The sequence below is a fragment of the Lujinxingia vulgaris genome (genome assembly GCF_007997005.1).
Classification (GTDB): Bacteria; Myxococcota_A; Bradymonadia; order Bradymonadales; family Bradymonadaceae; genus Lujinxingia.
In genome coordinates, this window is record NZ_VOSL01000054.1 from 173,015 (window position 1) to 230,685 (window position 57,671).

Annotated in this window: 42 protein-coding genes (1 of these 42 cut by a window edge); 22 read left to right on the forward strand and 20 right to left on the reverse strand. The window is 64.4% G+C overall.

Annotated elements, in window-relative coordinates:
- The 9 genes from FRC96_RS13250 to FRC96_RS13290 all read right to left on the reverse strand — a co-directional run.
- Window positions 1-10,130: the 5' portion of a tetratricopeptide repeat protein gene (locus FRC96_RS13250; RefSeq protein WP_146974968.1), read on the reverse strand. 2,365 nt of this gene lie to the left of the window's left edge; the window shows 10,130 of its 12,495 coding nt (coding positions 1-10,130); its start codon is at window positions 10,128-10,130; the stop codon falls past the left edge of the window.
- A 284-nt stretch (window positions 10,131-10,414) separates the two neighbouring features.
- A complete protein-coding gene (locus FRC96_RS13255) occupies window positions 10,415-11,278 on the reverse strand; it encodes a tetratricopeptide repeat protein (protein ID WP_230470228.1) in 864 nt (287 codons plus the stop codon).
- 322 nt (window positions 11,279-11,600) lie between these two features.
- Window positions 11,601-13,598, reverse strand: coding sequence for an AgmX/PglI C-terminal domain-containing protein (locus FRC96_RS22665; RefSeq protein ID WP_146974972.1), 1,998 nt, complete (start codon window positions 13,596-13,598; stop codon window positions 11,601-11,603).
- Between the two features lie 64 nt (window positions 13,599-13,662).
- Window positions 13,663-13,953 carry a hypothetical protein gene (locus tag FRC96_RS13265; protein ID WP_146974973.1) on the reverse strand — a complete coding sequence of 97 codons (291 nt, stop codon included), beginning with the start codon at window positions 13,951-13,953 and terminating at the stop codon, window positions 13,663-13,665.
- 132 nt (window positions 13,954-14,085) lie between these two features.
- On the reverse strand, window positions 14,086-15,492 hold the full coding sequence (locus FRC96_RS13270) for a tetratricopeptide repeat protein (protein WP_146974975.1): 1,407 nt from the start codon (window positions 15,490-15,492) through the stop codon (window positions 14,086-14,088).
- Between the two features lie 111 nt (window positions 15,493-15,603).
- Entirely contained in the window at window positions 15,604-18,915 is a 3,312-nt protein-coding gene (locus tag FRC96_RS13275; RefSeq protein WP_146974977.1) for a tetratricopeptide repeat protein, read from the reverse strand.
- 85 nt (window positions 18,916-19,000) lie between these two features.
- Window positions 19,001-20,608 (reverse strand): hypothetical protein, encoded by a 1,608-nt coding sequence (locus FRC96_RS13280; RefSeq protein WP_146974979.1) that lies wholly within the window; start codon window positions 20,606-20,608, stop codon window positions 19,001-19,003.
- Between the two features lie 59 nt (window positions 20,609-20,667).
- On the reverse strand, window positions 20,668-21,003 hold the full coding sequence (locus tag FRC96_RS13285; protein WP_146974980.1) for a hypothetical protein: 336 nt from the start codon (window positions 21,001-21,003) through the stop codon (window positions 20,668-20,670).
- A gap of 195 nt (window positions 21,004-21,198) precedes the next feature.
- Window positions 21,199-21,510, reverse strand: coding sequence for a hypothetical protein (locus FRC96_RS13290; RefSeq protein ID WP_146974982.1), 312 nt, complete (start codon window positions 21,508-21,510; stop codon window positions 21,199-21,201).
- A 343-nt stretch (window positions 21,511-21,853) separates the two neighbouring features.
- Here FRC96_RS13290 and FRC96_RS13295 point away from each other — a divergent pair, with 343 nt between their 5' ends.
- Window positions 21,854-23,431, forward strand: coding sequence for a hypothetical protein (locus FRC96_RS13295; RefSeq protein WP_146974984.1), 1,578 nt, complete (start codon window positions 21,854-21,856; stop codon window positions 23,429-23,431).
- A gap of 62 nt (window positions 23,432-23,493) precedes the next feature.
- Here FRC96_RS13295 and FRC96_RS13300 read toward each other — a convergent pair whose 3' ends face one another.
- The 4 genes from FRC96_RS13300 to rplS form a co-directional block, all read right to left on the reverse strand.
- The gene (locus tag FRC96_RS13300) at window positions 23,494-23,913 is read right to left on the reverse strand and encodes a YraN family protein (protein ID WP_146974986.1); all 420 of its coding nucleotides are present in this window, start codon (window positions 23,911-23,913) and stop codon (window positions 23,494-23,496) included.
- A gap of 125 nt (window positions 23,914-24,038) precedes the next feature.
- Window positions 24,039-24,710: a ribonuclease HII gene (locus FRC96_RS13305; RefSeq protein WP_146974987.1), complete on the reverse strand. Its 672-nt coding sequence runs from the start codon at window positions 24,708-24,710 to the stop codon at window positions 24,039-24,041.
- A complete protein-coding gene (locus tag FRC96_RS13310) occupies window positions 24,707-26,470 on the reverse strand; it encodes a hypothetical protein (protein ID WP_146974989.1) in 1,764 nt (587 codons plus the stop codon). The genes FRC96_RS13305 and FRC96_RS13310 overlap by 4 nt, the downstream gene beginning before the upstream one ends.
- A gap of 209 nt (window positions 26,471-26,679) precedes the next feature.
- Entirely contained in the window at window positions 26,680-27,039 is a 360-nt protein-coding gene (rplS, locus tag FRC96_RS13315; RefSeq protein ID WP_146974991.1) for a 50S ribosomal protein L19, read from the reverse strand.
- A 308-nt stretch (window positions 27,040-27,347) separates the two neighbouring features.
- Here rplS and FRC96_RS13320 point away from each other — a divergent pair, with 308 nt between their 5' ends.
- Window positions 27,348-28,916: an NAD-dependent epimerase/dehydratase family protein gene (locus FRC96_RS13320; protein ID WP_146974993.1), complete on the forward strand. Its 1,569-nt coding sequence runs from the start codon at window positions 27,348-27,350 to the stop codon at window positions 28,914-28,916.
- Entirely contained in the window at window positions 28,913-30,112 is a 1,200-nt protein-coding gene (locus FRC96_RS13325) for a KamA family radical SAM protein (RefSeq protein ID WP_230470229.1), read from the forward strand. The genes FRC96_RS13320 and FRC96_RS13325 overlap by 4 nt, the downstream gene beginning before the upstream one ends.
- Here the strand turns inward: FRC96_RS13325 and FRC96_RS13330 are convergent.
- On the reverse strand, window positions 30,022-31,155 hold the full coding sequence (locus tag FRC96_RS13330) for an alpha/beta hydrolase (RefSeq protein WP_230470230.1): 1,134 nt from the start codon (window positions 31,153-31,155) through the stop codon (window positions 30,022-30,024). The two genes, FRC96_RS13325 and FRC96_RS13330, sit on opposite strands and share 91 nt — an antisense overlap.
- A gap of 155 nt (window positions 31,156-31,310) precedes the next feature.
- On the opposite strand from FRC96_RS13330, the gene FRC96_RS13335 reads away from it, so the two are divergent.
- Window positions 31,311-32,090: a lysophospholipid acyltransferase family protein gene (locus FRC96_RS13335; RefSeq protein WP_146974996.1), complete on the forward strand. Its 780-nt coding sequence runs from the start codon at window positions 31,311-31,313 to the stop codon at window positions 32,088-32,090.
- A gap of 11 nt (window positions 32,091-32,101) precedes the next feature.
- On the opposite strand, the gene FRC96_RS13340 is transcribed toward FRC96_RS13335, so the two are convergent.
- From FRC96_RS13340 to FRC96_RS13360, 5 genes are all read right to left on the reverse strand, one after another.
- Window positions 32,102-33,664 carry a GMC family oxidoreductase N-terminal domain-containing protein gene (locus FRC96_RS13340; protein ID WP_146974998.1) on the reverse strand — a complete coding sequence of 521 codons (1,563 nt, stop codon included), beginning with the start codon at window positions 33,662-33,664 and terminating at the stop codon, window positions 32,102-32,104.
- Window positions 33,661-34,155: a gluconate 2-dehydrogenase subunit 3 family protein gene (locus tag FRC96_RS13345; protein WP_146975000.1), complete on the reverse strand. Its 495-nt coding sequence runs from the start codon at window positions 34,153-34,155 to the stop codon at window positions 33,661-33,663. The genes FRC96_RS13340 and FRC96_RS13345 overlap by 4 nt, the downstream gene beginning before the upstream one ends.
- A 90-nt stretch (window positions 34,156-34,245) precedes the next feature.
- Window positions 34,246-34,746, reverse strand: coding sequence for a septal ring lytic transglycosylase RlpA family protein (locus tag FRC96_RS13350; RefSeq protein ID WP_146975002.1), 501 nt, complete (start codon window positions 34,744-34,746; stop codon window positions 34,246-34,248).
- Window positions 34,747-35,001: 255 nt separating this feature from the next.
- Complete coding sequence (locus FRC96_RS13355) at window positions 35,002-36,183, reverse strand: thiolase family protein (protein ID WP_146975004.1); 1,182 nt, start codon at window positions 36,181-36,183, stop codon at window positions 35,002-35,004.
- A 126-nt stretch (window positions 36,184-36,309) separates the two neighbouring features.
- Window positions 36,310-38,691: a 3-hydroxyacyl-CoA dehydrogenase/enoyl-CoA hydratase family protein gene (locus FRC96_RS13360; protein ID WP_146975006.1), complete on the reverse strand. Its 2,382-nt coding sequence runs from the start codon at window positions 38,689-38,691 to the stop codon at window positions 36,310-36,312.
- A gap of 340 nt (window positions 38,692-39,031) precedes the next feature.
- Here FRC96_RS13360 and FRC96_RS13365 point away from each other — a divergent pair, with 340 nt between their 5' ends.
- From FRC96_RS13365 to fghA, 9 genes are all read left to right on the forward strand, one after another.
- A complete protein-coding gene (locus tag FRC96_RS13365) occupies window positions 39,032-39,280 on the forward strand; it encodes a BolA family protein (protein ID WP_146975008.1) in 249 nt (82 codons plus the stop codon).
- A 115-nt stretch (window positions 39,281-39,395) separates the two neighbouring features.
- On the forward strand, window positions 39,396-39,800 hold the full coding sequence (gene grxD / locus FRC96_RS13370) for a Grx4 family monothiol glutaredoxin (protein ID WP_146975010.1): 405 nt from the start codon (window positions 39,396-39,398) through the stop codon (window positions 39,798-39,800).
- A gap of 199 nt (window positions 39,801-39,999) precedes the next feature.
- Window positions 40,000-40,527 (forward strand): 30S ribosomal protein S16, encoded by a 528-nt coding sequence (gene rpsP, locus FRC96_RS22770; RefSeq protein ID WP_146975012.1) that lies wholly within the window; start codon window positions 40,000-40,002, stop codon window positions 40,525-40,527.
- Between the two features lie 82 nt (window positions 40,528-40,609).
- A complete protein-coding gene (locus tag FRC96_RS13380; RefSeq protein WP_146975014.1) occupies window positions 40,610-40,876 on the forward strand; it encodes a KH domain-containing protein in 267 nt (88 codons plus the stop codon).
- 20 nt (window positions 40,877-40,896) lie between these two features.
- Window positions 40,897-41,451: a ribosome maturation factor RimM gene (gene rimM, locus FRC96_RS13385; protein ID WP_146975016.1), complete on the forward strand. Its 555-nt coding sequence runs from the start codon at window positions 40,897-40,899 to the stop codon at window positions 41,449-41,451.
- A 69-nt stretch (window positions 41,452-41,520) separates the two neighbouring features.
- On the forward strand, window positions 41,521-42,243 hold the full coding sequence (trmD, locus tag FRC96_RS13390; RefSeq protein ID WP_146975018.1) for a tRNA (guanosine(37)-N1)-methyltransferase TrmD: 723 nt from the start codon (window positions 41,521-41,523) through the stop codon (window positions 42,241-42,243).
- A 230-nt stretch (window positions 42,244-42,473) separates the two neighbouring features.
- A complete protein-coding gene (locus tag FRC96_RS13395; RefSeq protein WP_146975020.1) occupies window positions 42,474-42,752 on the forward strand; it encodes a metal/formaldehyde-sensitive transcriptional repressor in 279 nt (92 codons plus the stop codon).
- 49 nt (window positions 42,753-42,801) lie between these two features.
- The gene (locus FRC96_RS13400; RefSeq protein ID WP_146975022.1) at window positions 42,802-43,911 is read left to right on the forward strand and encodes an S-(hydroxymethyl)glutathione dehydrogenase/class III alcohol dehydrogenase; all 1,110 of its coding nucleotides are present in this window, start codon (window positions 42,802-42,804) and stop codon (window positions 43,909-43,911) included.
- Between the two features lie 101 nt (window positions 43,912-44,012).
- The gene (gene fghA / locus FRC96_RS13405) at window positions 44,013-44,843 is read left to right on the forward strand and encodes an S-formylglutathione hydrolase (protein WP_146975023.1); all 831 of its coding nucleotides are present in this window, start codon (window positions 44,013-44,015) and stop codon (window positions 44,841-44,843) included.
- Between the two features lie 45 nt (window positions 44,844-44,888).
- Here the strand turns inward: fghA and FRC96_RS13410 are convergent, their stop codons facing one another.
- Window positions 44,889-45,170 carry a hypothetical protein gene (locus FRC96_RS13410; RefSeq protein ID WP_146975025.1) on the reverse strand — a complete coding sequence of 94 codons (282 nt, stop codon included), beginning with the start codon at window positions 45,168-45,170 and terminating at the stop codon, window positions 44,889-44,891.
- A 306-nt stretch (window positions 45,171-45,476) separates the two neighbouring features.
- Between FRC96_RS13410 and FRC96_RS13415 the strand changes: the two genes are divergently transcribed.
- The 9 genes from FRC96_RS13415 to FRC96_RS13455 all read left to right on the forward strand — a co-directional run bounded on the left by FRC96_RS13415 (window position 45,477) and on the right by FRC96_RS13455 (window position 57,649).
- The gene (locus FRC96_RS13415) at window positions 45,477-47,135 is read left to right on the forward strand and encodes a hypothetical protein (RefSeq protein ID WP_146975027.1); all 1,659 of its coding nucleotides are present in this window, start codon (window positions 45,477-45,479) and stop codon (window positions 47,133-47,135) included.
- A 5-nt stretch (window positions 47,136-47,140) separates the two neighbouring features.
- Entirely contained in the window at window positions 47,141-48,964 is a 1,824-nt protein-coding gene (locus FRC96_RS13420; RefSeq protein ID WP_146975029.1) for an ArnT family glycosyltransferase, read from the forward strand.
- Between the two features lie 79 nt (window positions 48,965-49,043).
- Window positions 49,044-49,643 (forward strand): hypothetical protein, encoded by a 600-nt coding sequence (locus FRC96_RS13425; protein WP_146975031.1) that lies wholly within the window; start codon window positions 49,044-49,046, stop codon window positions 49,641-49,643.
- A 36-nt stretch (window positions 49,644-49,679) separates the two neighbouring features.
- Window positions 49,680-51,578 carry an excinuclease ABC subunit UvrC gene (gene uvrC, locus FRC96_RS13430; protein WP_146975032.1) on the forward strand — a complete coding sequence of 633 codons (1,899 nt, stop codon included), beginning with the start codon at window positions 49,680-49,682 and terminating at the stop codon, window positions 51,576-51,578.
- 258 nt (window positions 51,579-51,836) lie between these two features.
- Complete coding sequence (locus FRC96_RS13435; protein ID WP_230470231.1) at window positions 51,837-52,919, forward strand: peptidylprolyl isomerase; 1,083 nt, start codon at window positions 51,837-51,839, stop codon at window positions 52,917-52,919.
- Between the two features lie 230 nt (window positions 52,920-53,149).
- Entirely contained in the window at window positions 53,150-54,331 is a 1,182-nt protein-coding gene (locus FRC96_RS13440) for a peptidyl-prolyl cis-trans isomerase (protein ID WP_146975036.1), read from the forward strand.
- A gap of 160 nt (window positions 54,332-54,491) precedes the next feature.
- A complete protein-coding gene (locus FRC96_RS13445; RefSeq protein WP_146975038.1) occupies window positions 54,492-55,478 on the forward strand; it encodes a malate dehydrogenase in 987 nt (328 codons plus the stop codon).
- Between the two features lie 260 nt (window positions 55,479-55,738).
- Window positions 55,739-56,572 carry a PP2C family protein-serine/threonine phosphatase gene (locus FRC96_RS13450; protein WP_146975039.1) on the forward strand — a complete coding sequence of 278 codons (834 nt, stop codon included), beginning with the start codon at window positions 55,739-55,741 and terminating at the stop codon, window positions 56,570-56,572.
- A gap of 78 nt (window positions 56,573-56,650) precedes the next feature.
- The gene (locus tag FRC96_RS13455; protein WP_146975041.1) at window positions 56,651-57,649 is read left to right on the forward strand and encodes an N-acetylornithine carbamoyltransferase; all 999 of its coding nucleotides are present in this window, start codon (window positions 56,651-56,653) and stop codon (window positions 57,647-57,649) included.
- The last annotated feature ends 22 nt before the right edge of the window (window positions 57,650-57,671 follow it).

Genomic DNA, 57,671 nt, shown 5'->3' on the forward strand with positions numbered 1-57,671 from the left:
TGAATCGCCAGCAGGTTGCGCACCGCGTCGAGCACGCCCGGGTGGGTCGGCTCCAGGCGCAGCGCCGAGAGGTAGGCATCCTCGGCGTTGGCGTGGTCGTGAAGCTGGCTCTCCATCAACTGACCGGCGCGGAAGTACACATCCACGCGCTCAGCCGGATCTTCGAGCTGGTCGGCCAGGCGATTGTAGGCCTCGACCGCGCTCTCCCAGTTGCTGGTGGACTCATGCAGTTGCGCGAGCTCCGACCACAGCTGCGGGTTGATGGGCTCGAGCCCCAGCGCGGCATTAAACGCCTCGATCGCGGAATGCGGATCACGCACCTGGTCGCGCTGCACGCGCCCAAGCTCGGTGTAGAGCGCGACCTTCTCCTCGCCACGCTGCGAGAGCTCGATGTGGCGTTGCAGCACATCGACCAGCTCAAACCAGCGCTCCAGCGCGTGGTAGAGGCGCTCGAGGTTCTCAATGGCGGTGACGTTCTCCACGTCGACCATCAAGATGTTGTTGTAGCTCTCAACGGCGCGCTCCATATCGCCGAACTGCCCTTCGAACACGCCGGCCATCTTGCCGTAAATCGCCACCTGGGCGTCGGGCTCGTGGGTCAGCGCCAGGCGCTGTTCGAGCACATCGACCAGCTCATCCCACTGCCCGCTCTGGGTATAAAGCCGCTCCAGCGCTTCGAGCGTGGGGGCGTGGGTCTGATCGACGGTGAGCACGTCGCGGTAGGCCATGATGGCCTGACCGATGTCGCCGAGCTGAACTTCCCAGAGCTCGGCGGCGCGGCTCTTAATGGCCACGATCGCGTCGGGGTCGTAGGTGGCGCCGGCTTTCTGCTCCAGCACCGCCACGAGCTCTTCCCAGCGCTCAAAGGTCTCAAAGACGCGCTCCAGGCTCTCCATCGCCAGGATGTCAGTCGGGTCAATGACCAGGATCTCGCGGTAGGCTTCCACCGCCTGATCCACCTCACCGAGCTGCATCTCGCTGAGTTCACCGAGCTTGCGCCACAGCTCCACGCGCGAGTCCGGCTCGCTGACCAGATCGACCTGGGTGCGCAGCACCTGGGCGAGCTCCGGCCAGGCCGCGAGGCGACGGTAGAGCCCCTCGAGCATCTCCAGGATCTCGACGCTGTCGGGGTTGATCGCCAGCGCGCGCTGCAGGTGGTAGACGGCCTCATCGGGCTGGTTGAGCTCGGTGGCGCGCCACTGACCCACAAGGCGATGAAGCTCGGCCGCCTCGGGCGAGTCGTCGATGGCACGGAGCACGTCACCAAAGCGGCTGACGGCTTCTTCCCAGAGCCCGGTCTGACGGGCGAGTCGCTCAATGTCGGCGATCAGCGCCTCATCGCTCATCGTCTCCGGCCCGAACGCCGAGAGCAGCACAACCAGCGCGTTCTCCGGCTGCATCAGGTTCTCTTCGAAGATGCGCGCGGCGTTTCGCAGGTTCTCCACGCGCTCGAAGATGTCGTCGCCGACCATCTCAGCGCGGTCCAGGTAGACGCCGGCGAGCTGCTCAAAGCCCTCGGCGGTGCCCTGCTCCACAAAGATGGCTTCCAGCGCGCGGCTGGCCGACATCCGCATCGGATCGATCTCGAGCACGGCGCGGTGGAACTGCACGGCCTGGTCGCGATCGAGGAGCTTCGTCTCCCAGATCTCGGCGACGCGGGTAAGCAGCTCGATCTGCTGCTCGGCGTCCTGCATCCGGTCGGCCTTCAGCTCGAGCACCTGGGCGGCTTCCTCCCAGCGGCTCTCCTGGAGGTAGAGACCTTCGAGCTCATCGAGGGCCTGCTCGTGGCCGGGGTCAAGCCCGAGCACGTTCTTCCAGGCGTCGATGGCCGCCTCCGGGTTCATGAGCATGTCGCCCTGCACCCGGCCGAGCTCCACCCACAGGTCGAGCTTGCGCTCGTGGGCGACCTGCTCGTGAGCGATCAGACGCTCCACCATGTCGGCCTGCTGCTGGTAGTCGGCCTGACGGGTGGCGATGTCACGCAGCGCCTCAAGCGCCGGCAGGTGACGGGCATCGAGCCCGAGCACCGCCGTCCAGGCATCCTGGGCCTGAATCTCATCGTTGAGGTACTCGCCGTAAATCGTACCGAGCGACTCGTAGAGGTTGAGCTGCTCGTCGGGATCCTGGCTCAGCTCCACCTCACGGCGCAGCACGCCGACCAGGTCATCCCAGCGCTCACCGTCGAGGTAGAGGCGGCGAAGTTCGCCCAGCGCCATGCGATCATCGGGGCGAAGCTCACTGGCGCGCTCCCACAGATCGACGGCGTCATCGGTGCGGCCAAGCATATCTTCGGCGATACGCGCCATCCGCGCCTGATAGTCGGCCTGCTCGTCCGGATCGTGGGTGAGCTGCGAGCGACGCTCCAGCACATCGAAGAGCGGCTCCCAGGACTGCAGCGCAGTGTGAATCTGCTCCAGGTTGGCCAGCGCCTGCTCGTGATCGGGTTGAATGCTCAGGATGCGCTCATAGGTGGACACAGCCTGATCGTAGTCGGTGAGCTGCTCGGCGAAGACCTGCGCCAGACGGAAGTTCAGCTCGACGACCTCCAGCTCGTCGTAGGTGCCCTCGACACGACGCTCCAGCACCCCGGCCAGATCCGCCCAGCGTGCCTGCGCCAGGTAGATTCGGTCGAGCGCAGCCAGCGCCTCGGCGTGGGTCGGGTCGAGCTCAAGCACCTTGAGGTAGGCCATCTCCGCGTCTTCGAACTGCTCCAGGCGAGCGTCGAGGATCGTCGCCACACGCAGCCAGAGATCGAGGGCGGCGTCGTCGGTGATCTGCGGGCTCTCCAGCGCGTCGGCGTAGAACGACGCCGCCGCGCCCCAGTCCAGCGTCTGCTCGGCCAGGCGATCGAGCTCGGCGATGGCCATCTCGTCGTCCGGGCGCTCCACCAGCGCCGCGCCGTAGGCCTGCATCGCGCGACCGAAGTCCTGCAGCGGGTCGAGGAAGATGCGCGCCACCTGCGTGAGCAGCTCGTAGCGCTCGATCGGGTCGTCGAGCATCTCCAGGCGCTGAAGGTAGATCTCGACCAACTTCTCGTGCTGGCCTTTCTCCAGGTAATAGGGCTCCAGGATGTCGCTGATGCGCTGGACCTGACGCCCTTCCATGAACATCTGCTCCAGGTTGTCGATGGCCTGGGCGTTGTCGGGCTCCTCCAGGAGAACTTCCTGGTAGGTGGAGATGGCGTTCTCCGCGTCGTCGAGCGCGGCCTGGTAAAGCAGCCCCAGGCGCAGTCGAAGCTCCATCGCCTCGGCGGGCTCTTCGCTGCTGAAGATGCGGGTGCGCAGGATCTCGGCCAGGTTCGCCCACTCCCCTTCGCGCTGGTAGAGGCGGTCGAGCGCGAGGATCGCGTCGGTCTGCTCAGGCTCAATCTCCAGCACGCGGGTAAAGCGCGTGATGGCCTGTTGGGGCTGGTCAAGCTCCTCTTCGAAGATGCGCGCGACGCGCAGGTGCAGCGCGGTGGCGACCTCAAAATCGGTCACCGAGACCAGACGCTGGTCGATCTGCTCGATGAACACATCCCAGGCGCCCAGCTCGCCGGCGAGCCGCTCCAGGGTGTCGACGATCTCCACGCGGCCGGCGTCGACGTTGAGAGCTTCGACATACGTCGTGAACGCCTCAGCCTTATCGCCCATGCGCTCTTCGACGATCGGACCGACCTCTTTGTAGAGCTCGATGCGACGATCGGGATCTTCGGTGGCGTCGATCAGCAGGCGGTAGACCCAGACCAGCTTCTCCCACTGGCCGGCGTCCTGATAGAGGGGCTGCAGCACCTGGGCTGCCTCCACGCTCTGCTCATTGCGCTCGACCAGCCCCTCCAGCGCCTCGATCGAGGGCTGGTGCTGCGGGTTCTGCGAGAGCACATCCTGATAGACCTCGACGGCCCGAAGCGCATCGCCCAGCTGAACCTCCCATAGGCGGCCGGAGCGGTACTTCAGCGTCTCGATCTCCTCAGCGTAGGGCGAGAGCTGGAGCTGTTGCTCAAGCGTCTCCAGAAGCTCGTGCCATTGCTCCGTGGCCTCAAAGAGCTCATCGAGTTTCTCCAGGGCGTTCTTCTCGCTGGCGTCCAGGTCGAGCACCCGACGGTAGGTGTCGATGGCGTCGTCGGGCTGCTGCAGGTGCTCCTGGTAGATGGCGCCCATCACGTAGAGCAGATCCTTGCGTGCGGCATCGTCGTCGGCCAGGTCCAGCTTGCGCTGGTAGATCTCGAGCAGGTCGTGCCAGCGCTCCATCTCGGTGTAGAGCACCTCGAGGCGGTCAATGGCGTGACGGTCGGCCTCATCAATGGCCAGGGCGCGGTGGTAAACCTCCACGGCCTCGTCCGGCCCGGAGAGGATGTCTTCAAAGAGCGTGCCGGCCTGGTGAAGCAGATCTTTGCGCTCATCGAGATCTTCGACGAGCTCGGACTTGGTCACCAGGATCTGCACCAGCTCCGACCACTCCTGGGTGTGGCGGTAGATGGTCTCCAGCTCCTCGACCGTCTCCAGATCGGCCGGGAAGAGCTCCAGCACCGCGTGCAGATGCACCGTGGCGCGGTCGAGCTCCGCGAGCGGCTCGATGTAGATGGCCGCGGCGCGGCGCATCATGTCGCGCTTCACGTCCGGATCGGTCTGGTACTCCGCCTCCTGCTCAAACACCTGCACGAGCTCTTCAAAGCTCTGGGTGGCCTCACCGATGCGGTAGAGGTTGTCCAGGGTTGCCTCGTTGGCCACATCGTCGCGCAGCGCACGAGCGTAGGTCACAAAGGCCGAGGCGATATCCTGCAGCTCGCCCTCATGCAGCGCGGCGATGCGGTGGAGGAGCGCGACGCGCTCGTCGGGGTCCTGGCTGACCTCAACCTGCACCTCCAGCGCGGCGACCTGGCGCGCGGCGTCGCCGCGCGCGATGTAGATCGGCTCCAGGATCTTCGAGATGCGAGCGCGCGGCGCGCCCTCCTGCATCATCAAGACTTCCATCGCCGCGTTGGCCGCCATGTTGTCGGCGTCAGCGTCCAGTACCTCTTCGTAGAGATCGACCGCTCGCGAGGCGTCGCCAAGCTGCGCTTCCACCAGCGCGGCCAGGCGATTCTTAATGGGAAGCTGCGCCTCCTCGTCGACCAGCTCCAACTCCGCTTCGAGGTTGGTGGCGAGCTCGTTCCACATCGCCTCGGCCTCATAGATGCGGTCGAGCTCGGCGTAGGCACGCAGATTCTCCGGAGCGTCGTCGAGGATCTCCAGGTAGATCGCGATCGCCTGGTGGGCGTCCTCCAGGAGGTTCTCCCAGACCTGGGCTTTGCGGAACTTCAGGGCCTCGGCCTCGGCGGCTTCTTCGGCCTGCTCGATCTTGCGGTCGAAGACCTCCAGCAAGTCGCGCCATGCCTCGGTGGTGATGAAGAGCTCTTCGAGATCATCGAGCGCACGGGCGGAGCCGGCGTCGATGAGCAGGACCTCTTCAAGGTTGCGGCGCGCGTCGTCATAAGCCTCGCGACGCTCGGCGTTCACCGTGGCGAGCACAAAGAAGTAGTCGACGCGCAGCGCGTCGTCTTCGATCTCGGGGAGCACCGCCTCGCAGGCAACCACCAGCTCATCCCACAGCTCAAGCTCGTGCGCGATGCGATAGAGCTGCTCGCGGGCCGAGGCGTCGGCGGGGTCACTCGCGATCACGCGGGCGTAGCGCTCAAAGGCACGCGCGCCTTCGCCAAGCTCATTGAGCAGGACATCGCCGGCGCGGCGCTCAAGCTCGCGCGCCGCTTCCGGCTCATCGGCAGCTTCGGCCTGGATGCTCAACGAGCTCACCAGATCTTCCCAGCGGCCGTGTACCTCGTAGACCGGCTCCAGGATCGTGGCGACACCGGCTTTGAAGAGCTCATCGTCGAGCAGGCGCTCCAGGGCCTGGCAGGCCTCGGCGTGATCGGGGCGCCACAGCACAACTTTGGCCAGCGCAGCGACGGCCTCTTCGACTTCACCGAGGTGGTCCATGCAGACCAGACCCAGCTCGAAGCGCAACGCGCTCAAGAACTCGACGTCCTCTTCGGTGTAATAGGCCGGCGCGCCCAGGTCGATGGTGTCGAGATCTTCGATGCCTTCAATCGCCTCTTCCTGCGCGGCCTCAACGGCCTCGGCCGCCGAGTCTTCATCGCCGGACTCCGCCGCGATCTCCTGAGCGACCGAATCGTCGCTCAGGTCAGCGAGCACATCCTCGACGTCATCGCCCCCGGCAAAACCCTCGCCGAACATGGAGCGCTCCTGCGGAGCGCCCTCACCGATCAACGCCTCGATGTCGACCAGGTTTGTCGCGTAGCGACGGCTCTTAAGCCGCGCGCGACGCTCCACAAGATCGATCTCTTTGCGGATCACATCGGCCAGGTCGGCGTACTCGTCTTCCTGGGCGTAGAGGCGGTGCAGCTCGGCCAGCGAGGTGAAGTTATGCGGATCGAGCTCCAGCGCCTCGTTATGGCGCGCGATGGCCGTGACCACATCGGAGGCTTCCACCTCGGCGATGCGCGCCATGCCCTGGAGGATCTGCACCCGGGCGTCGCGGTCGTCTTCCAGCTCCAGGCGGTGGCGGTAGACCTGCATCAGGTCGTCCCAGCGGGCGCTGGCAAAATAGATGCGCTCCATCGCTTCGAGCGCGCGCAGGTTATCCTCCTCCACATCGAGCACGGCCTGGAACTGCTCCAGCGCCGCGTCGAGATCGCCCAGCTCTTCCGAGAGCACGCGGCCCAGAAGCGCACGCACCTCAAGGGTCTGCGCCTCGTCGAGGTCGGCGTCAAGCGCCTGGCGGTAATGCTCCACAAGCGTCGACCACTCGCCGGCCTCGCCAGCGGTCGCCTCCAACTCGGCGACCACATCGAGCTCGGAGGGGACCTCCAGATAGGCCTGACTGAAGCGGGAGAACGCCCCCTCAACATCGTCCAGGCTATCGCGGTGCAGGCGCGCCAGCTGAAGCTGAAGGGCCTTGCGCTCGGAGGGCTCCTCGCGGTGCGAGAGCACGATCTCCAGCGCGGACTTCAACTTCCCGGCGTCTCCGGCCTCTTCGTAGATCGGAGCGAGCTGGGCGGCCGCCGCTTCATTCTCGGCGTCGAGCTGCAGCACGCGCTCAAGCTCGCGCTCGGCCCGGTTGGTGTCGTCGAGCTCTTCGCGCCAGATGCGCGCCGAGCGCAGCAGAAGCTCGATCTTGACGTCGTCTTCCTTGATCGTGCCGCTGAGCGTACCGAGAATGCGCACGAGATCGGAGTAAGCGTCGGACTCCGCGTAGAACGCTTCGAGCTCATCCCACTGACGGTTGTCGATGTAGAGACGCTCCAGGGCCTTGCGCGCCTTGAGATCCTCGGGATCGAGCGCGAGCGCGCCCTTCCAGGCCTCGGTGGCGCGCTGGCTGTCTTCCAGGCGGTCGGCGTAGAGCATGCCGAGCTTCTGGTAGAGCTTCATCGACTCGGCGGCGTCTTCGCTCTGCGCAACTTTCTGCTCGAGAATTTCAGCGAGCGCCTCATAATCGCGGTTCTTCTCGTAGAGCGTCTCCAGCGCGTCGAGGGCGTCGGCGTCCGCCGGCGCAAACGCGCGCACCTCCAGCCAGAGTTCGGTGGCGACCTCCGGCTTGCGCAGCTTGTCGGTGGCCAGGCGCGCCACCTCTTTCAACCCTTCGGCGCGCGCCTCATCGGAGTCGAAGGTCTCGATCTCGCGTTTGGAGACGTCGATCAGGCTCTCCCAGTCGCGACGCTTCTCGTACATCTCCTTGAGGAAGGTGATGGCGTCGCTGTTGTAGGGCTCGATCTCCAGGACCTGCTCGTAGGCTTTGATCGCCTCGGCCTGGTTGCGGAACTTCTCAATGAAGAGGGTGGCGATCTGGCTGTAGATCGCAACCTTTTGCTCGGCCGTCGGTACGATCTCGGCCTTGGTCTGCAGCATGTTGATCAGATCCGACGACATGTTCATGTCGCCGTAGAGATCGATCAGTTGATCGATGGCATCGAGGTCTTCGGGAGCGAGACCGAGGATCTCTTTGTAGATGTTGATCGCCATGCGATCCTGGTTCATCTCCTCGCGGTAGACGCGGATCACCTCGTAGAGCAGGTCGACCTTGTCTTCGACGCGATCCTCTTCAAGCGCTTCGACCTCCTGCTTGACGAGGTCGACGTACATCGGCCACTTGGCGGCGCGCTTGTACAGGATCTTCAGGCGGCTCTTGACCTGCTCGGCGTCGACCTGTCGCTCCAGGCGGCGCAGCGCGTCGATCTCTTTGTCGGGCTCGTTGAGCGCAGCGGCCAGATCGGCCATGCGCAGGTACACCTTGAGCGCGCGTTCTTCGGCGTCGAGATCGGCGTGGCGCTGCTCCAGGCTGCGCTGGAACTTGCGCCAGTTGGCCTGGGCTTCTTCAAGATCGGAGAGCGCGTCGAGGACCGCCTCATCGTTGACATCTTCGGCGATGGTGCGGGCCATCTCCACGTCGCTGAGCTCGTAGAGGGCGATGCGCGCGCGCAGCGCGCCGCCGCCTTCCACCTCGGAGGACTCCACAGCGTCGAGCGCGCCTTGCCAGAAGGCGTTGTCGGCGTAGAGGTAGCTGATCCGCTTGTAATATTCGAGCCCCTGACCCGTGGCGAGCGCGCGCTCAAAGAGCGCGACACCCTCATCGGCGTCGGTGGTGTGCCGCGCCTGCAAGCGCGCCGCGCGCACCAGAAGACGCAGGCCTTCTTCGCCGCCGGCGGCTTCCGCACGCTCGACCATCGAGGCAAAACGATCGCGCCAGTCACGCGAAGCGGCGGGCGCTTCGTCGGCGACAACCTCAACCTCGTCCGCCGCATCGAGCTCTTCGAGCTCGTCAAGTTCTTCAACGTCCTCAGAAGCGTCGGCCGCGTCCAGTTCCGCGGCCTCGTCGTCTTCAGACGCTTCAAGCGCCTCGGCCTCGTCGAGTTCTTCGGCCTCATCAAGAGCTTCGAGTTCGTCGACTTCGTCGGCGACCTCCAGCGCCTGTTCGTCTTCATCGGAAGCGTCCAGCGCTTCCATCTCTTCGACGACTTCGTCAGCGTCATCGACGTCGCCGGCCGCTTCGATCTCTTCGCCTTCTTCGACGTCTGCAGATTCCAGCGCTTCGAGCTCTTCAACCTCATCGGCAGCTTCCAGCGCCTCGTCCTCGGCCTCCAGGACTTCGACCGGAAGATCCGGGAGGTTGTCGCCAACAGGCTCCGCTTCGACCTCTTCGAGCATCAGGGACTCGTCGAGCTCCATCGTCATCGGCGCGGCTTCGGCAGCCTCGACGGGAAGCTCAGGAAGCTCTTCGGAGACAGGTTCTGGCTCGATCTCTTCAAGCATCAAAGAGTCATCGAGCTCCATCGTCATCGGCGCGGCCTCTTCTTCGACCTCTTCGACCGCCGAGATCTCCTCGAGCGCGTCGATCTCCACGCCTTCGGGCTCAAAGCCCAGCGCGACCGCAGCCTGCAGAGCTTCGGTGTTGGTGGGGTCCTGCTCCCAGGCAAAGGCAAAGCACTGGCGCGCGCTGTCCGCGCTGTCCAAATAGTCGCGGTAGATCTCGCCGACCGTCAGCGAGAGCGCCGACTGACGCAGGGGATCGGCGGTCTGCTCGATCTCCTCGATCATCAGCGTGGCGAGCTTCTCCCAGGCGGCTTGCTTGCGGGCGAGCACCTGACGCGACCAGAGCGCGATGACGTTGTTCGGGTCCAGATCCAGGGCCCACTTGTAGGCGGTATCGGCCTGCTCCAGGTCGCCGACGAAGTCTTCCAGAATCGAGCCCATGCGCTGGTAGAGCCGGCTCTGGTAGCCGCCGTCGGTATCGTGTTCCAGCGCCTCGGCGAAGAAGGTCTGAAGCTGATCGGCGTCATCCTGCAACGCCAGCTGGAAGAGATACGCCTCCACGCTGACCAGGGTATCCTCCCCGACGGTCAGCGAGTGGCCGAGCAGCTCCACGCTGCGCTCCAGGTCGTTGAGGCGACCACCGGCCATGCGCGCGGCTTCGAGGTAGAGGCGAGCGGCGGCGTCACGCGAGGCAGATCCCTGCGCGCGCTGCTCGAAGATCGCCACCAGCTCGGCCAGCTCCTCGGTCGACCCGAAGGCCTCCTCCAGACGGCCCACAGGCGCGAGATCGTAGGGGTTAGCTTCCAGCTGGGCGACGTATTCCTGAACCTGGTTTTCGCGATTCATGTGCTCTTTGGTCGGCCTGGAGGGTAAGGAAGAGAGCGCCGGCCCGCAGTCCGCGGGGCCTTTGCTCAGGGCGTCGACGTCAACCGCCCGGCTCGGTCATAGGGGGCCCGCAGCCAGCGCCTTGGCGCCGCCTGCATCAGGGACCTCTAAAGGGGGAAAGGTCTGAACATCACACTTCAACGTGACCATCGAAAATCGTTGGCCGAGGTATACCACAGCGCTCCGAAGAGCGGCAACGCGCCGTATGACGATCATCGCGACAGCACGCGCCCCTGCCGGAACTGCTACTTCTCTTCGTCTTCTTGAAGCTCGGTCAGCAATGCCTGAGCTGCAGCCTGGCGCGCCACATCCTGGGTGGCCGCACCGCTGGCCAGAAAGCTCTCCAGCTGCGCGACGGCCCCGTCGGTGTCACCGCGGCGGTGGTGGGCGACGGCGAGATTGAAGTTGGCGGAACCGTGCCCGGGCTCTTGCTTCATCGTCGCCTCAAAGCTCTGGGCGGCCTCATCGAAGCGCCCAAGCTCCATGCGCGCCACGCCCAGGCCGTGCAGAAGACGGGTGGAGGTCGCGTTGTTTTGAACCCCGTTCTCGTAGACCTGCACCGCGTGGTCGCTCAGCCCGAAACGAAGGTAGAGGTCGGCCAGCGCGTGGTAATGCTCGCCGCCCGGATCTTCTTTACTCATGCGCAGGCGCGGGTTCGTCTCAATGGCCCGGGTGTAACTTGCGACGGCGTCGGTGTGGTTGCCCAGGCGGTCCTGGGTCAGCCCCAGCCGAAACCACGCGCGTGAGAAGGTCTCGTCATTGGCCACCGCCTTCTCAAACTGAGTGACGGCATCATCGAGCTTGCCCTGGTCAACGAGCGCGGTGCCCAGCCGGTAGGCGTACTGGGCGTTGGTCGGCTCAAGATCCAGCGCGCGGCGGTAGCCGCGGGCGGCCTCCTCGTAGTTGTTGAGGCGCATCTGGTAGACCTGCCCCAGAAGGTAGGCGGCTTCGGCGAAGGTCGGATCAATGCGCAGCGCCTCCTCCATATGCTCGACCGCCTCGCTGGACGAGCCGGCCTGAAAGGCCTCCATCCCCACATTGAGTTCACGAACTGCGGCGGTCCGGTCGGCGTTGCATCCCACCAGAACACACGCCACAAGCAAGCTCATCAGGAGCGCCTTCACACGCGCCCTCCCCTTTGCTTCGACGCACCTGGTCTTCACACGGCTGGGCAGACTCATCAATCGCTTCCTCCGGTCAAAACGTGAGTTCAACGCTCCGGCGCCCCGGGGCACGGGATGCGGCAACGTCATCGTACCCCCTGCGCCGAAGCGCTGACAACCGGGCAAGTGTTGCGATTCGATCGGGGTGCGAAACATCCTTCGGCACGACCACGCATCGCCCGAGGCCCGTTGACGTCACGAAGCTGTAAACGCAAAAGGCCCCCTCTCGGGAGCCTTTTGGTCGTAGCAGTCCTTCACGCCTGAGTGTTCAGGAGCTGAAGTTGAAGGGGTAGTTCACGTTGACGATCCCCCCGCCCTTGGGCTCGGGGAAGACCCAGCGGCGAATGCGCTGCGTCATGCACTGCTCTACCGCGGAGTTGTTCATCGACGTCTCCGTCACCGAAGCGATCGTGACCGAACCGGTCGGGGAGATCACCCAGCGCACGGTGATGCGCCCGGCGAGGTTGGGGTTGCGCTGGAGTTCTTGCTCATAGCAGTGCTGCATCTCGCGGCGGTGCTGACGCACGACACGCTGAATGATCTCCCGGTCGAGTGAGCCCTGAACCGCCGGGCGACCCGGAATGATCTTGGGCTGACGGACTTCGCGATCGCCCAGGTTGGCGCCGTCACGGCCGTAATTGCCGCCGCCTTTGCCCCCACCACCACGGCCCGCGGTACCGACCTGGGCCATACCAATGCCGCGCTCCGAGACACCGCCGCCGCCGCGACCGGCACCGGCCAGTCCCAGACCACCGACACCGGCGGCCGCGCCAGCCTGGCTACCGGTCATATTACCCAGGGCGTGCATCGCGTCGCTGCCCACCGAGGTGTCACCCGAGCCCCACATGCTGCTGAGCGACGCGTCGTTAAAGGCCGCCAGCGCACCGGTATTCAGGGCGATCTCGGTGTCGCGCGCCTTGCGAAGCTCGATCTCATCGTTGGTCTCAGGTCCCTGAACGGCCAGGTGGTTGTCGGCCTCTTCGGCCATCTCATCGCCGGCTTCGCCCTCGTCGCCCTTCTGCGCGGCCGCCTCTTCCGTATCGGCACCGCCTTCGAGCCAGTCGGGGACTTCCTCTTCGATCTCTTCCTGCTCCGGCGGCGCGAGCAGCTCCACGAAGCGGTCCTGAGCCTGGAACTCATGAAGCTCAAACGCCCCGTGCCCCTCCGGCCAGGAGAAGACCATCACCAGGAAGAGGATGTGCAGCATAGCGCTGGCCGCGTGGTAAGGGATGGGCTGGCGGTCGATCGCCATCATCCCACCACCGAGCGCCGGCATGGTCGTAAAGTGGATCAGGAAAGTGTTCGAGCCAAACTCCACCCGCACGCTGGTGCGCGGCCCCATCGCGATGCTGTAGCCACCGGCCACCTCGGAGCTCCCCGTAGCGAGCCCGCGGCTGATGGCCTCGGCCAGCGTAAACTGCTGACCCTCGTGCTGAATCAGGCCTTCCATCTGCGCCGAGACGTTAACCCGGTAGCCGCCGCCCTCGCTGTAGCTGACCAGCGGGAACTTCGGCTGATTGACCAGCGGGTCTTCGACCACGAAGTCGTTGGTCTCGTCCGGGCCGATGATCACCGAGCGCGGATCTTCGTAGGCGTTGACCGCCAGGACGTGGTCGCTCCACAAAAACGCCACTTCCAGGGTCTGCCCGCCCACCGGATCGAAGAAGCGCTCGGTGTACAACTCGGTATCACTCGGGCCCTTCTCACCGGCGGGATCCGGGGTCGCCACCCACTCGCCCTGAGGATCGTAGAAGCCGTGGGCGACCTGCCAGGCTCCCTGATCATCGTGGTAGCCGTAACCGTAGTGGTAGGTGCCCTCCTCGTCGTAATAACCGGGGATGTAATTGCCGGCGTCGTCGTAGTAGCCCTCCATGGTGAAGGGCTGCACCACCGAGCCATCCTCAAGGCGAATGTAGCCCTCGGGAAGCTCGCCGGTGGCGGCGAACGCGGCGGCCGGGCTGGCCGCTACCTCCACAACCTCGGAGAGACGCACCACAGTGTCGCCGAACTGCAACTCATCGCCCGCGCCCACCGCCGCCTTGGTGATCTTCTCACCGTTGACGTAGGTGCCCGAGGCGCTGCCCAGGTCGATCGCCACGAAGCTGCCGTCGGGCTGACGCTCCAGCACCGCGTGAATGCGCGAGACACGATCGTCATCCAGCCGGATGTGCGAGCTGGAGAGCTTGCCGACCTTGACGTTGTCCTGCTCGAGCTTGACCGTCGAGACGACCTGACCGGCTTGAATAATTTCGGCTTGAAGCATCATGCAATCTCCACTCGTGGCGTGTGCGATTCACACGCACCCGGGCTGCGGCTGCCAACCCTGCAAACTAGAGCGTCTCAACACTCTTGAGCATCTCAGGGATAAAGTCCTGACGGATGTTGATCAGGCTGCTGGTCTTGCCTCGCTGATCGCCGGTGATGTTCTCACCGTCGGGGCGAATGAGGTTACCGGTGAGGTCCTCACCGTCGAAGTCGTAGGTGGTCTCCTGCTCGTAGACCACGCCCTCATCGCCGGCCTGACCGCTGGCCGCGCCGGCCTCCGGCAAGGACTGAGCGAAGGACACCGCCGGGGCCATCATCCCCAGCGCTACCAAACCTGTTAAGAACGCGCGTTTCATCGCTTCGTCTCCTCGATCCGGGCGCCTGGTGCGCCCCGCGATCACCTGATTGTTCGCTTCAGTATGCTCCAAGAAGAGTAACACACCGATGAAAACCCTGCCAAACCCCGGTTGGGTAAAGGGACGTAAAGATCACGGGCTCTCGTCAACCGGCGCGCTCTCATCCGAGGCGCCCTCTTCGGCCGCTGGCGCGTCCTGAGCTTGCTCCTCCGGGGCAGCGGCTTCGGCAGCTGCGGCCGCCTCGGCCTGAGCCACCTCGGCGGCGATCATATCGCGTTGTTCCACGAGCATCGGGATCTGCTCGCGGGTCATGTCGATGATCTGCTGCACCTGCTCAATGCGCTGACTGACGTCATCGCGCTCTTCGACGTACTCGCCGCCCTCGTAGTGCAGGAAGTTGTTGTAGTGCTCAATGGACTTCTCGTAGTGGCTGATCGCGTTCTCCAGGTTGGCGATCGTCCAGTCCATCTGCCCGACCATGTCATCGGGGCTGGGGGCTTCGGTGTCACCACCGAGCTGGGCGTTCTGCGCGAGGTGCTCGTGCTCGAGCACGCCGAGGTTAAACTGCACCAGGGCGTTCTCAGGTTCCAGCTCCAGCACCCGCTCGTAGGCCTGGCGAGCGCCGGCCAGGTCGCCCAGGCCGCGCCGGGCGACGCCGATGGCGATGATGGCCTCTTTGTTCTCCGGCTCCAGCTCCAGGACGCTCTCAAAGAGCTCGATGGCGCGCTCGTAGTCACGCACGTTGAGGATGATCGCGCCCAGGTTCATCTTCGCGGGCACGTGTTCGGGATCGACCTCCAGAGTCTTCTGGAAGTACGCGATGGCCGAGGTCACATCGTTTCGCACAAGCTCAATATGGCCCAGGATGTTGTAGAGATCCGGGTCATTCTCATCGATCTGGATGGCGTTAAACATCACCAGGCGCGCGACCTGGTGGTTGCCGCGATCGAAGTAAATACGCGCCAGGTTGCCGTAGGCGCGAGTGTTCTGGGAGTCACCGGCCAGCGAGCGACGCGCGTGGTTGACGGCCTCGGCGTACTCCTCGCGCTCACGCAACATCACCGCGATGTTGTTATGCGCCGCCGGGTTGTACGGCTGCACTTCGATGGCGCGCTGGAAGTAATCCCAGGCCTCGTCGCGCTCACCACGCTCCATCTCCAGCATGCCGATGTTGACGTAGGCCTCGCCAAGTTTTGGCGCGAACTCGGCGGCCTTCTCATAAGCCTCGCGCGCGCCTTCGAGGTCGCCCTCCATCTCCCGGATCACGCCGAGGTTGAACCAGGCTTTGCCAAAGCGGCGGTCCTCTTTAAGGGCCTTCTCCAGAAGATCTTTGACCTCGGCGTTGCGGCCTTCGCCGCCGGCCTCCCAGACCTCGACGGCTTTTTCGAACTCGGCGATCGCGTTGACGTTGCTGGTGCCACCGGACTCGGTGGCCTGACTCAAGTCGTCGGCCTTCGTGGACGCACTACCGCAGGCCGTCGACAGGGAAAGCGCCAGCGCCGCGATGAGGATGAGCAATGTATGTTGAGAAACTCGCATAGGTCTCTTTTCCTTGGAACCTGTCACAGGGGGGGCCGCTTCTGGCGACCTCCCCCGTCAGAAACGCTCCGGGGGGGTACAGGGGCCGGCTCGGCCCCGCTCCAGCCGACTTCAGGAAGCCGGCTCGCTCTCCACCTCTTCAGGGGCCTCATTGACGGCCTGCTCTTCACTTCCCAGCCCACCCAGAATGTCTTCGTCCTCCACATCCTTGATGAAGCCCGAGCGCATAAAGCCGTCGCGGAAAAAGACCGGTGAGGCGCGCATCTCGGAGGGCTTGCGGAACTCGCGGGGGCGCAGATCTGCGAGCGCCACCTCGGCCTGACGGCTGTACTGGTTGAACCAGTTGGCACGGCGAGCCGTGGCCAGCGCTTCGCGGTACATCTCCACGGCCTTATCCTCAATCATGGAAGCGCGGTCTTCGAGGATGCCCCGGTAGATCTCCTGCTGCTCATAGGTCAGGCGGCTGGGCACCGGGCTGTCACGGAAGGTCTCGGCGAAGTTCTGGTAGCCACTGCCGATGCGGTAGAGCGCGGCGATGGCCCAGTCCGGCCGGCCAAACACGATGACTTCTTCGTAGGCCACACGGGCCTCGTCGATCGCCTCCATCTTCGCCATCGTCTTCTTCGTAAGCTCCTCGGCATCGGAGGAGTCGATGCTCAGCGCGGCGGCTCGCTCAAAGATATCCTCGGCCATCATGAACTTGGCCTGAGCGGCGGCGTCACGGCCGGTGGTCATCTCGGCGCGCTCCTCCTCACTCATGCGCTCGTAGACGCGCAGGGTGCGCTCGAACTCTTCGAGCGCATCACGGCGACCGTTGCGCCCACCGTTGTTCCAGTGGTGCAGCCCGACCTTCACGCGGGCCTCCAGCATGCGATCGTTGGTGCCGTGTTCGGCGTGGCGACGCAGGTACTGCTGGTACTGCTCAAAGGCCTCATTCTTCTTGCCCTGCTCTTCGTAGATCTGCGCGATCTGGAAGAAGACCTCGGCAGTCTCCTGCTTGTTCTCGCTGGCGAAGAGCTCCATGTAGCGCTCGTAGTTGGCGATGGCCTCATCGTACTGGCCCAGGCCCTGACGGAAGGTCGAGGCGTTGGAGAGGGCATCTTCGGCCTTCTCGTGGTCGGGGAAGTTGCGCACGAAGGCTTCGTAGAAGCGCGAGGCCTCACTGTAGACGGCCAGCGCGTGGTAGTTGCCGCCGATGTTAAAGAGCGTCTCGGGGGCGAGCTCGGAGCTGGGGCGCACGCGCAGAAGATGCAGACGCACCTGAATGGCCGGGCCGATCTCACGCAGGCGCTCAAAGTCGAGCGCGGCGTTGTAGAGCGCCTTATCGACGTATTCGGAGTCTGGGAAGTCGCTGGCGTAGGCCACAAAACACTCCGCCGCCTGGCGCCACTCTTCCTCATCGTCGTGCACCGTGCAGATCTTGAAGCGGATCGCCATGTGCAGGTTGGTGACGTCTTCCTGGAACTCGGCGTCCTCGATCGGGTCGACCTCAATGTAGCGCTCGACGGCGGCGTTGAGGTTGTCGAAGTTCTGCAGGAGGTTGAGCGAGTCGAGGTGCAGGTTGGCCGAGATCACCGCCAGGCGATGATCGCTGTGGGTAAACGCGATGTCTTCAAAGATCGTGGCGGCCTTCTCCAGGTGGTCAAAGTCGTAGTAGGTGCGCGCCATGGTGTATTTGACGTCGACCATGCGGTCGCCGTCGGGCACGTATTCGACGTAGTTCTCACAGGCGGCCATCAGCTTCTGATAGACCTCCGGAAGCTCTTTGGGCTCGGGGATGGCCGGGGTCTCTTCCTCGCCATCTTCCTCATCGAAGGTTGCCTCAATGACGGCGCGCTCCTCGGAGGTGTCCACGATGTAGAAGTAGGCCAGCACCGTGGCCAGCACAGCCTCCTTGGTGTACTCGCCCTCGGGCTCCAGCTCCAGGACACGCTCATAGGCTGCGGCGGCTTCTTCCCAGTTCTCCAGCTGGTAGAGGAGTTCCCCGTAGAAGAAGGTCATCATGTATTCGTGTTCGGTGTCCTGGAAGGTCTCCAGGTAGAACTTGTAGAGGTAGTACGCCATCGCGTAGAGGTCGGCGTTTTTGGTGCGCTGCGCCTCACGGTGGTAGGTCGTCGACCAGTTGCGAGCGGCCTCTTCGACCTTCGAGCGAATCCGCGGATAGTTCTGCTCTTCGGTGTCCTCGAACTGCCCGCCATCGGCCAGCTGCACCAGGCGCATCATGCGCACCAGCTCCTGGATGCTCTCCTCGGAGTAGGCGTTGTTGGTCGTCTGGTTGCGCACGATCTCGTACTGGTAATCGACCGTCTTGACGCTCTCCTGGTTGAGGCTGATGAGCTCACGGTACATGCGCGTGGAGTCGCTCAACTGCACCTGGTCGCCGTAGAAGACCGCCAGGCGCTCGGTCATCTTCAGCCAGTCCTCGCGCTCGGGGGCGATGTCCTGGAAGAACTCCACGGCCTGATCGGGGGAGCCTATTTGCGCATAGGCGCGCACGATGTCCTGGCGAACCTGGCGCATCAGCGCGACCATCGTGCCGTCGTCGGGACGCTCGCGCGCCGCGTCGATCACGGTGAGGAAGACCTCGATGGTGCGCTCGTAGTTCTCCAGGTTGTAGTAGGTCCAGGCCAGCTTGTAGAGGCCGTAGGGGTAGACGCTGGACTCGGGGTACTCGGCGACCTTCTGGTAGGCCTTGAGCGCCTCGAACATCTCGCCTTCGTCGAAGTAGTACTCCCCGAAGTAGAGGAGCACCTGGGGGACGAATTCGGTCTGCGGGTAGTTGGCGATGAGCTCGCGGAAGATGTCCAGGGCTTCGGTCTTACGACCGACGTCCATCAGGTTGGAGCCCAGGTAGAAGTAGACCTTGTCGAGCTCGCCGAAGTCCGGGTAGCCGCGGATGATGTCGACGTAGAGCTGCACAGACTCTTCGCGAAGACGCTTGGCCTCGGCCTGCATATCTTCCATCTGCGCGCGGCAACGGCGCGCAGCCTGCTCATCGCCAGTGTCATCAATGCGGTAGCATTCGTCCTGACGCTCCACCGCCGAGTCGTCGTAGTAGCGGGAGCGCTCCCAGAAGATCTCCGAGAGGTTAAAGAGGTATTCGGCGCGCTGGGGATCGCTCTCCGGGGTGGAGCGAATCAGGTCACGCAGCTGGACGATGGCCTCATCCTGACGCTGAAGGCTGGCCAGGCTGCGCTGGGTGACAAACTGGGTGGCGCTAAAGCGCGGCCCCTGTTGCTCGTCCTCCAGGGTCGGGCGCTCGGTCTGCTGCGTCGTCTCCTGGACGGCGATCTCGTGCTCGACCTTCTCGTCCTCTTCAGGCTGAGCGGCGGCCTCCAAAGGCCCCAGAGTCAGCGAGAGGGCGGCCGCCGCGAGCAGTACGCGCCAGCGCCGGGGTGAATGGTGATCGTAGAAACTCTTCATGACCCGCTCCTTAGCGAGACGCGCTCAGGCGACCCTATCGCCACCGCCACCGTGGGCACAGTGTCCCCCCCGACCTGCCTCCCACTCAGCGTCGGCATTCCGATTTGACGTTGAAGAAGTAGAACCCTAACTCATCTTTCCAGTACTCACCGTCGAACTCCCAGTAGAGATGTTCATCGGTGATATCCAGCGAGGGTCCATCGCCGGGGCCACGATCATCGAGTTGCATTCCAGCGCGCAGCTCCGCTTCAATTTCCCCGCGCTCGGAGCGTGCGACCTCAAACAAAATCCGTTTCTGCTGGCTGACCAGCCCTTCGAGCTCGCCGATCACGCGCTCCAGGCGCTGCTGGGCCAGCTGGCCGGCGTCGGAGACCGCGAAGCTCTGGGCGATCGCCGCTTCCTGCAGAAGGCTATCACCCAGGGTGCTGGTCTTCCAGCTGGCCGGGAGCTCTTCCATCGTCTTAAGCTCGGTATCGATAGCGTTGACCAGCTCAAAGCTCTTGTCGACCTGACGATCGCTGAGCGCGGCCCGAAGCGCGCTTCGCACCTCGGCGTCACCTTCAAACTCGCCGGCACGCCAGCTCTTGCCCCATTCATACATCAGGGCCGGATCGTTGTTGGCGGCGATCACCCCTTCGAGCTCAGCTTTGACGCCCTCATAGACGTAGTCGAAGTCGTCGAGGACATCGCGCACCCGGGCGAAGTTGCAGTTGTAGAAGTAGATCACCGCCGCCAGGATCGGCCCCTCCGGAAAGTACTCATTTCGGAAGAAGGGGGAGTTGATCGTGTGCAGGTTGCCCAGGGCCTGGTTGAATTGGTCGACCTGGAAGAAGCCCCAGCTTGACTCAAAGAGGGCATCGGGCCAGCGCGGGCTGTCGCGCTTGATGCGCTCGTAGTAGCTCAGGCTGGTGTCGTAATCGCCGGTTGAGTAGTACACGCGCGCCATGCCCAGATGGGTCAGGTCAAGAAGGCGGCGCTCCTCGCCCTGAAGCTCCTCGGGGGTCGCGTCGCGGGTCAGGTAGCGCAGCACATCGCGGAAGGCGTCGACCGCCGGTCGCGCGTCGTAGTTGGCCACATGGGTGATCCCGGCGATGTAGCGTGCCCGTGCGTAGCGGTCACTGCTGGTGCTCACGAAGTTGAGCATGCGCAGCGACTCCTCAATGTTGAGGGTCTCGTAGAAGTGGCGACCGACCAGGTAGGCGTAGGTGTCGCGGTAGTCCTCGGGCACCACCTCCGGGAAGAGCGGCGCGTAGCCGGCCAGCAGCTCGGCGAGCATCGCGTCACCGGGGATCACCTCGGTGAGCAGGAGCAAACCGCGCAGCGCGGCGTCGTAAAAGGGGTGAAACTCGCCGGCTTCAACGATGCGCGAGAAGTACGCCAGCGAGCCCTGGTAGAGCTCCATGCGGAAGAGCGTCTTGGCCAGCTCGTACTCCGCCTCCGGGAAGTAATTCTCGGCGCCGGCGGTGGTGTCCATCAAGACGTCATTAAAACGCAGGCTGGCCTCGGCGTACTTGCGATCTTCGTAGAGGCGCTTGCCTTCCTCGATGAGCTCGACCAGGTGGGGGAGCTCATCAATGGCTTCAACCTCATCGACATCGAAGGTAAACCCATCTTGAGCCGACGCATCAGGCAGAAGCCCGAGGGAGATGATGCCGGCACAAAGAGACGCACACGCGTTAATCTTCCAGTTCATTGCAACTCCAGTCAGGTGCGCTCGTCGGCGAAGAAGATGCGCCGTGGCGAGCGGTGCGACTACTGAGTGACGGTGTTGGCGACGCAGTGACGCACGCCGCTGAGCATCACAAATTCGCGACAGACGCCATCGGGGCAGTCCGCGTCGGTGCTGCATTCGACGGTGCAGAAGGGCTCGCTGCCCTGGTACTTGGCGCAGGTGCGCGTCTCGCACTGGAGCTGCTCCTCCACCACGCAGGAGGCGTCGGCTCGGCCACTCTCCACGCAGGCACTCAGCGTGGGGTCGTCGGGGTCAATGGTGCATGCCGCATACAGGTCGTCGGTGCAGCCGCTGAACCACAGCGCCAGCACCAACACGCCGACTAGCCGGGCCAGATGAGCCGATCGCGTTTTCACGTCACTCCTCCAAATCGATGGGGTCGAACTGAATTCGGCGCTAGGATGCCTTTGGGCTCAAGGCCACGTCAAGGCTGGAGATGTTGCGCATTGTGGCACGATCGCCCAAAAGAAAAGGCCGCTGCGCCTGGAGCGCAGCGGCCTTTTCGACTCGCAAAAACCTTGCAGCTTTTGCGAGCGGCGATCTCAGGCGACTTACATGCCTTCTTCGGCCGGAACTTCGTCGGTCGCCATCTCTTCGGTGGCTTCCTCTTCGGTGGCTTCCTCTTCGGCCGCTTCTTCTTCGGCGACTTCTTCAGCAGCCGCTTCTTCGACGGCTTCTTCTTCGGCCAGCTCTTCCACAGCCGCTTCTTCGACCATTTCCTCTTCGGCCGCTTCTTCAAGCGCGGCTTCTTCGGTCACGGTGGTCTCGGCGGGGGCTTCGTCGGGGGTGGCTTCGCCGCCGGAGCACGCCACGGTGAAGGACAGGCCCAGGGCGAAGAAAGAAACAAGAATCTTGTTCAGCATGGTAACTCCTCAAGTGAATCAGGGTTCAACAAGAGCGGGCAACGAACATCGCGACCCACGGCAGTCGGCAGATGCCGACACCCGCCTACGACCATGGCAGCGGGGTTGTTTGTACTGGCGTTTAGCCTTATTCCCGCGCAGCGTCAATTCTATCGCAAAAATCATTTTGTGAAGTTACGTTGCCTTAGCAGACCCCCGGGGCCGTTGGACCTCGGGCCGCCAGCAGGTAGACTACGCCCCGACGAGCGCCGATCGTGCGGTGAATCTCCCCTCCCCGGCAGCGGCCTCACGCTAAGTTGAATTGACGCGATGCAGCACTCCGCATCCAGCGCATGGATCGATGATGAGACATTACATGCAACTTCTGTTGGGCATCGTATTGACGGTGAGTCTGATGAGCTCGGTAGCCTGGGCCCAGGAGACACAACCCACCGAAGAGCTCGCTGGCGAACAGGCCCGCGAGGAGGCCTTGCTCGCTGCGGCCAGCGAGATCGCGTTGCAGGTGGCCAACATCCGGGGCCTTGAGTTGCTGGACGAGATCCCCAAAGGGGTCAAAGATCGTGAGGAACTGCGCACGATGCTCATCGAGCAGCTCCATAATGAGATCCCCGAAGAGGTCTTCCTCGCCGAAGAGCAGATGTTCAAGCGCCTGGGCATCTTCGAGCCCGACGTGAACTACCGGCAGCTGATGCTGGACCTGCTCACCGAGCAAATCGCCGGCTTCTACGATCAGAGCGCCAAAGAGCTCTACATCATGGTGGGGTTGCCCGAGCAGCTGCAGCACTCGGCGATGGCGCACGAGATCTTTCACGCCATTCAGGATCAGCATTTTGATATCGGCGAGCTGCTCGCGCCATTTACCTCGCAGGAAAACGGTGACTTTGCCCTGGCGCGTATGGCCTTGATCGAGGGCGACGCCACGGTGCTGATGATCGACTACGTGCTCTACGAGAGCGGGACGCTTCCGGCCGGCCGCGCGCTCAGCGTGGCCGACGTGCCGATGATCACGGCCACCCTTCTGGAGATGGATACCGAGGAGTTGGCCGCGGCCGAGGGCATGAGTGGGCCGGGGATGATGGGGATGGGCGAGAGCGCGGTGCCTTCGTTGACCGACTCGGTGCTGGGCAGCGCCCCGCGGATTGTGCGCGATCTTTTGCTCTTCCCCTACATCGAGGGCATGCGCTTTGTGTTGCGCGCCCGAGCCAACCGCGCCTGGAGTGATGTGGACGCGATTTATGGCGACGCGCCGGTTTCGACGAGCCAGATCCTGCACCCGGAGCGCTACTTTGCCGGCGAGCTTCCGATCGACATTCAGGTGGACCCGTCGGAAGCGCTCGGGGGTTATGAGCCGATCTTCGATTCGGTGCTGGGGGAACTTCAGATTCGCTCCTGGCTGGCCACCCACGCCGACCGCTATGAGGGGCTCGCTGAACCTGGCGAGGTCGCCGCCGGCTGGCGAGGCGACCGCCTGCTTGGCTACCGCAATGACACCGGTGAGGTGGTGGCCGTGCATGTAAGCAGCTGGGAGAACGAGGACGAAGCTCGTGAGTTTGCCAGCGCTCAGGTCGCTATCGCCGAGGCTCGATACGAGGCCAGCGCGAGCCACCAGAGCGGCGCACACGGTGAGTCCTGGTGCCTGCGTCATGGGCCCGAAGACGATGGCGAGCGCGTCTACATCGAGCGATGGGGCGAGCTTGTGCTCTTGATTGACGGCGCACCCTCCAGCCTCGGTGAGACCGGTGCCGAACGTGACCCGACGACCTACCTGGCTCGGGATGCAGTGTGGAGCACCCTCTCCCGCGTGCCCTTTGAAGCGGCGCTCGCGGCACGGAATGCCGATAAGGACGCCGGCGAAGTTCGCTCGGACGAGGTAAGCGCCGAAGGCGCGCCGGTCGCAGGCGATGACGCCGAAACCCCTTAAGTCTTCGAGCGCCCGGGCCTGCGCGGTCGCATCGTCTCCACGCCTCTCCCGGGATGAGGGCCTCAGCAGGTGTTTCCCTGCGCGTCGAAGGCGCCCTCAAGATGAACGATGGCCGCCGGGCGTTTGCCGAAGTCGACCGTGATGACGTCGAAGCGGTAGCGCGCACCCGTGCGCCGGCGCTGACAGATGTAGCGATGTGCCAGTCGCGCGATCGTCCGCCGCTTGCGGTAGCTCACCGCGAGGGTCGGGGAGAAACGGTCGCACCGCCGGCGACTCTTGACCTCCACAAAGGCCACGAGGACGCCCTCCCCTGGAAGATCTTTGCAGGCAACAAGGTCGAGCTCGCCATAGCGCGAGCGCACGTTCTGAGCCTCAATGGACCATCCGTGGCGCTCCAGATACGCGCGGGCCAGCTCCTCGCCAGCAAGCCCCAGCTGCTCGATGTCGTCGCGTTCGATCCAGTCCCCACTTCCAACGCTCATGGCTCCCCCTGTGTCGGTGGTTGAGTTGCGGATCGCTTCATTGAATGCAGGTGCCACCCAGCAAGGTGCGCCGCGATCCGTCCCCTCAAAGACTGAACACGCGTATCGTGCCGTCAAGGCAGATGTTACGAGACGTCGACAAACTCTCGCACGCCTTTAAAGCTCTTTCGGTGCAACGGGCAGGGACCCAGGGTTGCGATGGCCTCTCTGTGCGCGGCCGTTCCGTATCCCTTGTGGCCCTCGAAGCCGTAACCGGGCCAGGTCTCCGCGGCCTCGCGCATCAGGCGATCGCGGGAGACTTTGGCGACCACGCTGGCCGCGGCGATCGCAAAGCTGCGCGCGTCGCCTTTCACCACCGCGATCTGGGGAAGCTCGAGGTCGGGGATGATCATATTGCCGTCGACCACGATCAGATCGGGGCTCTGCTCGCGAAGCTCGATCACCCGCTGCACCGCGTTGCGCATTGCCTCAAAGGTCGCCTGTAGGATGTTGATCGCGTCGATGCGCTCGGCGCTGGCAGACGCCATCGCCACGCGGCGGGGTTGCGCGCTGAGGGTGTCGTAGAGCGTCTCGCGATCGGCCTCCTGCATCTTCTTGGAGTCGTTGAGGCCAGGCCATTCCGCGGCATCATCCAGGCTGAGCGTCCACCAGCAGGCCGCCGCATGCACGGGTCCGGCAAGCGGGCCTCGCCCTGCCTCATCCACCCCGATGATGTGCACGTGTCCGCGGGCACGAAGCTCGCGCTCCAGCTCCCCGATCTCGGGGGGCGTCGCGGCAAAGAGGGCCTGCTGGCTCATGAGCGCCCCCCCAGGATGGCGATCTGCCCCTGGCGTGCCGCGCTCTTAAAGACCGACTCGAAGCGCGAGGCGTGGGCCGGCGTCATCATCAGCGCCGGATCCGAGATCCAGATCGACTCGAGACCGCTTCCCTCATCGCCGCGCGATGTGCTGATGAAGAGCGCGAGCGCCAGCGCGCACACCACGACCTGCACCTCGGCAGAGCGGGTACGTTGCCACAACTCGAGCTGCTCGTCGGTGAGCGCCTCAACATGAAGCTCGCCATCGGCATCAAGCGTGACGTCGCTGAAGCGCTCCGAGAGCACATGGCCGCAGACTTTCGACCACATCGCCCGGGTGCTCTCACTGAGCACACCGTGAATCCACTGCCCGTTGCGCTCCGCGACCCACCTCAGCAACTCCAGCGGGCTGGAGGGCAGCGGCGCGGCGCTGCTTGCGGCGCTCTGATCGGCGTTGGCCCGGATCTCGACCGGGTCGGCGCCGAGGCTCTGAAGATCGTTTTCGAGCTGAAAGGAGTTCATCACAAACGACGGAAGTTCACTGCGGCGACGCTTCAGCTCGGCGAGCTCGGCCTGCACCGAATCGAGCTCCTTGCGGGCGCGTCGGTACTCGGGGTTGGTGCGCACCGCCTCCAGCTGCGACTCCATACGCTGAATGACCGAACGCAGCTTGCGCGCCATCGGGATGCGCGCCTGCAGTTCTTCTTCACGCTCGACGCCGGCGTGCAGCAGCGTGTGCTCGACGCGTTCGAGCAAATGGATCTGCTCCTCCCGAAGTTGGGAGATCCTTCGCCGGATCGAGTCCACCCTCACCTGGTGCACACTCGCCTTGCTCAGGCTTGTGTAATAGCGCAGCAAGACGAAGGCCCCCAGCGCCAGGCCGGGGATGCTGCCCAGCGCGAAGATGCGGTGGGTCTGGTGGAAGACCAGGCTGGCGACGAACGCCCCCAGCGCGATGGCCACGCCCAGCCAGAAGAGCGGCGTGCGTGTGGGTTCATCGGGCACCGAGAGTTCGATCTGGCGGCGCTCGGTATCGAGCTGGCTCTGCAGCCGTCCGAGCTGCGCGTCGTAGTCGTCCATGCGCGCGTCGCGGCTCTGGAGAAGATCGATCTCCTCATCGCTGAGCTCAGCGAGCTCCACCTCGTTGAGCTTTTCGCGGGCACGGGTGAGCTTCTCTTCGAGCTCCGCGCCTTCTCCCAACGCGCGCTGGCCTTCTTCGACGCGCAGGTCGAGCTCTTTGATCTGATCTTCGAGCGACTCCACCTCCAGCGAGGTCAGGTAGAGGTTGGCCAGATCGGGGATGCGCGGGTCGTTGCCCAGGGTGGCGGCGTTGATGACCGCCTCCATATCGAAGTCAAAACGCCAGAGGTGGATGGCGTAGAAGGTGGCCAGATCAGGGAGGTTGAGCTTGTCTTGAAGCGCGCGCTGAACGTCGGCCGCACCTCGGGCGAGCTCCTCGTAGCCGGAGGTGGTCTTGCGTTGCAGACGCACCGACTCGGTGGGCGCCTGTCGCACAACGCGCAGAGAGCTGCCGCGGGCCTCAAACGCGCAGGCCAGCTTCACGCCCTCAGCCCCCTTAAAGAGGCGCTCTTCGAGGGCCTGACTCTGGGCCGGGTAGAGGCAGATCACCAGCAGATCCTGCACATCGGAGGCACCGACGCCGGCAGGAAGCTCCAAGACCTGGAGGGGCTCATCGATGCGCACCCGCGCCGGGCGGCTCTGGGCGAGGACCCCTTGAAAGATTAGCTCCTGAAGTTGCATACGCGCTGGCTCGACAGTCCCGAGAGGGAGGAAGTCCGCTTTCTTATCAGCGGCGATGATACTTCGGGGCGGCCAGAGGGGTAAAGGAGCAACGCGGCGAGGCCACGCCCACGCGCGACAAGAAAAGGCAACGCCCACGGCCGAAGCCGTGGGCGTTGTTCGAGCCAGGAGGCGATGCGCGCCTTACAAAAGCCGCATCGCTCTGAATCTTAAAGCCCGCCCTTGCGCGCGCGCTTGGTGCGAATCCGGGCGCTCTTGCCGGCGCGCTCGCGCAGGTAGTAGAGCTTGGCGCGACGCACGCGACCGATCGAGGCGACCTCGATCTTCTCGATGCGGGGGCTGTGGACCGGGAAGATACGCTCCACGCCAACACCGTTGGAGATCTTGCGCACGGTCACGGTCTCTTCGACGCCGGCGCCGCTGCGGCCGAGCACGACACCTTCGTAAACCTGGACGCGCTCTTTTTCGCCTTCGCGAATGAGCAGGTGGACGCGGACGGTGTCGCCAGGACGGAAGTCCGGGTGATCTTCACGCAGGTGAGCTGCGGCGATTTTCTTGAGCAATTCCATGACGCTTCTCCATCGTTCGAAATCAAAAAGGCCGCCTCAAGACGCGAACTCCACGCCGTCCTCGGACCCGGCCGTACCGTTTAGCAAGTCGCTGACCGTCGCCATCGAGCGCCAGTCGAAAAGACCGGGTGAGAAATTCACCGGTCCTTTAGAGTCGGGGAGAACTAGCACCCCACGCCCAAGACTTCAAGTCCTTTTGATGCGCGCCACGCCGACCCATGATGACACGCCGGTGTGAACCTTGTCGCCGGGGGGCGATTCCGCCATAAAGACCGGGCGATGCCCTGTTTCAAGGAGAACTCTCAGCGATGGCAACAAAGAAGACAACATCGGATCGTCGGGCGATGGTGGTGGGAGCCGCCGGCGGGCTGGGCGTGCACATCGTGCGCGCCTTGAGCGAGGCAGGCTGGGAGGTTGTCGCGGTGGATCGCCGCGAGCTGGCCACCACCGGTCGAGAGACCTTGCTCGAAGACGGCCCGAAGATCACCTGGCATCAGCTCGAATGCCGTGATGAGGCGATCGGCGAATTGATGATCGGGTGCCAGGCGGTGATCAACGCCGCGGCGACCGTGAACATCTCCGAACCCTACCGCGCGCTGGCGTTGGATAACGTCGAGCTGCCTCGCCAACTCTATGTTCACGCGCGCGATGCCGGTGTGGAGCAGGTGGTGCAGATCAGCTGCGCGTCGGTCTACGACGGGGAACGCGGGGTTCGCACCGAAGACTCGCCGGTCGATCCGTACAACGACTACGAGCGCACCAAGATCGAGGCCGAGCGCGAGCTTGAGGCGCTGCGGGCCGGTGGCGGGCCGGCGCTCACGATCCTGCGGCCCGGGTTGCTCTACGGCCCCGGCTGCACCGAGATGAGCGCGGGGCTTGTGACGGTGGTCGCGATCCTGCGCGATCTCGCCAGCTACCTGCCGGGGCTTCGGGGCGGCCCGCGCACCAACTGGTGCCATGCGGCCGACGCGGCCAGCGCCGTGATGGTCGCGCTGACGCACCCCGAGGCTCGTAACAGAACCTTTAATGTGGGCGACGACACCGCGCTGAGCTTTGGCGAGGTGCTCACCTCGATCGCCGAGGGTTACGGCATCGATCTGGGCCCTTCGGTGCCGATGCCCACGGTCACCTTCTGGGCGATGGTCAGCCCGCTGATCGACAACGACTTTGCCTTCGGGCGCATGCGCGGTCTTCTGCGACTTCTGTGGAAGCGTATTCAGCGCGAGCATAAGCTCACCAGCCCGCTGCGCCCCCGGCTCGATCGCAGCGCGCTCTTCTATGTTCGTGAGGATGCGGTGATGGTCTCTGAGGCGTTGCGGCAGCTGGGCTGGGCGCCGGCCTGGAAGGACTTTCGCCAGGGCATCGTCCCGACGATCCGCTGGTATCAGCAGGCCTGTTGGGTGCCGCGTTTTGATACCGAGGCGCTCCAGGAGCGACGCGACGGTCGCGTGGGAGGTCAGTACACCTTTGACGAGCGGGTCCGCGGTGAGCTTGAGGGGAGCCGTCGGGTCAGCGAAGTTCAGGCCTCGCTGGTCGTCACCCTGGAGCAATGGCCCGTCCCGCCGATGCGCCACGAGGGGTGTGTGGAGGGCACCATCTCGATCTCCGGACTTGCCCTTGAGGCGCCGCTGCTAGGCACCGTCGTGCTCGACTACGGGCCCCTCCCCACGATGCGCTACGAGTTCGGCTTTAAAGATGATGAGGGGCGCGCCCACCGCCTGAGCTTTGCGCGTGAGATGACGCTGCCGCACCCGCTCTGCTCCTGGAGCTCGGCGCATGGCGAGCTCATCGACCAGTGGGGCGACGCGCTCGGGCGCGTCACGCTGAGCGATGAAGGCGCCACCAGGCCACGGGCGTGGCTGGGAGTGCGCGCGTGAGCACTCAACGTTTTGATCCCGGCCCCCTGCCCGCCCTGCCCTCCTCCTATGAGCGCCGCCCGAAACGCTTCGAGTCGATCGACGCGCAGACCTGGGGGAGCTGGCACTGGCAGCATCAGAACCGCCTGCGACGTCCCGAGCATTTTGACGATGTTCTGGAGCTCAGCGCTGAGGAGCGCGAGGCATTCTTGAAGAGCGCGCAGCGTTTTCGCGTGGCGGTCACGCCCCATTACGCCGCGTTGATGTCGCGCGAGGATCCCGGCTGCGGTGTGCGCCAACAGGGCCTGCCTCAACCGGGCGAACTTCGACAGTACGACTTTGAACTCGAAGATCCCCTGGCCGAAGAAGCGCATATGCCGGTGCCGGGTATTACGCACCGCTACCCGGACCGGGTACTTTTTTATGTCTCGCACCATTGTCCGGTCTACTGCCGGCATTGCACGCGCAAACGCAAGGTCTCCGACCCGACCACGGCGGCGGCCCGCGATCAGATCGCACAGGGGCTGGCGTACATTCGCAACACCCCCACCGCGCGCGATGTGGTGGTCAGCGGCGGCGATCCGCTCACGCTCTCCGACGAGCGGCTCGGCGAGGTGTTGAGGGCGCTGCGCGCCATCGATCATGTGGAGGTGATTCGCCTGGGGACACGAAACCCGGTGACGCTGCCGCAGCGCATCACCCCGGAGCTCTGCGAGATCCTGCGCGAGGTGCGGCCGGTGTACGTGCACACCCACTTCAACCACCCCGATGAGCTCAGTCAGGAGAGCGCCCGCGCGTTGGGCATGCTCCTCGATGCGGGCTGCGTGCTGGGCAACCAGATGGTGCTCTTGCGCGGCGTCAACGATCGCCCGGAGACGGTGATGGAGCTCAACCGCCAGCTCTTACGCCTGGGGTGCCGACCGTATTACATGCTGCAATGCGATATGGCGCAGGGAATCTCGCACTTCCGCACGCCGCTTAGGACCGGACTGAAGATCATGAAGCATCTACGCGGGCGCATCGGCGGGATGGGGGTGCCGCACTTTGTCGTCGATCTGCCCGGCGGCGGCGGCAAGGTAGAGCTTGTGCCCGACCATATCGTGGACACCCGAGAGTCGCCCTGGGGTCAGGTCGTCGCCTTCTCCAGCTCGGAGGGCGAGCGCTTCGAGTTCGTGGATGTCGACCCCGCTCGCCTCGAAGGCGATGACGAGCGCTGATCGGGATGCCGTGAGGCAGCGGCGCGCTTGAGCACGTCGTCGAGAAACCCCAACAGCTCCTGCCAGTACGCGCGGCTTGAAGCGCGCCAGGGGAAGGCATGAAAGCTGTGAAACTCCCCTTTGAAGTAATGGGCTGAGGTGCGGGCGCCGAGTGTTTGTGCGGCGCGCTCCAGGCGGCGCGTATCGTCCAGGAGAGGATCGGCGGTCCCCACCGCCGTAAAAAAGGCGGGCATCGCGCGCTGCTCGGGCGTCATCTCCTCCAGGACCACCAGCGGATCGACCAGGGGATGGGCCTCGGGATCGACGTGGCGCAGGTAGGCCTCGGAGGCCTCGTAGAGCTTGTCGGTCACAAAGCTCGGAAGATCGCGCCGGCGCTCAAAGCGCTGCGGATCGGAGACCTGAAGGTAGCCGCAGGTGGGAATGATCGCCGCCGGTGCCGGGTACTCTTCGCAGAGGCCCTGGGCCCAGCGCTCCTGCGAGGCCTGCAGGTGTGCGACCCCCAGCGCCAGAGCCACATTGGCGCCGGACGACTCGCCAGCGACCACCCAGGGAAGTCCCTCAATGCTCAGCTCGCGGCGACGCTCATGCATCCACACCCGGGCGGCGCGCGCATCTTCGAGCGCCGCCGGATAGGGGTGTTCGGGCGCGAGGCGATAGTCGATGGCGAAGACCACATAACCGTGACGCGCCAGAATCCAGGGCATCGGCCAGTGACTATCTTTGGAGCCGATGCGAAACCCGCCGCCGTGAATGTAGAGAATCGCCGCGCGCGGTCGCGCCCCCTGCGGGCGGTAGATGTCGACAGCGCCGGAGTGGCGGTTGTCGGAGTAGCGCTGATCGCGATGGACCTTGACCGGAAAGCGTTCTCGACCAAGATCGACGTCGATAAGCCCCATGGTATGAAGGCCGGCAAAGGCGCTGCGCATCGCAGCCTCCGAGAGGGTGCGCTCCAGCCCTACCGGCACCACATGCTCTTGCAGCCGTCGCATCCAGCTGTAGGTCGGCGGCTGCTGCGAGCGCTTCTTCGGGGTTTGCCTGTTCATCGCTACTCCATGGTGCAACGCATGATGGACATCCAACACGCTATCCAAAAGCCGTGCAAAACGAAGATAACGACAAGAACGACGAAGAAAAGTCAAAAACCACCAAGTTGAACACTTTTTGAACACCCACCCTGCGAACACGTGGACGAGGAGCCATGAAACCATCGATTTCCATCGACAGCTGGAGCGTCAAAGCGGTTCGCCGGGCGCTCTCGCCATTGCATCGCTACTTCGATGTGCAGCTCGAAGGCCTGGAGCACGTGCCCGACCAGGGGCCGGTGTTTCTGGTCGGCAATCACGCCTTGCTGGGCATCGACAGCTTTGTGCTCTTCCCGGCGTTGATGCGCCAGTTTGAGCGCGTGCCGCGAGGGCTTGCGCTGCGCACGCTCTTTGACAACCCGGTGATGGGCAAGCTCTTGCATGAGGTGGGGATCGTGCCCGGATCGCGCTCCAGCGGCGTGGCGCTTTTGCGCAATGGTCAGATGGTGGTGACCTACCCCGGCGGGATGTCCGACTCGGTGAAGGGGCGCAACAAGCGCTACACGCTGCAGTGGCAAGATCGCTGCGGATTTGCGCATGTGGCGCTGCGCTCCGGCGTGCCGGTGACGCCGGTGGCGGCGGTGGGGCCCGACGAGATCTTTCCGATCTTAAGCGATCGAGGGCTCTTCCCGGTTAACTTTCTGGGGGATCGAAAGTCGCGGGCGCCGGCCTTTCTACCGGTAGCGCGGCCGGTGCGCTGCGTCTTTCGCTTCGGGCCGCCGGTTCAACTCCCCGACCTCGGGAGCGCGCTGGAGGCCGGCCAGGAAGTTCCCGACGCCGTCATGCCCCAATGCGCGACGTATGCCCGCGAGGTGGAGTCGGCCCTTGATCGTCTGATCCAGGAAACCCTGCAGGATCACCCCAAACGCGTGCGCCTGCTTCCTGGCCGCGGGTAACTCGCCGCATCTCAGCGGGCTGGCAGCCCCGCCAGCAACGCCCGGGCCACGCGCCGCCCGAAGGTGTAGATGGGGATCTGCGGCGGCCCTCCGATCGAGGTCGGGAAGAGCGAGCCATCGGCCACAAAGAGCCCGCGCACCTGATGGTGGGCGCCGTGGCTGCTGACCACGCTGCTCCGCGGATCCGCGCCCATCCACATCGTCGACATCGGGTGCACCGCGACCATTGAGGGGTTGAAGGGGCCAAGCTCGGCGCCGGTGAGGCCGTCGAGTTGTGCCGGCGAGTCGAGGAGGCGAGGAGGTGAGGTGGGGATGATGACCTGGCGGGCGCCGGCGGCAAAAAGGATGCGCGCGGCCTCGCGCATGCCTAAGGCCACCTGGTTAAGTTCGGCGCGGTCGGGACGATAATGGATCTGCACCCGCTCGCCATCTCGGGGGCGCACATGCCCGCTGTAGTGGTCATGCACCATCGCGATGATCGCGGCCACGTTGGGGTAAAGGCGCATCATCGAGGCGTGAGCCGCGCCAAAACCGGGCATCAACCCTGCGGCCGCGCCAGGGTGCGCAAAACCCGAGACCAGCCAGACGCGCTGCTCCGCGTCGTGACCGAAGTTCAAAAACTCAGTGCACTCCGCCGACTGCGGCACGCCCTTCCACCCTTCGATCGTCTCGTCAAAGACGCCCATCACGAAGGCGCCGGGGTGAATATGCAGGCGTCGGCCGGTGAGGCGATGCGGATCGGGCAGCCCACTCTTGATGGCGAGCGCGGCCGAGTTTGTGGCGCTGGCCCCGAGCACAACACGCTCAGCGCGAACCTCAAATGGTTGAAGCTCTGCGCCACTCAGCGGGTCGATGGCCCGGCCGGCAACCCCGCAGACCTGGCGACCGCGCGTTAAAATGCGGTCGACGCGCGCGTGGACCAGCGCGCGCCCGCCGGCGTTGAGCGCGGGAGGGATCAACACTTTGGCCGCGTTTTGTTTCCCGTTGTTGGGGCAGCCGAGCTCGCACATCCCGGACTGCCGACAGCCCTGGCGGTTATGGGAGAGCACGGCGTGTCGGTAGCCCAGCTCCCGGGCGCCGCGGAAGAGCGCGTGGTTGTTGGCGTTGACGCGATCGTCGGGCACCGGATGCACGTCGAGAAGTTCTTCGACGCGCTGGAAGTCGGCCTGCAGCTCGGCGCCCAGATCCTCGACGCCCTGCCCTCGCCAGATCTCCAGGATGGGCTCGGGCAGACGCTTGCAGAGGTTGGTGTTGTGCAGCGTGGAGCCACCCACGCCTTTGCCCTGCATCACCGTGATGGCCTGGTCGACGGTGCCGCGCGAAGCTCCCTCCATGAAGAGTTTTGGGAGCATCACCTCTTCGCGGCAGCGCATGTCCTCGGGCGCGAAGTAGTCGCCGAGCTCCACGCCGATGACGTCGACGCCGGCCAGGGCCAGGTCATGAAAGGCCATGCCTCCTCCGGCGCCCAGGCCCACGACCACCACGTCGGCGTTGAGCCGGAGCGCGCTGTCGCTGGCCGCCGCGGAGATCATGCCCGCGGGAAGCACTCGGCGTTTTGCGTCGGCGCGACTCATCGGCGCTCCGCGGGCACGCCCGGGTTACCCGAGAGGCTGTAGCCAATGGCCGGCCATACCTCCGGCCGGGTGTAATAGCCCATCATGCACACCGACTTGAGCGCCTTGAACATCGCGCGCGCCGGCATCAGGGGGGAGGTCTCCAGGGTCAGCAGCAGGCGGTCGATCTCATCATCGCTCAGACGCGTAAGGCGCTGACGACGAGGCCCGAAGGCGTAGGGGGCGTACTCCAGGATGGCGAGCATCGACTGCAGCTCCTCCTGGGTGGTCGACGGCATCCCGCCCATAAAGCGCAGCGCGGCATCGAGCGCGCCGCACGCCCGAACATCGGGAAAGTCCGCGTCATCGGCGGCGCAGACGCGCGTCATCGCACGCTCCAGAGTCTCACTGAGCCACGCCGGCACCTTGCCGGGCATAGGCGGCGGGTTGCGGCTCAGGCGTGCAAAAAACCGCCCGGTGCGTACCAGCCCCATCGTCTGCATGCGGGCCATCAGCAGCTCGGGTTTGTCGCCTAAAACACCGCGCAAGAATGAGACCACGAAGACCGTCCGGCGTGGGAGTGAGGTGAGAAACGCTGACCATCAGGGACTTGAGACGTACGAGCCGTCGCCCCACTGCTCGATCTGCAGGATCACATCGACCGTGCCCGCCTCCAGCATCCCTAAGTCGCGGGCGGCAGCGCGAGAAAGATCGATGATACGCCCGCGTACAAAGGGCCCTCGATCGGTGATACGGACGACCACCGAGCGGCGACTCTCCGGCTCGATGACACGCACGATCGTATGGAAGGGTAAGGTCTTGTGGGCCGCTGTGAAGCCCTCCATATCGTACAGCTCGCCGCTGGCGGTCTGACGGCCGTGGAACGTATCGCCATACCAGCTGGCGATGCCGCGCAGCTCGTGCGCTTTGCCGTCGGGGGCGGCCACGCGGTGGGTCACAAGATCGCGATGGGGATCGGCGGGCCCTGTCGCGCAGGCCGCCATCCACAGCGCGAAACCTCCCAGAAGGAGTTGTCGCAGCGCCGCCAGGGCTTCGCCGCGGGTCCACATCAAATCCTTTAGGGCGCGTCGTGAAGAGATCATGTGGGCCACCGTTCACACATCGGGACATCGCCGAAACCATGCAAGCTCTCGTCGGGGGCGATGGTGCCAGCGAAGATGCTCCGGGGGCAAGGGAAGGAAGTTCATCGCGTTGCAGCGACACCGTCGGCCGATGGCACGCGCCGCCCTGCGATACGAAAAAAGCCGCGCCCCCATCAGGGGAGCGCGGCTTCTTCGTTCACCTCAGCGCCTCTTCGTCATCGTGAATGAGGAGGAGGTTCAGAGGAGGATGCAGCTTTAGTCCTCGACGCGCTCGAAGAGCGCGGCGGCGCCCATGCCGCCACCGATGCACATCGAGACGATGCCGTAGCGCCCGCCGGTCTTCTCCAGCGAACGCAGGAGCGTGCCGGCCATGCGCGTGCCGCTCACACCCAGGGGGTGACCCAGGGCGATGGCGCCGCCGTGGATGTTGAGCTTGGCCGGATCCACGCCCAGCTCACGGGCGCAGTAGACGGCCTGGCTGGCAAACGCTTCGTTGATCTCGAAGAGGTCGATGTCTTCGATGCTCAGGCCGGTAGCCTTGAGCAACTTACGGATGGCCGGGACCGGACCGATGCCCATGATCTCCGGGTCCACGCCGGCGACCTGGAAGGCGCGGTAGTAGCCCATCGGCTTCACACCGAGCTCATCGGCTTTTTCTTTGCTCATCAGCACCACAGCGGCCGCACCATCGGTGAGTGGCGAGGCGTTGCCGGCGGTGACGCTGCCTTTGGGGTTGAAGGCCGGGCGAAGTTTCGCCAGCGCTTCGACCGAGGAGCCGGGACGAGGGCCGTCGTCTTTGTCGACGGTCACATCGTGGCGCTTGCCGTCGGGGCCAACCACCTGGGTCTTGACCGGGAGCACTTCGCCGGCCAGGAAGCCGTCTTCCCAGGCCGCGAGAGCCTTCTCGTGGCTGGTCAGGGCGAAGGCGTCCTGATCTTCGCGGGCCACTTCAAAACGCTTTGCGACGTTTTCGGCGGTGGTGCCCATGGGGATGTAGATCTCGGGGTACTCCGCCATGGTCTGCGGGTTGGCCGAGACCTTGTTGCCGCCCATCGGGATCATGGTCATCGACTCGGTACCGCCGGCCACGGCGACGTCCATCGCGCCGATCATGATGCGCTCGGCCATCTGGGAGATGGTCTGCACGCCGGAGGAGCAGAAGCGGTTCACGGTCAGGCCGGGCACCGTGTTGGGGAGGCCGGCCATCACCGAGGCCACGCGGGCGACGTTCATGCCCTGCTCGGCCTCCGGCATCGCGCAGCCGATGGCCACATCACCAATGTCTTCGGGGTTAAGGCCTTTGACCTTGGCCACGGCTTCTTTGATCACGAGCGCGGCCATGGTGTCGGGGCGGGTATCTTTGAGGCCGCCTTTGTAGGCGCGGGTGAAGGGGGTGCGCACATACGAGGCGACCACAACGTCACGAAGAGAAGTCATAGGGTATATCTCCTGATTCGGCGGGCATCACAGCTTGAGGCGCTCGCCGGGGTACTCGTTCGGGAAAACAAACCGTCCCGCCTCTCCGGCCATTCCGGCCGGAGAGACGAGTGCTGCGAGCCAGACTTAGTTGCGCAGCGGCTTGTTGTTCATGAGCATATGCTGCATGCGCTGCTGGCTCTTCTCTTCACCGCAAAGCGACATGAAGGCCTCGCGCTCCAGGTCGAGCAGCGTCTGCTCATCGACCAGGGTCGCCGGGTTGGTCTCACCGCCGCAGAGCACGTTGGCGAGCTTGCGTCCGATGAGGCGGTCGTGGGCCGAGATCACGCCGTTTTCCTGCATGCTGTAGAGCAGCATGTCGATGGTGGCCGCACCGTCCGGACCGAGCAGGCGGAACTTGGAGGGGCGCGGCGGCTTGAAGCCGGCGCGAGCCATCCCCAGGACGCGCTCTTTGGCGTCGTGGAGCAGGTGGTCGGCGTTGATAGTCACACCATCATTGGCGGTGAGGAAGCCGAACTCACGGGCTTCTTCAGCGCTCTTGGCCACTTCACCCATGCCGATGGCCATGAAGACCTTACGCAGGAAGGGGAAGGGATCGAACTCCTTGTTGTCGGAGTGCGGGCCGAAGACGTTGCGCATCAGCTGCAGGTTGCCACCGCCGCCGGGGATCAGACCCACGCCGACTTCGACAAGACCCATGTAGAGCTCGCCAGCGGCCTGAATGGCGTTGGCGCCCATGGTCACCTCGGCGCCGCCGCCCAGGGTCAGGCCCTTGGGCGCGGAGACGACCGGCTTCCAGCTGTAGCGCATGCGCTGGTTGGCGTCCTGGAAGGCTTTGACCATCGACTCGATGGGCTCCCACTGACCGGCCTGTGCGTTCATGAGCACCAGCAGCAGGTTGGCGCCGGCGGAGAAGTTGGTCGAATCGTTGCCGATGACCAGACCTTCCCAGTTGGCCTCCACTTCATCGATCGCCTCGTGCATGCAGTCGATGAGGTCGGGGTCGATGGCGTTCATCTTGGTGTGGAACTCAAGCAGCGCCACGCCGTCGCCCATGTCGTGGAGCGAGGCCGAAGAGTTGCCGAGGATCTTGGTCGCGCCTTTGCGCTTGAGCAGCTCGACGCTGATGGCCTTCTCGCTGCGCTCGATCGCCTTGTAGCTCTTGGTGGCGACGTCGTAGTAGAGATCCGTCGCACCATCCTGCTTGTAGAAGCTCTCGGCACCGGAGGCGATCATCTCGTCGATCCAGGCGGGCACTTCGATGTCCTGAGCCTTCATCTGGTCGTAGGCCCACTGAAGCCCCAGAGCGTCCCAGGTCTCGAAGGGACCCAGATCCCAGTTGAAGCCCCACTTCATGCCGCGGTCGATGTTGACCACGTCGTCGGCGATCTCGCCCATGCGACGCGCGGTGTAGGCGAGCGAGCGCAGGGTGACTTCGCGGGCGAACTCGGCGGCTTTGTCGTCGCCGTCGACCACAACCGTCTTGATGCGCTTGGCCGGGGCGCCCTTGGCTTTGCCAATGGAGGCAAACTCGGGCTTGTCGCGGTCGCGGTACTCAAGGGTGTTCAGATCCAGGGTCTGGATGCCGCCCTTGCCCTTCTTATAGAAGCCGCCGCCGGCCTTCTGACCGGTGAGGCCCTTCTCGACCAGGGTGCCCATGAATTCGGGGACCTGGAAGATCTCGCGCTCTTCATCTTCGGTGAGCGTATCGTAGCAGTTCTTGGCCACGTGCACGAAGGTGTCCAGACCGACCATGTCCGCGGTGCGGAAGACGGCCGACTTGGGGCGCCCCATGGCTTTGCCGAAGACGGTATCGACGCCTTCGATGCTCATCTCGTACTTCTTCATCAGGTGCATGATGGTCATCATGCCGTGCACGCCGATGCGGTTGGCGATGAAGTTGGTGGTGTCTTTGCCGAAGACAATGCCCTTGCCGAGCACGTCGCGGCCGAACTCCACCATCGCGTCCACAACTTCCGGCGCGGTATCCGGGCCTTCCACCAGTTCGAGGAGCTTCATGTAGCGCACGGGATTGAAGAAGTGCGTGACGATGAAGCGCTTCTTGAAGCTCTCGGAGCGACCATCCAGCATGCCCTCAATGGAGAGGCCGGAGGTGTTCGAAGAGATGATGGCGTGATCGTTCACATGGGCTTCGACTTTGTCGAAGGTCGCCTTCTTGATGGGCATGCTCTCGGGCACGGCCTCGACGATCCAGTCAACCTCGGCGAACCAGTCGAGGTTGTCGTCCATGTTACCGACGGTGATCAGGTCCAGATCGCGCTTGGTGTAGATCGGCGAGGGGCTGGTCTTGGCCAGGAGCGCCTTGTTGCGGGTCGCGATGCTGTTGCGGAACGCCGGGTCGTTGATGTCGTCTTTTTCGCCCGGATTGAAGGGCACGATATCAAGCAGGTAGACCTCGATGCCCGCGTTTGCGAGGTGAGCGGCGATGCCGCTGCCCATAACGCCGGAACCGATAACGGCAGCCTTTCGAATGCGCTTCGTGGCCATGAAACTCCTTACGATGTGAGGGTTGCAGTAAAACGTATGCGTAGAGCGCGATGCCTTATAGTGAGAAGGGCAATTAGGGGTCAAGACCAACCCCTTGCCCGATCCGTGGCGAGCGGACCTGTAAGCACCGTTGGTCGCGGGCAAAGGAAAAGACCCGCTTGCACCCCGATTCGTAGCTTCGCGCCCGGCTGTGATGTCCGTGGCTTGCGTCTGAATTCGCGAGGGGATAAGACCCCGATGAGAACATCCCCCCGCGATGGTCCTGTGCAGAGCCGCCTCTTAAGCCGGCCTCGCCGCAGGCACCATCCTTTGAGAACGGGCACCGAAGACGAGGATTGAGATGATTGAAGCAAGCATCATTGTGGAGCGCATTGAGGCCGCCCTGCCCGGCGCCCGGGTTCAGGTCCAGGATCTGACCGGAACGATGGACCATTATAAGGCGGTGGTGATCTCGGAGCACTTCGCCGGCAAGTCGCTGGTGGCGCGCCATCGCGCGATCTACCAGGCGCTGGCCGAAGAGATGAAGGGCCCGATCCACGCGCTCACCCTCGAGGTGTTCACCCCCGAAGAGTGGGACGCCCAGGGCTGAAGGTGGGCGCCGGAATGCGTCTGTGCGACAGGGTGTTGACCCGGCTCAAGGCGCTCCGTATTACCCCCACCGCCAACGCATCGCATCACACCCATAGAACCGATGAGGCCACACCATGAGTGACCAGAAGAAATCGATCTCGCTTCCCCTTGCCAACCCCGAGAAGAGCGTCGAGGCCCAGCCGCGCACGCGTGATGAGGGAGGCGACGTCCTCTCGGAGATCGCGCGCGAAGTGGCTGAGAACCCCGTGCTTCTTTATATGAAAGGGCTTCCTCAGCAGCCGATGTGCGGGTTCTCGGCGCGCGCGGCAGCGATCCTGGCCAGCTACGGCAAACCCTTCCACGCCGTCGACATCCTGGTCGACCCGGATAAGCGCCAGGGCATCAAAGAATTCTCCAGCTGGCCGACCATCCCCCAGGTCTACATCGGCGGGGAGTTTGTCGGTGGCTCCGACATCCTGATGCAGCTCCATGAGAGCGGCGAGTTGGGCAAACTTATCGCGTCGGTCAGTGGCGAGTGATCGGGGGTTGAGGGCGCCGCGATGACGCGCGGTGCCCGGCCCGAGCACTGTCGCTTGACAGCGATGGGGTTGCGCTTTAGGTTGCCCCACCTTTGTACGGTCCTCTAAAAGCGTGGACTGTTGGCTGCAGGTCTACGCGCTTCGAACTCATAGTAAATCACAGCACGAACCAGCTTATTAAAGCGGAGATGAAACTCACATGACTGTCCGACTTCGACTTCAACGCCATGGCGCCAAAAAGCGTCCCTTCTACCGTGTGGTTGCCGCCGACCAGCGCTCTCCCCGTGATGGTCGCTTCATTGAGGTGCTGGGCACCTACGATCCGATGCAAGAGCCGGCTGCGGTTCGCCTTAACAGCGAGCGCGTCGACTACTGGCTCAGCGTGGGCGCGCAGCCCAGCGACACCGTTCGCTCGCTGATCCGCAAGCTTCGCCGTGGCGAGCTGGGCATCGACCTGGCCGCCGAAGGCGCCGAGAAGGCCGCCAAGGAAGCCGCCGCCCTGGCCAAGAAGGAAGCTCTCGAAGCTGCCCGCGCCAAGGTCGCCGAAGAAGCCAAGGCTGCGGAAGCCAAGAAGGCGGAAGAGGAAGCCGCCAAGAAAGCGGAAGCCGAAGTTGCCAAGGCCGCTGAAGCTGCCAAGGCCGAAGAAGGCGCCGCCGAAGGTGAGAGCGCTGAGGGCGACGACGCCGAAGGCGACGCCGAAGCCAAGACCGAAGGCGAAGAAGGCTGAGCCAGCTTTCTTGCTTTGAGTAGTCTGTGACGAGCCCGTTTTTTGACGGGCTCGTCGCGTTTTAACCTTAAGGAATGACGCGATGAGCAACCACACCGCCGAAGATGCCCTGAAGAGCTACGAAGAGCTGGTGCGATTCCTGGCCGGCTCGCTCCTGGATGATGACGTCGAGTTTGAGGTGCGCGCGCACGCCCACCGCGACCAACTCCTGGTGGAGCTGGCCGTGGAAGAGGCGCATCGCGGGCGCGTGATCGGCCGGGGCGGCCGCATCGCCCGGGCGATGCGCACGCTGGTCGACGCCGCCGCTGTCCCCAACCACCTGCCGGTGGTCATCGACATCGTCGACTGAGCGTCGCGGAGCGTTTGCGTATGAGCACGACACCCAACGAAAAGGTGGAGCTGGCCAAAGTCGGGCGCCCTCACGGCGTCTACGGCGATGTGCGCCTGCATCTTTTTAACGCCGACTCCGAGGTCCTTGATGAGGGCGTCCAGGTCACCATCAAGACCGATCGCGAAGAGCTGGAGTTGACCATCGAGCGTTTTCGCCAGGGCCCGAAGTTTGCCATGGTGAAGTTCAAGGGCATCCAGGGCCGCGAGGGCGCCGAGCGCATCAAGCACGGCATCGTCTCGGTGGATTTTGATCTTCTGCCAGAGCTCGACGATGACGAGTTCTACCTGATGGAAGTCATCGGTTTCCCGGTCGTGGTCGCCACCGAGGAAGATGGCGACGCCGCCGAGGATGCCGAGCCCATCGGCACCATCGACCGCTTCTTTGAGACGGGCGCCAACGACGTGCTCGTGGTCAAGCGCACCGACGGCTCCGAGCTTTTTGTGCCCTACGTCGAGCATGCGGTCAGCTATGTCGATCTGGAGGCTCCGGCGGTGGTCTTACAGCCCCTGGAGATCTGGACCCCTGCCGATTGAGCGTTTCGGCTCCAGACCGCCCCACCGCGCCCGCCACCACCGCCCCGCCCTCCCCGCCTGGAGATGACGTTGAGCACGCCCTTCCCCGTTGAGATCCTCACGCTCTTCCCCGACTTCTTCGACGGCCCACTGCGCATCAGCCTGACCGGCAAAGCCATTGAGCGCGGGCACTTCTCGGTGAACTGCGTCGACATCCGCGATTTCACGCACGACAAGCACCGCACCTGCGATGACGTCCCTTACGGCGGCGGCGCGGGCATGGTCATGAAGCCCGAGCCGCTGGTGGCCGCGCTGGAGCAGGCCCGAGAACGCCACCCCGACGTGCCACGTATTTTAATGTCGCCCCAGGGCGAGCCCTTTAGCCAGAAGATCGCCCGCGAGCTCGCCGAGGGGCCGGGCATGATCCTTGTGTGCGGCCGCTACGAAGGCGTGGATGAGCGCGTGCGTCAGCACTGGATCGATCGCGAGATCTCCATTGGCGACTATGTGCTCACCGGCGGGGAGGTCGCCTCGATGGTCGTCATCGACGCCGTCACTCGCCTCCTCCCGGGCGTGCTGGGAAACCAGGAGTCGATCAGCGAAGAGAGCTTCTCGGCGCCCATGCTCGAATACCCGCAGTACACCCGCCCCCGCGAGTTTCGTGGCTTCGAGGTGCCCGAGATTCTGCTCAGCGGCGACCACGGACGCATCGCCGCCTGGCGGCAGGAGCAGGCGCTCGCGCGCACGAAGGCGCGCCGCCCCGATCTTCTGGAACGCCGCGACGCGTCGCCCGATAGCGAGTCTGAGCGTTGAGATAAGGCGACTTTTTTCGTTGGTGCCGGTCGTTCACGAACCCGAACCTCCGACAGAATCACCAACAAAAACAACACCTTAGACACACCACCGCTACCTTCACCTGACGTCGTTCGTCCCTCTTCGCGTCCCGCATGCCGGCAGCACGAAGAGGTCTTCACCGAACGTCACTTGAACTTTGTTCCGGCGCGTCAATATACTATACCCCGGTATACCAAGGGAGGAGTTCGATGCCTTACACCGAGAAAGAAAAGAAACGCGTGCTGGCGCGGGTTCGCCGCGTCAAAGGACAGCTCAACGCGCTGGAGAGCGCGCTGGAAGAAGGCACCGAGTGCAGCTCGGTGCTCCAGCAGATCGCCGCGATCCGCGGGGCGGTCACCGGCGTGATGCGCCAGGTGCTCGAAGCGCACGTGCGCGAGACCTTCGGCAGCGCCGCCGAGCTTCCCGCCGGCCAGCGCGATGAAGCCGTCGAGGATCTCAACGATCTGATCCGCTCCTACCTCAAGTAGTCCGCCGGGAACGCCGTGACGTGTTACCCCCCAACCTAAGGAGAACATCATGAAGAGCCGTGCCGCTGTCGCGTTCGAAGTCAACAAACCGCTGGAGATCGTCGAGCTGGATGTCGAGGGCCCCAAAAAGGGTGAGGTGCTCGTGCAGATCACCCACACCGGGGTCTGCCACACCGACGCCTTTACGCTCAGCGGGGAGGATCCCGAGGGCATCTTCCCCTCGGTGCTCGGCCATGAGGGCGCAGGCGTCGTGGTGGAGGTCGGCGAGGGGGTCAGCGGCCTCTCGGTGGGCGACCGGGTCATCCCGCTCTACACCGCGGAGTGCCGCGAGTGTAAGTTCTGCAAGTCCGGCAAAACCAACCTCTGCCAGGCCGTGCGCGCCACCCAGGGCAAGGGTTTGATGCCCGATGGGACGACGCGTTTCTCGTACAAAGGAAAGCCCATCTACCACTACATGGGCACCAGCACCTTTAGCGAGTACACGGTGGTGCCGGAGATCTCGCTGGCGAAGATCGACAAGGACGCCCCCCTGGAGAAGGTCTGCCTGCTGGGCTGCGGGGTGACCACCGGCATCGGCGCGGTGCATAACACGGCAAAAGTTCAGGCCGGCGACACCGTGGCGGTCTTCGGTCTGGGCGGCATTGGCCTGGCGGTGGTGATGGGCGCCAAAGAGGCCGGCGCCTCGCGCATCCTGGGCATTGATATCAACCCCGATAAGTTCGAGCTGGCGCGCCAGCTCGGCGCCACCGATCTCATCAACCCCAAAGACTACGACAAGCCCATTCAGGATGTGATCGTGGAGCTGACCGACGGCGGGGTCGACTACAGCTTTGAGTGCATCGGCAACGTCAACGTGATGCGCTCCGCGCTGGAGTGCTGCCATAAGGGCTGGGGCGAGTCGGTGATCATCGGTGTGGCCGGCGCCGGTCAGGAGATCAGCACGCGCCCCTTCCAGCTTGTGACCGGGCGTGTGTGGCGCGGCTCGGCGTTCGGGGGCGTGCGCGGTCGCACCGAGCTTCCGGGCATGGTCGATAAGGCGATGAGCGGCAAGCTCAACCTCGATCCTTTCATCACCCACACCCTGCCGCTGGAGCGCATCAATGAGGCCTTTGATCTGATGCACAGCGGGGAGTCGATCCGCACGGTGATTCATTTCTAAGACAGGCATGACGCCGGGCCGAGGAGAATCTCGGCCCGGCGTTTTTCATTGCGGCCCACCACAAACGACAAAAACCCTTATCCTATCAAGGACTTACACTCATGGAACGCGTAGAGACTTATGCGAGTTTTGGCGGCACCCAGGAGGTCTGGAAGCATCGCTCTGAGGTACTGGACTGCGAGATGACGTTTGCCGTTTACCTTCCGCCGGCGGCCGCCGAGGGCCCCTGCCCGGTGCTCTACTGGCTGAGCGGGCTGACCTGCACCGAGCAGAATTTTATCACCAAGGCCGGCGCGCAGCGTTACGCAGCGGAGGAAGGCGTCATCATCGTCGCGCCCGACACGAGCCCGCGTGGCGAGGATGTCGCCGATGCCGAGGGCTACGATCTTGGGAAGGGTGCGGGCTTTTATGTCAACGCCACCGAGAAGCCCTGGGCTGCGCATTATCAGATGCACGATTATGTGGTCGATGAGCTCCCGACGCTGATCGAGGCGCGTTTTCCGACGAACGAAAAACGCGCGATCTTCGGGCACTCGATGGGCGGGCATGGCGCGCTGGTGCTGGCGCTGCGCAACCCGGGCCGCTACGCCAGCGTCTCGGCTTTTTCACCGATCGTGGCGCCCACACAGGTGCCCTGGGGCGAGAAGGCGTTGGGGGCGTATCTGGGCGAGGACCGGGAGGCGTGGAAGGGCTGGGACGCCACCGAGCTTGTGGCCTCGGCCAGCGAGCGGCTCCCGCTGCTCATCGACCAGGGCGACGCGGACCAGTTTCTGGCCGAGCAGCTGCAGCCGGAGCGCCTGGTGAGTGCCTGCGAGGAGGTGGGGCACCCGATCGAGCTGCGTTTGCAGCCGGGCTACGACCACTCGTACTACTTCATCGCGAGCTTCATCGGCGATCATATCCGCCATCATGCCGAGGCGCTGAAAGGTTGACGTCAGCGCATCAAAACTGCCTCATCGCAAGGTGGCATGCGATCTTCAGGACCTTGTACGCTCCGGGTCCGAGGCGTCATCCGCCGGCGCGTTGCGCCGGCGGATGTCCACGCCGACCTTAAGCGCCAGAATGAACAACCCGGCGCCGTGCATCATAAAGTCAAAGATGTAGATGGGCTCGGTGAGCTCTCCTCGAACGAGCATCCCGGTGGTCTCCACCAGGTGAGGCTCCGGCTTAAAGGGGGCAAGCGCCAGGAGCAGCGCCAGGGGAATCAGGAGCTTGTACGACAACGCGTCGAGCCATCGGGTGTACCAGGTCGTCTTCATCGATATTGCACTCGTTGGTCTTCAGTGAAGGGGAGACGTTCGCCTCTTCTACGACGAAGCACCCTGACACGCCATGCGACAGCCCTGTGTGGCGAGTGCTCGGTCCTCATTGTAGGGAACTCGCCAGCCCGTCCAACATGCCCGAGGCTGAATCCACGCGGGTGCATGTGCTCCTCGTCATCGTCGACGCCTTCGCACCCCATGGCACGCATGCTGCCGGAGCAGGCGTCACGGCAGCCGGAGATCGTTGCGAGCCCCCTAAGGCCATGACAGGATGCCCCTCCCAGGCTTTGCCCCGGATGTTGAATGGAAGATGCCACCGAGGAGCACTCTGCGATGCGCTCGCCACACACCAGTTCTGGTCACCCGCGACGACGCCCGGCTCTGGCCGCGCTCAGCGCCTGCCTGACCTTATCCCTGTCGGCTGCGGCACAGGCCCAGGTCCCGGAGATCCCGCCTCTCGACGACGATGAGGCCTCCGAGGGGCGCGTGGTGGAGCTTGCGCCCCCGCGTCTCAATCCGGTCTTTCCGGTCGATGAGCCTCAAAACCCCACCGTGAACGTCGAGGGGCATTATCGCCTGAGCGCCGATGCGTATGAGCGCCCGCTCACCGAGGGGCTTCGCGGCGGCGTCTACCAGCAACTTCGCCTGGGGAGCACGATTGACCTGGGGACGGTGCAGGCGGTGGCCTCAGCCGATCTTCTCAGCGGGAGGCTTCTGGGGCGCTCCTACCCTGAACCTCCGCCGGTGGGTGACCACGGTGCGCGCCACTTCCATCACGTGCTCGATGGTGCCGAGCAGACCTTTGCCCCGCGTGAGCTTTACCTGCGCTGGGAGAGCCCGGTGGGTCGGGTGCAGGCCGGGCTTCAGACCAGCCAGTGGGGCCTGGGGATTCTGGCCAACGACGGTGAGCTTGAGGACGAGACGCTCTTTGAGCAGCCGGTAGGCGGCGACCGCGTCGCGCGCCTGCTCTTTGCGACCGCGCCTTTTCGCGCCCGCGCCACCCGCAGCTCGCTCGATGATCTTTTTGTGGCGGTGGGTGCCGACGCGGTGATTCGCGACGAGAACGCCGACATCAACAAAGGCGACCGCGCGCTGCAGGGCATCGCGTCTGTGGTCTGGCGCCCGGCCCCCAGTGAGATCGGCGTGTACGTGGCGCTGCGCGACCAGACCGACCGGGACGGATCCGAGCTCAACGTGGCGGCCTTTGATCTGGCCGGCAAACATCAGTTCTATACCCCGCAGGGCTCATGGCGCTTTCGTATCGCCGGGGAGGCGGCGTATCTGCGAGGTGAGACGACCCGCGCCGACGGCAGTGATCCGACGACTCCCGTGCAGATCGATGCTCTTGGTGCCGCAGCTCACCTCGACATTCTGCACCGCCCGAGCCAGCTGGGCTTAAATCTTCGCTCGGGCTTTGCCTCCGGCGACGCCGATCCACGCAGCGACAACCTGCATCGCTTCCGTTTCGATCCGAACTACCGCGCCGGGCTCTTGCTCTTCGATCATCATGTGCCGGCCTACACTGCAGAAGCGGTCGCCGAGGCCGACGATCCTCTGCGCGCCGCGCAACCTCCCCGGGGCATCGACAACCTGGTGGAGACCGGCTCGGTGAGCAACGCCATCTTCGTGCAACCCACGCTGACCTTCGCCCGCATCGCCGGGCTGGAGCTGGGCGGCGGAGCGCTGCTGGCCTGGGCCCATCGCCCCTGGCGCGACCTGGCGGGAAGCGTGGAATCCGGCGGCACGGTGATGGGCTTTCGCGGCGCCGGTCCCGAAGCGCGCTACCTGGGCACCGAGGCGCTCCTGGGCGCGCGCTACTCCCACCTTCTCACCCCGGAGCTCGCGCTGGAGTACCGCGCCGAAGCTGCGATGTTCTGGCCTGGTGAGGTCTTTGACGACGCCGAGGGCCGCCCCGACGCCCGCACCGCGCTGGTTCGCGCCCACATCACCGCACTCTGGTAAGCGCTGTGACCCCACCTGACGCCCCCACCTCATCGCCCGGCAACCGCCCGACCGATCGCCTCGACTGGCTGATCGCGCTGGTGATCTTTGCCGGCTCGGTCGCCCTGCTCCTGGCCTCGCCACAGATGGGCTTTACACGCGATGAGGGGTTCTATTTTCACGCCGCCTCCCAGTACATCGGCTGGTTCGAAGATCTCTGGAAAAACTTCCACACCGGCGAGCTCGCCATCAGCTTCACCCAGGCCAACATCGACCGGCACTGGAGCTACAACCCGGAGCATCCGGTGTTGATGAAGGCGGCGTTTGCCCTCTCGCATAAGATCTTTTTCGAGCTGCTGGGGTGGATGAGCCCGTCGACCGCTCTGCGTTTCCCGACGATGCTCACAGCGGGCTGGCTCTTGAGCGGGGTGTACCTCTTTGGACGTCAGCTCGGCGGGCGACTGGCGGGGCTGGTGGGCGTGGGTGCGTTGCTCCTGCAACCCCGCTTCTTCTTTCACGCCCACCTGGCCTGCTTCGATGTGGCCGTAGCGGCAATGAACTTCTGGGTCGTCTACGCCTACTGGCGAAGCCTGCAGTCGCGGGGCTGGGCGGTGACCACCGGCCTTTTGTTCGGGCTGGCGCTCTCCACCAAGCTCAACGCCTTCTTCTTGCCCATCACGCTTGTGTTGCACTGGCTGCTCTCGCGCGCCGGAGAGTTTCGCCTGGTGGGAAGCTGGCGCGACGGGGGGCTGCGCATCCCGAAGATCCCGGCGGCCTTCTGGGCGATGCTCACCCTGGGGCCGATCCTCTTTTACGCGCTCTGGCCGCGCCACTGGTTTGATACCTTTGCGCGCATCCGCTGGTACATGAACTTCCACCTCAAGCATGAGCATTATTTCGTCTATTACTTTGGCGAGAACCTGCAGAACCCGCCCTTTCCGGTGAGTTACCCCTGGGTGATGACGCTGGTGACGGTGCCGGCGACGATCCTGCTGGCCTTTGTGCTGGGGTGTTTTATCTGGGTGCGCCATTTTGGCGGGCGCGCCACGCTCGAGGCCTGGAAGGCCGCGTTGAAAGCACGCAGGCTGCCCTCCTCGGTCGATCCACGTGGAACCGGGCTGCTCTTTCTGATTCACATCATCTTTCCCATCGCGCTGATCGCACAGGCGGAGACGCCCATCTTCGGAGGGACCAAACACTGGATGCCGGCGATGCCCTTTGTGGCGATCATCGCCGGGGTGGCGGTAGCCCACCTCACCACGGAGCTGAGCGCGGAGCTGGCGCGTTTGCTCAGCACGCGTCGCACCTCCCGGGAGGGGGCACACAGCCTCAGTGGTCCGTCCGAGGGAGGGGCAAGGCCCTTTATTTACGCGGCGATCGGACTCTTGCTTGGCGCAACAACCCTTTTCCCGGCGGCGCTGGCCACCCGTAACAACCACCCCTTTGGCACCTCGTATTACAACGAGCTCATCGGCGGGCACCGGGGCGCGGCCGATTCGAAGATGTTCCGCCAGTTCTGGGGCTACGCCTCCCGCCAGGGGCTGCCCTGGCTCAACGAACACGCCGAGGAAGGCGGCCGGGTCTGGATCCATAACGTGGTGAACACCGCCTGGCGCATGTACCAGACCGAAGATCTGGCCCGCGACGACCTGCGGGCGGTCCGCATGCACAGCAGCGATTACGCGCTCTACCACCAGCAGAAGGCCTTCACCTACCTGCTGCTGCCGCTGTGGGAGGAGTACGGCACGCTGGCCCCGCGCCATGTGGTGGAGCTTGAAGGCGTACCGCTGATCAGCGTGTATGAACGCGTCGATCCCGACACCCTGAAGTTCCCCGAGGTGCGTCGCTAGTCAGCCAGCGCCGCTTCGACGTATCGTCATGACCTGCCCGTTGAATTCAGCCCCCAGACCACCTGCCCGTGGAGTGTACATGAGCGCCCTTGCCGACATCCTTGAGCTCGCCCAGGCCCCGACCCTCGACGCCGACGCCCTGGCCTCGGCGCTTGACGCGAGCGACGCAGCCACGCGCCTGGCCTTTGTGCGCGCGCTCACCCCGAAGATGCAGCGCCACCTCTTTGAGGCCGCCAGCCGCCCGGTCACGACCTTTGATATCGTGCCCGAAGATACCAACCCGCTGCAGGAGGTGATCTGCGAGGGGCGCAACACGCTGCCAGCTTTTCGCCTCTTTCAAAAACGCTTCTGCACGCCCTCGGCCGAACACAGCCCGGACAACCGCCGGGTGCTCTGGGGCTACAACCACCAGACGCTTTCGGGGATTACCGGCCCGGGCTACTTCGTTGCCTACGACGACACAGCGTCCGGCGAGTTGGTGATCGATTACCGCGAGCTCCCGCCGGAGCGCCCCGGCTCCTGGCCGCAGATTCTGGATAACCGCGCGCGCCTGGGGCGTTTTGTGTACGCGGGCATGGTCGACCGGCTGCGCGGCCTCTCCGAGCACGTCACGATCGGGCGCGCTTATAAGGCCAAACCCATGAACGCCTGGTTTGCCCTGGTGCGCGTCGACCCCTGATCACGCTGATCTTCCCCCACCCCGGCTCACTCCCCTATGGCACCATCCGACGAGCCCTTCGACATCCAGGCCCGCCTTGCCACCATCCCGCATAAGCCGGGGTGCTACCTGATGCGCGACCGCCGCGGTCGCATCATCTACATCGGCAAGGCCAAAGATCTTAAAAATCGCGTCCGGAACTACTTTCAGCTGCACGGCGATCCGCGCCCTTTTGTGCGCCGGCTGCCCCAGATCCTGGGGGATATCGAGACGATCATCACCGCCTCCGAAAAGGAAGCGCTGATCCTCGAGAACACCCTGATTAAGGCGCATAAGCCGCGCTACAATGTGCAGCTCAAAGACGACAAATCCTTCCTCTCGCTGCGCGTCGATAAGAACCAGAAGTGGCCGCGGGTCGAGGTGATCCGCAGCAAGGGGAGCTCCAAAACAAAGCCCGGCCAGCGCACCTTTGGGCCCTACTCCTCGGCCTACGCGATCCGCCAGACGCTGCAGGTTCTCAACAAACATTTTATGCTGCGCACCTGCCCCGATCACGTGCTCAGCAACCGCTCTCGCCCCTGCCTTCAGTACCAGATCAAACGCTGCCCGGGCCCCTGCGTGCTGCCGGTGGATAAGGAGCGCTACCAGCAGGACGTCAACCAGGCGGTGATGTTTCTGGAGGGCCGCGGCGATGAGCTCGTCGAGCGCCTGCGCGAGAAGATGCACCGTGCCAGCGAAGAGCTCGAGTTTGAGCTCGCCGCACGCTACCGGGATCAGATTCAGGCCATCGAGAAGGTGCTTGAGCGCCAGGTGGCCGTCGGCCATCGCGAGGTCGACCAGGACGCCTTTGGGTTTTACCGCGAGGGCGACCGGCTCACCTTCCAGGTGCTCTTCATTCGACGTGGGCGGCTCGAAGGGGCGCAGTCCTTCTCGTACACCGACCAGGAGTTCCCCGACGAGGAGCTCTTCTCGAGCTTCTTGAACCTCTACTACAACGCCGGCAACCACGTGCCCAACGAGGTGCTCCTGCCGCTGACGCTGGAGGATGAGGAGGTCGAGGCCTTTGAGGAGCTCTTCAGCGAGCTGGCCGGCCACCGCGTCTATGTGCAGAGCCCCCAGCGCGGGGCCAAGCGCGCGCTGATCGCCACCGCCCAGACCAACGCGCGCCATAGCTTTGAGGAAGAGCACGCAAAAGAGGAGCGCGCCCGCGACCTGCTCGAGAAGTTGCAGGGGCGGCTCAAACTTAAAAACCTGCCGCGGCGCATTGAATGCTACGACATCAGCAACCTGCAGGGCGCCCAGGTGGTCGGCTCGCTGGTGGCCTTTATCGACGGGGAGCCCGCCAAGTCCGAGTACCGCCACTACAAGATGCGCCTGGTGCACGGCCAGGACGACTTTGCCTCGATGCACGAGATGCTCACGCGGCGGCTGGGCAAGGTCGCAAATGGCGATGACGATCCCCCTGACCTGATCGTGGTCGACGGCGGCAAAGGCCAGCTCGGCCAGGCCATGGCCGTCATCGAAGATCTGGGGCTGCATCACATCGACGTGGTCTCCCTGGCCAAGAGCCGCGTCGACGAGGTGGGTTTTGACGATCCGGAGGTCACCCGCAGCCCGGAGCGCGTCTTTTTGCCGGGGCGCAAAAACCCGGTGGTGCTGCGACAGAACTCCGCCGAGCTCTACCTCTTGCAGCGGGTGCGCGATGAGGCCCACGACTTCGCCATCGGCTTTCATAAACAACTTCGGCGCAAGGCCAGCCTGCGCTCAAGCCTCGACGACATCCCGGGCATCGGACCCAAGACCAAACGCGCGCTGCTGCGCCACTTCGGGAGTCTCGTGAAGATCAAGGCTGCGACCCTCGAGGAGCTTCAGGGTGTCGAGGGGGTCGGCCCCTCGACCGCCGAGGCCATCCGGGGCTTCTTTCACCCGCCGGGCGCAGCCTCTCCGGCCGACTAGCGCGCAGCGTCTCGGGGCGCGCCCCGTGCTCACTCCCGCCCTTCTTGGAGAGGCGCACCCGGGGCCTACGTTTTTACAGGTAGCTCGACATGAGGCAGCCAGACGCCCCCCGCCGCCTCCCCCGAACGTGCGTACGCTCCCACCTTATGCTACACAGCACGTTCAATGCTGCTCGCCACGGATGCGTCACTGCCCGGCGCGCCTTTTTTCCCAACGTTCGCTCGCTCCGATGTTGCGGAGCTCGTCATGGAGATTGCTATGTTTTTGAAAAAGACTGCGCTGACGTCCATTCTGGCGCTGCTGCTGGCGGCCTGCTCCTCCAGCGCCGCGGTGCCCGATGAGGCCCCCGACAGTGACGCGCCGCAGTACCGCTCGGCCAGCCTCGATGGGGAAGAGGCCCCCGCCGCCCAGGCCCAGCCCGAGAGCGGGGGCACGATCGCCGCGGTCGGTCCGGTGGCCAGCGTCAACGGCGAAGAGATCAGCGCCGAGGAGTTCAACTCCCAGGTCGCCATGCTTCAGGCCCAGGCCCAGCTCCCTCCGGAGCTGCTCCAGCAGATGTCCTCGCAGATCATCGAGAACCTCATCGACCAGCGCCTGGTCAACCAGGCCATCGATGAGTCCGGGGTCGAGCCCACCGCCGAAGAGGTCGATGCCCGCCTCCAGGAGTACCGCGAGGAGTTTGAGACCAGCGCCCTGGAGATGTACGGCGAGGAGATCGACTTCGACGAGTACATCGCCCAGGCCGGTATCAGCCCTGAGGAGATCCGCGAGTCGGTCTACCAGGCCGTGGCCATCGAGAAGATCCTTGAGGCCGACGGCCTTGAGCTCCCCGGCGAAGACGAAGCGCAGACCTTCTACAACGAGAACCCCGAGGCGTTCACCCGCGGCGAAGAGGTCACCGCGCGCCACATCCTGGTGCGCGTCGACTCGGAGAACCCCGAAGACTGGGAGACCGCTCGCCAGGAAGCCGAGGAGTTGCACGCCCGCGTCACCGGCGGCGATGACTTTGCCGACGTGGCCCGCGAAAACTCCGACGACGGATCGGCTCAGGCCGGCGGTGATCTGGGCTCGTTCGGCCGCGGTCGCATGGTCCCCGAGTTCGAAGAGGCCGCCTTCTCGCTGCAGGTCGATGAGATCTCCGAGCCGGTCCGCTCCGACTTCGGCTGGCACATCATTCAGGTCACCGAGCGCAGCGACGAAGAGGTCATGACCTTTGACTCGGTCAAAGAGCAGCTCACCCGTGAGCTTCGTAACCAGGCCCTGCAGGAGTCGCTGGGAACCTATGTGGCGCAGCTTCGCGAAGAGGCCGAGATCGAGACCTACCCTGAGAATATCCAGTAATTTCAGCACATTAGACAGAGGTCGCCAGACAGACCCTATCTGACAAACACGCGGCGTCCTTCCCTCGGGAGGGCGCCGTTTTTTATTAAAACTTCCCCCTCCTCAAGACCTGCTGTGTTTCGGGCATTTGGCGCAGGTCAAAAAGACCAATGCGTTTTGAATACCCGCAGCGTTATGACGTCGCTTTGCCCCCCGGAAACTCACGACCTCGCACCCCAGGCAGACTTCGGATGAAGAAGATGATTGTTATGCAGATCGCTCGCCAGACGTCGTTTCGCATCATTCCAGGTATCGCCATCCTCGCGCTCGCTACCGCCACGGGGTGCTCCACCAACGCGCCCTCACAGGACGCCGACGTTAACGTCGCCACACCTTCGGAGTCGGCGCCCGACGAAAAAACGCAGACGCCATCTTCGGAAGGTTCGAGCGAAGAGGTGGTCGACGCGAACGAAGACCCCGACCGCGCTGAACTCCACCACATCTACTTCAGCCTGCCCGATGGTATCAGCACCCGGGCCACCGGCCCGGTCGCTACCGTCGGTGGCGTCTCCGTCAGCGCACAGACCTACCACGAGCAGCTCGACTACTTCGCCGGCAAGCCCAACGAAGACGGGAGCCATGACTACGCGATCAACAACGCGCTCAAAAAGGTGATCCAGCGCCAACTTCTCCTCAACGCGTTTGCGCCGGAAGAGGCGGCCATTGAGGCGGAGCGAGCGCGCATGCGTCAGCGTCAGGTCGACGCGGCACGCGAGCGCCTGGGAGAAGACGCCGATCTGACCATGGTGCTTCATCCCTGGGAGTCCGATTCCTCGTTCGGGCGCAAAGAAGCCGTGGATCATCTGCTCATAGCGCAGGCGATGAATCGTCTCGAGATGTCCCTTCCTGATCGCGACGACGCCATCGCGTATTACGAGAGCCACCCCGAGGAGTTCCAGACGCAAACGGTCGTCGAGGCCCGGGTCATCAGCGCCCGTCACGTCGCCGCTGACCAGGACCCCCGGGCTCACATCGCCGAGCTTCACGAGCACCTCATCGCTGAGGGAGCCGATCGCGACGCGCTCTTTGAGCAGCACCGCGATCCGATCTACGGGTTGGTTTCCGTCACCGAAGACGACGCCCGCGGCCCGGAGGCAAACCCTGTTGCCATCGTGGCCTTTGAGCAGCAGGTCGACCAGATCTCGGAGCCCTTCGAACATCGAGGGATCTGGATGGTGGTGTGGACCCACACGCGCCACGAGGCCGGACTGATTCCCTTCGAGAAGATCGAGGAGAACCTGCTGGAACGCCTGCGCTTTGAAGCCCGGGAGCATGCCTGGACGACCGTGAGCGAGCAGCTGCTTGAGCAGTCGGAGGTGACCGTGCACTGGGAAAACCTCACGACGCCCCCTGCCCCTGGCGAGCATCGCTAAAGCCAGTCAGATTCCGGGGTAAGGTGAGCTTCACCCTCACGTCAGAAGACGCAAAATTGGCCGCGCCAGCCTTGACACCCGGGTGGTCAGGACTTACCCCTTCGGCGTCTATTTTTGGCCCGCCTCACCCTTAACTTGCTGCTGTATCAGGAGCTCTTTTATGACGAAGCCTGTCCGCGTTGCTGTCACCGGTGCTGCCGGTTCGATCGACTACTCCCTGCTCTTCCGCATCGCCTCGGGCGACCTGCTGGGCAAGGACACCCCGGTGATCCTTCAGCTCATCGAGATCACGCCGGCGATGCAAGCCCTGGAAGGGGTGGCCATGGAGATCAACGACTGCGCTTTTCCGCTTTTGCAGGACATGATCCTCACCGACGATCTCAACAAGGGCTTCGACGGCGCCAACCTCGCACTGCTCGTGGGCGGGATGCCGCGTAAGGCGGGCATGGAGCGCGCCGATCTGATCCGCGCCAACGGCCCGATCTTCACCGGTCAGGGCAAGGCCATCAACGACAACGCCGCCGACGATGTGCGCGTGGCCGTGGTCGCCAACCCCTGCAACACCAACGCGCTGATCGCCATGCACAGCGCCCCCGACGTTCCCAACGAGCGCTTCACCGCCATGACGCGCCTCGATGAGAACCGCGCCAAGAGCCAGCTGGCGACCAAAGCCGGCGTGGCCGTGGCCGACGTCAAGAAGATGGGCATCTGGGGCAACCACTCCAACACGATGTACCCGGACTTCTTCAACGCCACCATCGGTGGCAAGCCGGCCACCGAGGTCATCAGCGACCACGACTGGCTCAAGGGCGACTTCATCTCGACGGTGCAGCAGCGCGGCGCGGCGATCATCAAGGCGCGTGGCTCCTCCTCGGCGGCCAGCGCTGCCAACGCGCTGATCGACCACGTGCGTGACTGGTTCACCGTCACCCCCGAAGACGACTTCCACGCCATGGCCGTGCCCTCCGACGGCTCCTACGGCGTGCAGGAAGGCCTGATCTACTCCTTCCCGGTGCGCTGCGACGGCAAGGGCGGCTACGAGATCGTGCAGGGCATTGAGCTCAACGACTTCTCCAAAGAGAAGCTCAAGGTCACCGAAGCGCAGCTCGTTGAGGAGCGCGAAGTGGTCGCCGACCTGCTCAAATAAGTTCGCGACATCTCGATGCGCGCTCGCCAGCACGATTGAGGCGGCGCCCATCGCCAACGCCCCCTGCGCCTTCAGGTGTGGGGGGCGTTTTTGTTGGGCGACGCTCACCCCGATGGCGAGGACGTTCTCGCTGGTCGCGGCGCAGATGGGGGTTAGATTTTCTGAAGTTTCTCTCGACCGACCATCACATCCCGGGGGGATGATCTCAGGCGCCGGAGTGCGCGTGCGTGCGCCCCCTTTTTGCTCCATCGGAGACTGCCATGCACACCTCCCAGGCCGCCGCCCACGCCGCATCCACCCAAGATAGCGCCCGCAGCGCCGGCTGGGAGCTGCGCTTTGCGGCGCTCACCGACATCGGCATGCGCCGCACCGTCAATCAGGACGTCTACCTGCTGCATCCCTCTCGCCGGCTCTACGCCGTCGCCGACGGCATGGGCGGTCACGAGGGCGGGGAGCTCGCCGCCACCCTCGCCATCGAGACGCTGGCCGCCTACTTCGACGAGGTGGGCGATATGATCGAGAGCACCCCGCAGGATCGTCGATCGCTGCAGCATAACCTGGTGGCCGGCATCAAGCTGGCCAACGCCGCCGTCTACCAGGAAGCCGCCGAGCGCGGCGCCCACCGCGGCATGGGCACCACCCTGGTCGCGTTGACCTTTGATGAGACCCGGGCCTACTGGGCGCATGTCGGCGACAGCCGCCTCTACCGTATGCGCGACGGGCGACTGGAGCGCCTCACCCGCGACCACTCCCTGCTCGAAGAGACCCTGGAGCGCCATAACATCACGTCTTCCGACGCCGCCGAGTTCATCGCCAACTTCCCGTACAAACACGTGCTCACCCGCGCGGTCGGCAGCCAGTACTGCGTCGATGTCAGCGTGGCCTTCTCCCAGCTGGAGCCCGGCGACATGTTTCTGGCCACGACCGACGGCGTGCACAACGCGCTCTCCGACGACGAGCTGGCCGCGGTGCTGCGCGACCACACCGACGACTTGAGCGCCGCCTGCCAGGCGATCGCCCAGCTCACCTTAAGCCGCGGCGCGCCCGACAACCTCACCGCCCTGCTCGTCGAGACCCACACCCCGGGGCGTTGACCCGCCTGCGCTTTGCTCCTACCATCCGCGACCTTGACCGGCGGCGCAAAGCCGCCCTCGGCCGATGATGGAGCGCGCATGCAACACTTTCTGACCACCGCCGACTGGAGCCGTCCCCGCCTGCAGTCGATCCTCGACGACGCCCGCAACCTCAAGGCGGAGCCCTACCAGGCGCGCCTGCGCAACAAGACGATCGCGCTGATCTTCTTTAACCCCTCGCTGCGCACCCGCTCCTCCTTCGACATCGGCGCCCACCAGATGGGCGCCCACGCCGTGGTGCTCGAGCCCGGCAAGGGCTCCTGGCCGATGGAGTTTGAGCTCGGCTCGACCATGGACCAGACCGCCGAGGAGCATGTGCGCGAGGCCGCCCGCGTGCTCTCGCGTTATTGCGATCTGATCGCGGTGCGTGCCTTCCCGCAGTTTGAAGACTGGCAGGTCGATCGACAGGATCGCGTCATTCACGCGTTTGCAAAGCACGCCACCGTGCCCGTCATCAACATGGAGACCATCACCCACCCCTGCCAGGAGCTCGCGCTGATGCTCACCCTGCAGGAGCGCCTGGGCATGGTCGACGGCATGAAGTTCGTGCTCACCTGGACCTACCATCCCAAACCGCTGAACACCGCGGTGGCCAACTCCGCGCTGCTCATCGCCTCGAAGTTCGGCATGGACGTCACCCTGCTCTGCCCCAACGAGGACTACATCCTCGATGAGCGCTACATGGGGCTGGCGCGCCAGTACACCTCCGATCAGGGCCGCAACCTCACGGTGACCCACAACATCGAAGAGGCCTACTCCGGCGCCCACGTCGTCTACGCCAAATCCTGGGGCGCGCTCCCCTACTTTGGTCGATGGGACGAGGAGAAGCCGGTGCGCGACGCCCACAAACACTTCATCGTCGACAGCGACAAGATGGCGCTCACCGACAATGGCCTCTTCAGCCACTGCCTTCCCTGTCGCCGCAACGTCAAAGTCACCGACGAGGTCATCGACAGCCCCAACTCCCTGGTCATCGATGAAGCCGAGAACCGCCTGCACGTTCAGAAAGCGCTGATGAGCACCCTCATCAACAGCTGAGCTCACCCCACCATCCCCGTAA

Bases quoted from the DNA above. Each gene is read 5' to 3' on its own strand.
- FRC96_RS13255 (WP_230470228.1), bottom strand. From the start codon at position 11,278: ATGAGCTTGCTTGTGGCGTGTGTTCTGGTGGGATGCAACGCCGACCGG.
- FRC96_RS22665 (WP_146974972.1), bottom strand. From the start codon at position 13,598: ATGATGCTTCAAGCCGAAATTATTCAAGCCGGTCAGGTCGTCTCGACG.
- FRC96_RS13265 (WP_146974973.1), bottom strand. From the start codon at position 13,953: ATGAAACGCGCGTTCTTAACAGGTTTGGTAGCGCTGGGGATGATGGCC.
- FRC96_RS13270 (WP_146974975.1), bottom strand. From the start codon at position 15,492: ATGCGAGTTTCTCAACATACATTGCTCATCCTCATCGCGGCGCTGGCG.
- FRC96_RS13275 (WP_146974977.1), bottom strand. From the start codon at position 18,915: ATGAAGAGTTTCTACGATCACCATTCACCCCGGCGCTGGCGCGTACTG.
- FRC96_RS13280 (WP_146974979.1), bottom strand. From the start codon at position 20,608: ATGAACTGGAAGATTAACGCGTGTGCGTCTCTTTGTGCCGGCATCATC.
- FRC96_RS13290 (WP_146974982.1), bottom strand. From the start codon at position 21,510: ATGCTGAACAAGATTCTTGTTTCTTTCTTCGCCCTGGGCCTGTCCTTC.
- FRC96_RS13295 (WP_146974984.1), top strand. From the start codon at position 21,854: ATGAGACATTACATGCAACTTCTGTTGGGCATCGTATTGACGGTGAGT.
- FRC96_RS13300 (WP_146974986.1), bottom strand. From the start codon at position 23,913: ATGAGCGTTGGAAGTGGGGACTGGATCGAACGCGACGACATCGAGCAG.
- FRC96_RS13305 (WP_146974987.1), bottom strand. From the start codon at position 24,710: ATGAGCCAGCAGGCCCTCTTTGCCGCGACGCCCCCCGAGATCGGGGAG.
- FRC96_RS13310 (WP_146974989.1), bottom strand. From the start codon at position 26,470: ATGCAACTTCAGGAGCTAATCTTTCAAGGGGTCCTCGCCCAGAGCCGC.
- rplS (WP_146974991.1), bottom strand. From the start codon at position 27,039: ATGGAATTGCTCAAGAAAATCGCCGCAGCTCACCTGCGTGAAGATCAC.
- FRC96_RS13320 (WP_146974993.1), top strand. From the start codon at position 27,348: ATGGCAACAAAGAAGACAACATCGGATCGTCGGGCGATGGTGGTGGGA.
- FRC96_RS13330 (WP_230470230.1), bottom strand. From the start codon at position 31,155: ATGAACAGGCAAACCCCGAAGAAGCGCTCGCAGCAGCCGCCGACCTAC.
- FRC96_RS13335 (WP_146974996.1), top strand. From the start codon at position 31,311: ATGAAACCATCGATTTCCATCGACAGCTGGAGCGTCAAAGCGGTTCGC.
- FRC96_RS13340 (WP_146974998.1), bottom strand. From the start codon at position 33,664: ATGAGTCGCGCCGACGCAAAACGCCGAGTGCTTCCCGCGGGCATGATC.
- FRC96_RS13345 (WP_146975000.1), bottom strand. From the start codon at position 34,155: ATGGCCCGCATGCAGACGATGGGGCTGGTACGCACCGGGCGGTTTTTT.
- FRC96_RS13350 (WP_146975002.1), bottom strand. From the start codon at position 34,746: ATGATCTCTTCACGACGCGCCCTAAAGGATTTGATGTGGACCCGCGGC.
- FRC96_RS13355 (WP_146975004.1), bottom strand. From the start codon at position 36,183: ATGACTTCTCTTCGTGACGTTGTGGTCGCCTCGTATGTGCGCACCCCC.
- FRC96_RS13360 (WP_146975006.1), bottom strand. From the start codon at position 38,691: ATGGCCACGAAGCGCATTCGAAAGGCTGCCGTTATCGGTTCCGGCGTT.
- FRC96_RS13365 (WP_146975008.1), top strand. From the start codon at position 39,032: ATGATTGAAGCAAGCATCATTGTGGAGCGCATTGAGGCCGCCCTGCCC.
- grxD (WP_146975010.1), top strand. From the start codon at position 39,396: ATGAGTGACCAGAAGAAATCGATCTCGCTTCCCCTTGCCAACCCCGAG.
- rpsP (WP_146975012.1), top strand. From the start codon at position 40,000: ATGACTGTCCGACTTCGACTTCAACGCCATGGCGCCAAAAAGCGTCCC.
- FRC96_RS13380 (WP_146975014.1), top strand. From the start codon at position 40,610: ATGAGCAACCACACCGCCGAAGATGCCCTGAAGAGCTACGAAGAGCTG.
- rimM (WP_146975016.1), top strand. From the start codon at position 40,897: ATGAGCACGACACCCAACGAAAAGGTGGAGCTGGCCAAAGTCGGGCGC.
- FRC96_RS13395 (WP_146975020.1), top strand. From the start codon at position 42,474: ATGCCTTACACCGAGAAAGAAAAGAAACGCGTGCTGGCGCGGGTTCGC.
- FRC96_RS13400 (WP_146975022.1), top strand. From the start codon at position 42,802: ATGAAGAGCCGTGCCGCTGTCGCGTTCGAAGTCAACAAACCGCTGGAG.
- fghA (WP_146975023.1), top strand. From the start codon at position 44,013: ATGGAACGCGTAGAGACTTATGCGAGTTTTGGCGGCACCCAGGAGGTC.
- FRC96_RS13410 (WP_146975025.1), bottom strand. From the start codon at position 45,170: ATGAAGACGACCTGGTACACCCGATGGCTCGACGCGTTGTCGTACAAG.
- FRC96_RS13415 (WP_146975027.1), top strand. From the start codon at position 45,477: ATGGAAGATGCCACCGAGGAGCACTCTGCGATGCGCTCGCCACACACC.
- FRC96_RS13425 (WP_146975031.1), top strand. From the start codon at position 49,044: ATGAGCGCCCTTGCCGACATCCTTGAGCTCGCCCAGGCCCCGACCCTC.
- uvrC (WP_146975032.1), top strand. From the start codon at position 49,680: ATGGCACCATCCGACGAGCCCTTCGACATCCAGGCCCGCCTTGCCACC.
- FRC96_RS13435 (WP_230470231.1), top strand. From the start codon at position 51,837: ATGTTTTTGAAAAAGACTGCGCTGACGTCCATTCTGGCGCTGCTGCTG.
- FRC96_RS13440 (WP_146975036.1), top strand. From the start codon at position 53,150: ATGAAGAAGATGATTGTTATGCAGATCGCTCGCCAGACGTCGTTTCGC.
- FRC96_RS13445 (WP_146975038.1), top strand. From the start codon at position 54,492: ATGACGAAGCCTGTCCGCGTTGCTGTCACCGGTGCTGCCGGTTCGATC.
- FRC96_RS13450 (WP_146975039.1), top strand. From the start codon at position 55,739: ATGCACACCTCCCAGGCCGCCGCCCACGCCGCATCCACCCAAGATAGC.
- FRC96_RS13455 (WP_146975041.1), top strand. From the start codon at position 56,651: ATGCAACACTTTCTGACCACCGCCGACTGGAGCCGTCCCCGCCTGCAG.